Below are 44,823 nucleotides of genomic sequence, written 5' to 3'. Positions count from 1 at the left end.
TATCTGGCAATTGGCTGGAACGAAGTTAGAACAACCTTCTTTGCGATAAATCACGATTTCAATATCTTCATCCGGAATATTGCAATTCGGGTATTGTTGCCAACGGAGCTCTACTCCACGCTCTGAATTAGTGGCAGTCAAGCCTTTGGGGCGGGGTGGAATGACCCGTATTCTGACAGTTTTAATATCTGTCAGCTGAACTGCCGTTCGACCCGGGAAGTCTTCGACTTTAAACAGTACATCATAAGGCTGCTCCCTAACGTGTTTACAGTTAGTCTCCCAGGTAAAAGTACCTGAAGCCGGGCTATTCTGAATTATATCTAATGGCGTAAAGGTCGCTGCCTTAGGAGCTACAAACTCTATTACCCCTCCTGCATCACGGTTATAAACCCCACCCGTAGTTGAGATTTTTATCCTATTATTATCGGGGTCACGGGCCGTGACATTAAACTCTACCTTTTGTCCGGCCTCTACGCAAATCGGGGAGGGAGTCGTCAGCAAAGGTCGCTTATTAGGTGTTTCTACCACAATAATCTGCATATCCCTTGTTATCTCCCCTATCTTGGTATACGCACCGTTGGCCCCCTTTCGCCATTCTTCCACAATAAAGGCCACATTGACCTGATACTGGTTGACGGCCAGTTTACCAGGTGCATCCCATATTAAATCACCTGTAATGGCATCTATCCTGAAAAAAGAGGGACCCGATCCGTCTTCAGTTAACCTTCCGTCTCCCAAAGAAGACGGGTCTTTATAGCCTGCGGCAAATTCTCCTGCACCTGACCCATCATCCAGAGCTCTTTTGGGCGCAGTTAGGCGGTATGCCAGACTATCTCCATCGGCATCAAATGCACCCGGATTATGAATAAAACGCTTGCCTACTCCGGCAGTATCAACCGGAATATTTAATAAAACGGGGGTATTATTCAAGCCCAAAGCTCCATTTACTACAATAGTAGTTTCTACAAAGAAGCTAATCAGGTCTGTTGGCGCTTGTAGGTTGACAGTATTGGCATTTCTATTAGAGATACCGCAGGTAATCGTATATCTGCTTTGTGCCGGAAAGGTAAAAGTAGTATCATAGACATTACACATCGTTCCCGGATTAATTAGAAACTTCCTTTTCCGTTTCACATCATATAAGGGAACGCCTGGTACACCAAATGAAAATTTTACAAAATTGGCGCCCTCATTTGCTTGCACCCCATTAATCTGATCGGTATAGGTAGTTAAAGTAACACGATAAGTGAGTGTAGTTGTTGAAATTCTTTTAGCAGTTATTTCACCCGCGCGTAAGTGGGTGGCATGGGTTTGAGTTATTGCAAAAAATATAAGAAAAAAAGAAAAAAAAATAAACTTCAACGCTTTCATAAGCTCTTGATTAGGGTTTCTGTAAATATAAACGAAAAAATACCTGATTCGTTGTGTGCAATCTTATTAGTATTCGAAAACAGTTTTACTAATAAATGCTTCTTTATTTACGATACACGATTATTTAATAAAAAAGGTCTTTATTTTTATTGATTCTAAATAGTTTGTGGCTTACTTTTGACGCGCAAAAGTAATTGTACTTTTCTAAGTATTTTTCTCTATAAATATATAGCAGAAATTTTTAGGTCTCAAACTGAAATAAAGTATGTCTTGGCTTACAAAAACACTATCAAGCTCCATTGGGAAAAAAGTACTTATGTCATTGACAGGGCTTTTTCTTTGTACTTTTCTTGTAGTACACCTTTCGGGCAATTTACAACTTTTTAATAAGGACGGCGGGTATGCTTTTAATACCTATGCAGTTTTTATGACAAGTTTCCCGCTTATCAAGGTTATTTCTTACTTCAACTATTTCTTCATTCTGTTTCACGCGTTCTGGGGTTTATATCTTGAATTCCAAAATCGCAAAGCACGTTCGGTAAGATATGCTGTTGTCAGAAATTCTTCTTCGTGGTCAAGCCGCAATATGGCAATTTTAGGAACCGTTCTTTTGGTGTATATTGTTGTTCATATGAGCGACTTCTGGTATAAGTACCATAACGAGCCGCTACCTTATGTACAATATACGTCTGACGTAAGAACAGGCCAGGTAGTAGCTACTGAAATGCCGTCTACGTATACGCAAGACGTGAAAAAAGTTGAAATAAGCGATTTGGAAACGGGTACACATCTAGTAATTGTTAAAGACCTTTACAAAGAGGTGGCAAGAGTATTTCAAAATCCTATATATGTATTGATTTACGTGATAGGGATGTTTGCCGTAGGTTTCCACTTGTATCATGGTTTCCAGAGTGCTTTCCAGACTTTGGGCTGGAATCACCCGAAATATACCCCACTGGTTAGGGCCATCAGCACCTGGATTTTTGCCATTCTGATTCCTATCGGTTTTGCGGCAATGCCAATTTTCTTTTATGTAAAACATTTAATGGGTAATTGATTCTCAGACTAACAGATATATAGATATGTCCGAAAAAATAAATGCCAAAATTCCCGAAGGTTCAATATCGGAGAAATGGACAAAATATCGTTCTACTGTACCATTGGTGAATCCTGCCAATAAACGCAGTATAGAAATAATAGTAGTAGGTACCGGATTAGCCGGAGCGTCAGCAGCGGCTACATTAGCGGAGATGGGTTATAAAGTAAAAGCTTTTTGTTTTCAGGATTCACCTCGCCGTGCGCACTCAATTGCGGCTCAGGGGGGTATCAATGCAGCAAAGAACTATCAGAATGATGGTGACTCTGTTTACCGTCTGTTTTATGATACAATCAAAGGTGGTGATTATCGGGCAAGAGAGGCTAACGTACACCGTTTAGCAGAGGTTTCAGGGAATATCATCGACCAATGTGTGGCACAGGGTGTTCCTTTTGCCCGTGAGTATGGTGGATTATTATCAAACCGTTCGTTTGGTGGTACGCAGGTACAACGTACTTTCTATGCAGCCGGACAAACTGGTCAACAATTATTATTAGGCGCTTATTCAGGTTTGGAGCGTCAGGTAGGTATTGGTACCGTAACGATGTATAACCGTCATGAAATGCTTGAAGTAGTAGTGATTGATGGCAAAGCACGTGGTATTATTGCCCGCAACCTGATTACCGGAGAAATAGAACGTCATTTTGGACACGCTGTTCTTTTGTGTACAGGTGGTTATGGTAACGTATTCTACTTATCGACGAATGCGATGGGTAGTAACGTAACAGCAGCCTGGAAAGCACATAAAAATGGTGCCTTCTTTGGCAACCCATGTTTCACGCAGATTCACCCGACTTGTATTCCTGTATCAGGTGATCACCAGTCGAAACTGACGTTGATGTCAGAATCGTTGCGTAACGATGGTCGTATCTGGGTTCCTAAACAAAAAGATGATAAGCGCGCCGCTAACGATATACCTGAAGAAGAAAGAGATTACTACCTGGAGCGTCGTTATCCTGCCTTCGGTAACTTGGTACCTCGTGATATTGCCTCACGTGCGGCCAAAGAGCGTTGTGATGCTGGTTATGGTGTAGGTACTTCTAAAATGGCTGTTTATCTGGATTACGCCTCAGCTATTGAGCGTTATGGAAAAATTGAAGCCAATAAGAACGGGATGCACAACCCATCAAAAGATGAGATAATTGTGATGGGGAAAGCCGTAGTAAAAGAAAAATACGGTAACCTATTCGATATGTATAAACAGATTACCGGTGAAGATCCGTATGAAGTGCCTATGCGTATTTATCCGGCGGTTCACTATACGATGGGGGGTCTTTGGGTTGATTATAATCTGATGACAACCGTACCGGGCTTGTATGCTTTAGGTGAAGCGAATTTCTCTGACCACGGTGCTAACCGCCTGGGAGCATCAGCCTTGATGCAAGGTCTGGCAGATGGATACTTTGTAATTCCTTATACTATTGGTTCTTATCTGTCAGGTGAGATTCGTACGAAAGCAATCCCTACTGATCACCCTGCATTTGTTGAAGCAGAGAATAAAGTAAAAGAGCGCATCAATACATTCTTAACTATCAAGGGTAAACAATCTCCTGAATCATTCCACAAACGTCTCGGCAAAATCATGTGGGAAAAATGTGGTATGGCGCGTAACGAACAAGGATTGAAAGAGGCTATTGAAGAGATTCGTGCCTTGAAAAAGGAATTCTGGTCTGATTTACGTGTGATGGGAGATGCAGATGAATTTAATCCTGAACTGGATAAAGCCGGACGTGTAGCTGACTTTATTGAATTAGGAGAGTTGATGTGTATGGATGCCCTGAACAGAAATGAATCTTGTGGTGGACACTTCCGCGAAGAATACCAAACCGAAGAAGGTGAGGCATTGCGTGATGATGAAAACTATATGTATGTAGCTGCATGGGAATATGAAGGTGACAGCAAATGGGCCTTGAATAAAGAGCCATTGGTGTACGAAAATATCAAGATTGCGCAACGTAGTTATAAATAACCCCCTTGCCCCGGCAGGGGTGATTATAAAATATTTAAAATTATGTCAGAAGGTAATATGAACCTCACACTGAAAGTGTGGAGACAAAAAAATGCAAAAGTTAAAGGTAACCTTGAAACCTATCAGGTAGCTGGTATCTCAGAAGATATGTCTTTTCTTGAAATGTTTGACGTATTAAACGAGCGTCTGGTTTCAGAAAACAAAGAGCCTATTGCCTTTGACCATGATTGTCGTGAAGGTATCTGTGGTATGTGCTCTATGTATATCAATGGTCGCCCTCATGGCCCTTTGGAAGCGGTTACTACCTGTCAGTTGCATATGCGTAGTTTCAAAGATGGTGATACTATCGTGGTTGAGCCATGGAGAGCAACAGCATTCCCTGTTATTAAAGACTTAGTAGTAGACAGAACAGCTTTCGACCGTATCATCGCCTCAGGTGGATATATTTCAGTAAATACAGGTAATGCACAGGATGGTAACTCTTTACCAATTCCGAAAGAAGAAGCTGATAAGGCTTTTGCAGCAGCGGCTTGTATCGGTTGCGGTGCTTGTGTGGCAGCTTGTAAAAATGCTTCGGCGATGCTTTTTGTATCGGCTAAAGTTTCTCAGCTAGCTTTATTACCACAAGGTCAGCCGGAACGTGAAGAAAGAGCCATCAAAATGGTAGCGCAAATGGATGCTGAAGGGTTTGGTAACTGTACCAACACTGGTGCTTGTGCAATTGAATGTCCGAAAGAGATCTCTCTCGAAAACATTGCTCGTTTGAATCGTGAATTCTTAGGTTCTAGTATTGCTTCTACTGTGGCGTAAGACCGCCCCGCGCGGCGTCTGCCCGGCCCCTAAAGGGGTGTTAAGACGTAAGTTCGGGTATTACGTTTGAAGTTATATATATGCGAACGCCTGTCATTTTTTGGAATGGCAGGCGTTTTTTGTTGATGGCCTTTTAAAATAATTTTCAATTAGTTTGTTTATTAATTGGAATTTTGATTAATATTATCCCCGATACTGATTAACACCATCAAACTCTTTTACGTTATGAATTTGCTCCCTGACGAAAAAATCATTCTTGAATCGGATACGAAAGAAGTGATTCTGACTTCTCATAGAATCTGGCAGAAAGTAAATACATTTAGCTCTACCAAAGTGAAAAGTATAATGCTGGAAAACATTAGCTCTTACCAAACTTATCGTCAACCGAATATGATTGTCATGATAGTTGGGCTATTTATTGGTTTGTTGAGTACAGTAGGCCTCATTATGGGAGGAACAACGGAAAGATTTCTATCCCTGATTTTTATCGTATTTGTTGCTTCATACTATATGTGGTCGAAAAAGTATAAGATAGAAATATCGTCTTCCTCAACAAATATTATAATGGACGTTGATAATATGCCTCAGAAAACGAGAAATCAATTTATAGATAAGCTTGAAATTGCCCGGAATAAAAGATTGTTGATGCTGGCAAAATAGAAGAGTTCTTAAACGCTATTTATTATTGAAGCAAATCGTTTACTTGGATGTTGAAATCTTCTAAAACTGGGGAGGCTGAGCAAGTATCCTCTCCCATAGATATTTTTACCTCTTTTACAGAGGTGTAAACCTCTACCATTGCTTCATCAGGAAGTATTATCCATACTACCTGCACGCCATGCTCGAAGTATTCCTTTATTTTTTTCTTTACATCGTTTATCTGATCATGTGTAGATATAACTTCTATGCAAAATGCTGGGATAGCTTCTTCTTCGCTTTCAATTTGCTCGTTACTAAAGTAGGCCATATCAGGTCTTCTTAGCTGTATGCCCGTTAGCATCACATCCTGCTCGCAAATTAATTCACCACCATTCTGATGCGCCTGGGTTGTTAAGAAAAGTCTGCTTAATGTTTTAATTAGTTTCAACTGTTTCTTTTCATTCCAGAAAATCTAATTAACTCTCCGTCATTCCATTCGTACTTAAAGCCATCGTTACTTTCCCACTCGATAAACTCAGCAAGCGTACGAGGCAAATTAGTTGATTCTGTTGCTCTTGTCATAGCTTTACTTTTTACTAATCAAATATAAAAAAACTAAGACTCAATCCTATTTTAGTATTTATCTTTTCATTAACCTTTACCTTCTTTAGCAAACTTCTGCGCCATCACGCTCGCAGCAATTAGTTGCAAAGCATGGTATATCATTAAGGGCAATAAAATAATACCTACGATACTGCTTTGGGTAAATAAGACTTTTGACATGACTGTGCCATGAACCAGAGATTTTTTAGAACCACAAAACATCACAGTTATATTATCTGCCTTGCTAAAACCTAATAGCTTGCTGATAGTATTTGTTACGAGTATCACTGCAAAGAATAGCCCCAGTAAGCCTGCCATCAGCAAGATCAACTCTAAAAACGATAAATCTTTGAATAGATTCAGGGCAAATGATTTACAGAAAGACGTATAGATAATTATCAGGATAACAGACTGGTCGAAGGTTTTTAAGGCTGTTTTATACTTATCTGCAAACCAGCCTAAGCGTTTGTTGAGTAGCATGCCTATAATCAATGGCAATAGCACTTGTAAGCAAAGTTTACCAATGATACTCCAGGCATCAAAATTTCCTGTATCAGATACAATAAATAACCCTACCCATAATGGTGTCATAAATAAGCCTACCAGGCTTGAGATACTGGCATTGAAAATAGCTGCCGGAATATTGCCGTTGGCGATAGAAACCATCACTACTGAGGAAGAAACTGTAGAGGGTAAAGCAGCCAGATAAAATATGCCTAACCAAAGAGTTTGATTATCTCCAGCAAATAAGGGTTTTACTACAAGCGCAATGAGTGGGAATAATACAAAGGTTGTCAGTTGAATAACAATGTGCATTTTCCAGTTTGATAAGCCTTGTTTGAGTTTATCTGTACTTAGTTTCAGGCCGTAGAAAAAGAAGATGCCAGATACGCCGTAATTGGCTATTTCTTCTAAGGATATAGGCTCTTGCATTAAGCCGAAAGATGGGAAATAATAGGCTAACACAATCATGACGATAATGGCGCCTAAAAACCAGTCGAGGCCCATGCGCGATAGGAATGTCTTTATATTCACAATATCGGGTTTTAGTTTTGGCAATGCTAAACAAAAAGCCCTATAAACCAGATTGATTTATAGGGCTAAAGTATATCTTATGAGCTCTTATGCGTAAGTATTCAACATTACAGGCATAACTAGCATCAGGGTATCTTCATTATCAGTTTTTTCTACCGGAATAATCAAGCCAGCGCGGTTTGGCTGAGACATTTCCAGAGAGATATTCTTCACGCTTAAGTTATTCAACATTTCAATTAAAAACTTCGCGTTAAAGCCAATCTCAATTTCATCTCCATCGTATTCGCAGCTTAATTTCTCTGTTGCTTCGTTCGAGTAATCCAGATCTTCGGCTGAAATCACTAGTTCATTAGCCGAGATTTTCAAGCGAATCTGGTGCGTTGTTTTATTAGAGTAGATTGAAATACGTTTCAATGTACTTAATAATTCTGTACGCTCAATTTTCAGCTTATTCGGATTATTCTGTGGAATAACATTTTCGTAATCAGGGAAACGCTCGTCAATCAGGCGGCAAATCATTTTGATATTACCGAAACTGAAAAAGGCATTTGAATTACTGAATTCTGCTTTTACTGGCATTACTTCGCCCGGCAAAGAAGATTTCAATAGATTCAGGGCCTTGCGAGGTAAAATCATTGAAGTATTATTCGGAGATTTTACATCTTCGCGACGGTAGCGAATCAAACGGTGGCCGTCGGTAGCTACGAAGGTTGTAGCTGTGTCTGATGCCTGTACAAATACGCCTGTCATGGCAGGGCGTAAATCGTCTGTACTTGTAGCAAATATGGTATTGGCAATAGCCGAGGCTAAAGTATCTGAATCCATTTCAATGCTGAAATTACGATTTACTTGCGGCACACGTGGGAAATCCATCGGATTCTCACCTGCCAGTTTATAACGACCATTGGCCGTTACTAATTCTGTTCCGAAAGTTTCTTCGTCAACATTGATTTGTACCGGCTGTTCCGGCAAACTACGAAGTGTATCTAATAATAAGCGGGCAGGCACGGCGAAAGAACCACTATCACGAGAATCAACTTCAAATTCAGTAATCATTACTGTTTGCATATCCGAAGCTGTCACAGTTAAGTTACCTTTATTCAGTTGGAATAAAAAGTTCTCGAGGATAGGAACGATAGGGTTACTAGCAATCACACCATTAATGGTAGAAAGATGTTTAAGCAGAGCGGATGACGAAACGACAAACTTCATGTGTATATGAGATTTCTTGTAAATATCTGACTATCAAACGCTTACCCTCAAAACTTATGCCAATCGGTTTGGCAGAGGATAAGTTAGCAAAAATAGCAAAAAATCTCGTGTTTTCCAAGTATAAAACAACAAAAGCTTGCTGATTTTTCAACCAGCAAGCCGTGTATTTAGGTCATAATCAGATGGTGTTCAAACCACTTCGTAGCCATGTTTTAGCTAATAAAGCGAGTTTGATGGTATCCGGCACCCGGATACGTTCTTGTTGTATACGAGCGGCCGAAGTTCTTTTTATTCGTTCGAACAATTTCAGATAATAACAATAAGCCAGATAAACACCCTTTCTTGCTCCACCAGGCAATCCCATAATGCCAATATAGGCATTATCAAAGTCTCGCTGAATATCTTCTTCTATCTGTTTTTTTCCATTTCCACAGAAATTACTGAAATCAACATTCGGAAAATACACCCTGCCCCTTTCCGAAAAATCACTTTGAATGTCTCTAAGGAAATTTACTTTCTGAAAAGCAGCCCCCAGGCTTTGCGCATAAACTTTTAGTTGGTCAAACAGTTGTGTATCACCTTCACAAAAAACACGCAGACACATCAACCCTACTACCTCTGCCGAGCCATAAATATATTTATCATACGCATTTCTATCATATACCCGATTCTCCAGATCCATTTCCATACTTTCCAGAAATGCAGCTATCAGTTCGTGTTCGATTTTGTACTGTTTTACCACCTTTTGAAATGAGTGCAAGACCGGATTCAGGCTTATACCCTCTTCGATAGCCCGATAAGTTTCTTCACCATAGCGGTCGAGCAGCGTCTTTTTATCAAAATCGTGAAAAGTATCCACAATTTCGTCTGCATACCGCACAAAGCCATAAATCCCATAAATCGGGTCATGGAATTTGCGGTCGAGCGTTTGTATCCCTAAGGTAAAAGAGGTACTATAGCTCCTGGTTATGAGCCTGCTACAACCGAACGTAGTTTTTTCAAACAAATCAAACATTACTTTTTCATTTTTAATGGTGGGGCAATATTCTTAAGTAATCGTTACTTCTTTCTTTATTTTTCCAAACTCTTTTATTACCTGATTAGCTACTACCAATCCTGAAATCAATGAGGGTGGCACACCAGGTCCTGGCACTGTCAACTGACCCGTATAATACAGGTTTCTAACCTTTTTGTTTTTCAGACCCGGCTTTAGAAATGCTGTCTGCATCAGAGTATTAGCCAAACCATAGGCATTTCCGCGAAACGAATGATAGTCCTTTTTAAAGTCGCTAACAGCAAAGCTTCTTTTATATATCACATGTTGTCTGATACTATGCCCCACATATTTTTCCAGCCGTTCCATTACCATATTGTAGTATTTCTCACGTATTTCTTCTCCGTCAGCTAAATCCGGGGCAATCGGTATCAGAATAAAAAGATTTTCGGCACCCAGCGGTGCTACACTCTCATCTGTCTTTGAGGGTGCCGAAACGTAAAATAGTGGTTTTGAAGGCCATTTGGGGTGTGTATAGATTTCGTCGGCATGAACATCAAAATCTTCGTCAAAAAACAAATTATGATGTATAAGCTTATCAACTCTACAATCAACACCTATATAGAACAATAAAGACGAAGGCGCCATGGTGCGGCTTTGCCAATATTCTTCTCTGTAATTTCTGTGTTCCTGATCCAGCAATTGGCTGTCAATGTGATGATAATCTGCTCCACCAATGACAACATCTGCCTCATATTCTCCAATGTCGGTAATTACTTTCTTTGCTACTTTATTATCGACAATAATGTATTTTACGGCTTCGTTAAGCCGTATATTTACCCCTTTTTCTTCAGCCAGTTGCACCATTGCTTTTACTATTTCGTGCATACCACCCATCGGGTACCATGTTCCTAAAGCTATTTCTGCATAGTTCATCAGGCTATACAAAGCCGGGGTATTTTGCGGAGTAGCGCCTAAAAACAGTATCGGAAACTCCATTAACTGAAGCAATCTTCTGCTCGAAAAAAACTTTCGGATATACCTGCCAAATGAAGCAAATAAATCTAAGCTCAATGCCTTTGATACCAGACGATAATCAAAAAATTCGGTAATTGATAAGCTGGGTTTCCAGACAAACTCACCAATACCGACTTCATATTTATATCTGGACTCTTCTAAAAACGCGTCTAATTTTTTACTACTTCCTTTTTCTATCCTTTCAAATAATGCTTTTAGTTCTTCCAGGTCAGCAGATAACTCAACGTCTTCGTTTTCGCTAAAAATAACTTTATATGAAGGGTTCAATCGTACCAATTTATAGTAATCACTTACTTTTTTACCAAACTCTGCAAAGTATCTTTCAAATACGTCAGGCATCCAGTACCAGCTTGGTCCCATATCGAATGTAAAACCTTGCTCTTCAAAAACTCTGGCTCGCCCACCGGCCATTGAGTTTTTTTCCAGGATTGTTACATCATACCCCGCATCTGCCAATTTGGTTGCTGCCGAGAGTCCTGCAAAACCCGCCCCGATTACTATCGCTTTATTCATATAAAAAAGACCTCACTTGTGGTAATATTAGTATAAACTCTGTTTGTTTAATTTTGTTCGAAAAAAATTAAACAAAATTAAAATAAATTCCTAATCAATGAAATTTACGTCAAGATTATAAAAGCAGATTCAAATAAAAGGCCATTAAGTATAAAATCTTAATGGCCATAGTATACCACATTATCTATAAATCCAGACTACAATGGCAGTGATAATCAAAGAGATAAGTGCCAGCATACGATAATTCTGATGCCAGGGTAAACCTTTTAAACTGGCAGTATCGGCATCATATATTTTTTGGGTATATATCATGCCTTTGATTTTCTCATAATCCGGTTTAGGAGTCATGATGCTCACAACCATTGTAATCAATCCACAAATAATTAAAAGGATAGGAGGCGCTACCAAAAAATGAAACGAACCTAAGAAACTTGTTTCAGGAGAAATAACTGTCCAAACTGCCAGTGCAAAACCTATCATTAAACCAACGAATGCGCCTGTACCATTGGCTCGTTTCCAGAATAAACCTAATAAAAAGACAGCAACGACCGGAGGGCTTATCAATCCCAATATACGCTGCATATAGTTCATCAGGGAATCAAACCGGGCTATTTGTGGCGACCATAACACGGCAATCAATACAAATACCAGCGTAGCTATTTGCCCTGCTCGTACCAGTTTTTTTTCACTCAAATCTGGTCTGATTTTCTTAACGAAATCCATGGTTACCAAAGTAGAAGCAGAATTAAGCGTGGCTGAAATGGCACTTGCCATAGCTGCCAGAAAACCCGCCACAACTAAACCTATCAACCCATGAGGTAAGAGATTGAATACTAACGTCGGGAATGCCTGATCAGAATTAGTCATTTCAGGAAATAGTTTCAGCGTGGCAATACCGGGGAGGACTAATAAAAACAGAATTGGGATTTTCAGCACTCCTGCAAATAAAGCACCTTTGCGGGCTTCATCTACACTCTTGGCACTTAGTGCACGTTGTACAATAAACTGATTATTACACCAGAAATAAAAACCTAATAAAGGTACTCCAAACACCAATCCCTGCCAGGGCATATCGGGGTGATTAGCGGGTAATATGAGGTGCATAAAAGTCGGGCTTTTAGCATTAGCAGTTTTGACGATTTCGCCATAACCACCTGCTTTGATATAAGTAATGGTGGCTACGATTACGGCTGAAATTAATAGGATAATTGTATTGAGTACCTCTGTTTTCATTACTGAAGATAGCCCCCCTAAAACTGTATAAGAAGCAGCAAATAGGGCTAAGGCTGCAATAACCAAAACAGTGGGCACTTCGGGGTAAACCAGTTTGACAATCAAAGCTCCGGCAAACAAGGTACCTGCTGTATCAATAAAAATATTACCAACCAATGTTATGAATGAGAAATAATATCTGGAGCGACTATCGAAGCGTTTTTCCAGAAACTCGGGCATGGTATAAATGCCCGTTTTTAAATAGAATGGCAGAATAAAAACGCAGAAAAAAGCCAACACAACGGTGGCCATCCACTCGTAGTTATAGAAAGCAATACCACCTTTGGTTGCACCACCTGTAATGGCGACTAATGAATTGGAAGAGATATTGGCGGCGAACATCGATAATCCGATGGTAAACCAGGTCATGTCACGGCCACCTAAAAAGTATTCGTCGGAGCTACCTTTTTTACCACTCCGGATACCATACCAGATAATGCCGACCAGATACAGGATAATAATCCCGAGGTCAAAAGGGCTTAAGCCAAATTGATTCATTGTTCAAAAGTTATTAGTTTAGGTATAAATAATAGGAAGTTTAGTTATTGGGTAATTAAGAATCAGTAATCTGATAATCGTCTGGCACCGCTTATTCACTAAATCGATCAATTACTGATTTACTCAATATCAATTGTACAAATAAGAGAAAAAATTTGATTTTTTAAAACTTATCTTTTCGATTCCGGCATTAAAAAAGGGCAGGAAAATATTCTCCTACCCTTTTTGTACACTCTCATTTATTTAAATCAAACAGTATCTGTTTCTTCTTCGTATGAATCCTCGTCAGTATTATACGTTCTGGGCGAAGATTGCTGATTGTTTTCTAAGCGATTATTATAATAGTGGTCATTGTCATTATAACGACGGTTCCTGTCTTCGTCATAATTTCTTCTATCTCTATCATCATATCTGCGGTCTCTATTATCGTAGTCATCCCGATAACTTCTGTCATCATTATACCTGCGGTCTCTGTCGCGATAATAGGTGTCATCGCTCCAACGGTGGCAACGGTCATTACAATCGTATCCACGGCGGTGATAATGACGCCAACCCATTCCGCCGCCAATAATAATTGGTGGAGGCACTACATATACTCTTGGTCGATACCCCCATGAAAAACCAATAGTCGGTGGTGGCACAACGATTCGGGGTGCATAAAAACGCGGAATAGCGATTCGCGGAACGATTACACGGGGAGCCAACCGTACGTAAGGGCGAGGCGGAACATATCGATACCTGTATCCACGGCGTTGGGCGTTGGTTTCGGTAACGAAAAGCATACAAAACAAAACAAGAATGGCAAAGGCGTTACGTTTCATAATATCTGTTCATTTTTGTTAATGATGCACTTATATAGGCAAAGGTTGCATACATAAGAATTTTTAACAAAGACATCTGAAAACTGTCTCACCCCTATACTTATATAGTTTTTTGAAGCAGAGATAAGAAAAGATTCTTAGTCTAATCTATGTCTAAATATTCAGCCAATAAGTCATTTTCAGAATCAGGGCTCTGTTTTTTGGCGCCCATGCATTTACATAATATTTGCTAATGTTTTCAGCAAAATAATTATCTGTATATACCAAGAAAACATCACTTACCGGACGGAATCTCCATTGGAGGCGAGAGTTAATATTGATATTATTAGTCTGGGTATTGTACTGGAAGAAAGTACTGAAAAACAGGCTTTTTGATACCGCCAACTCGGCACGAGGGCCTAATAACCAGTATTGTACGCTATTGTAAGGGGCTGGCAAATCTATTTTAGTATAATTACAATCAAGGGTAAAAATACCATACGGTTGAAAACGATAGGCGATGCTACTTTGTAATATATTCGCTTTCCCGTTGAAATACTTCCCAACGTTATAATCAAACATACCTGTCAGGTTATTGCGCTGGCTGCTGGTGTATCCTATATTAATTACTTTAGAGCGATAATCTCCAATAGGTAGCTCCACTACATTTTTATAAGTATCGGGGTTCGGATTATCGCTGGCATTCGTAGGGTCGAAGCTATTGAATAAATGGGTGAAACTCCAGACATAGGCTATATAGGCTTCATCGCCTGCCGGACTATTGGCAAACAAGAAAAGACTTGTCTCGCTATCTAAGCGTCTACCTTTCAAATCGAATACATCACTCCCCTCTGTGCCAATACCATAAGTATTAATATACTTTGCAATAGACTTAGATTTTGGGTTCAATATAAATGTAGCCGGTCGATACAATTGCCAGATGCCTGTGCGTGGTACAAACCCAATATCGGCCCGATAATTTGCTCCGATGCGTTGTACTCCAAAATTCAGGTCGATATGCGGGTGGTGGTAGCCCATAAAATGAGCTGCGCTTCCGGCATCTTTTTTCCCGTCAGGCGAGAAAGATTCATGATAATAAGTTTCAATCTCGAAGCGACTATCCTTTGAATAATAGTTAAACTCTAATCCCCCTACCCTATTATACTTCCGGTAATTTTGTGTTTGCTGTTCAGATAAATCACCAAACAGGTTTTCTTTGTTGGTAAAAATACCTCCTATAGTTGATCGGGTGAATATCTTCCTTTGAAGCGTAGCTACTGAATAATTAGCGGCAGGCAGATAAGTATCGTTGCCAAAATTCACTTTTCTGGTCTGCATATTCATTAACCCAATCCGCCATTTATCGTTCAGCTTTCCACTCAGGCGAGCACCTGCCAGAATTGGCACTTGCTGATTTAGACCTGTGAGCGGATTACGCGTGATGCCTATGCGACGGGAAAAGAAAGGACGGGTATCAGGGAAACCGAAAGTACCAAAGAGGTCATTATTCTCTAAGAAAAACTGACGCCTTTCAGGGAAAAACAATTCAAAACGGCTCAGGTTAGTTACCTGTTTATCAACTTCCACTTGTGAGAAATCAGGGTTGACTGTCAAATCTAAGTTTAATGAAGGAGTAACAGCCACTTTAGCATCTAAACCAATACCTTTAGGATAAGCAGAACTGGAAGCCAAAGGACTTAAATTTTCTTCATTTCTAGGAAAATCCTTTTGCGCAGCTAATGAAATATAAGGAATCACCGATACATTGGCGCCGGGTTTAGGAGGTTTCTCATCCCATATCATTAAACCTGTAAATGCTAAATTTGCAGGTGCAAAATTACGTGGAACCGGCCTCCAACTTGAGCGTTCATTCTTTTTCAATACATTTCTTGTAAAATTCACCCGCCAGGTATTCTGTTCATCGGCTACTTTGTAGCGGAGCGTTTTAAAGGGGATTGCCATTTCGACTGTCCAATAATCATCATAATTTCGTACCTGTGAGTACCACTTATTATCCCAATAGTTCGATACCTCTCCACCATTATAAATTAAACCCTCTCGCTGCACTCCATAAGGATTTACAACAAACTGAAAGGCATTCAGGCGGTCTTTAAATGTATCTAAATTTACTATAAACACATCGCTCGTGCCCTGTTCAAAATCTCTTTTTAATGAAGCGATAGTATAGGTGCTTCGGGGCTGATAGCAAATAGCGCCTACATACAGGAAATCATTATCAAAGGCTATGCGAACCACTGTCTGTAACTGAGCAAATGAAGTATCATAAGGACGACCGAGAAAAAAATCTTTGGCAATGTCAGCAGTCTTCCAGATTTCTTCTTCTAAAAGACCATCCAATTTGATTGGAACGGCAGATTTTTTAATGTGGATACTGTACTTTTCTTCGTTTGTGATTTTGTTGTCTTGTGCTAATAGGCTACTCATTACGCATAGGATAGCTCCTATGGTAGCGTAAAGTTTTTTCATAAAAAATTAATAATACGGATAGTACTTGTTATACATGGTCACAGCCGAAAAAGTTGCATTTTCAGCAGAAATATTAAGAAACCACGTTAATCGATGCTCCTTTTTGGTATGCTCTGATATTCTCTACGGTTCCTTTCAATAATAATTTCCGTGCTTCTACACCTGCCCAGGCAATGTGAGGAGTAATGATACAGTTTTTAGCAGTCAGAAGCGGATTATCCTGTGCCGGAGGCTCTGTTGAAAGTACGTCTAAACCAGCCCCTGCAATCTTGCCTGCATTCAAGGCTTCTGCTAAATCGGCTTCATTAATTAAGCCCCCACGAGAAGTATTGATTAATATGGCTGATGATTTCATCAAGTTTAAAGAATCTTTATTAATAAAGCCTTGATTGTCGGCAGTTAATGGGCAATGCAGACTTATAAAATCGCTTTCTTTCAACACTTTTTCTATTTCGCACAACTCTACGCCTTCAATACCACCACTAGTCAGGTCTCTTTTATTGGCCAGAACCTCCATACCAAAACCTAAGCCGATATTCGCTACTTTTTTGCCAATATCCCCAAAACCGATAATACCTAATGTTTTACTTTCTAATTCAACCAGAGGATTTAAATAGAAACACCAGTCAGCAGAAGAAGGCCATGTCTGGTCGATATTTTCAGCGTGTTTTGCTACCTGATTAGTAAAGCTGAGCATCAAAGAAAAAGTCAATTGCGCTACTGATGCTGAGCTATAACCTTTCACATTGGTTACAATTACACCATGCTCTTTAGCGGCTGCCATATCTATAATATTATAACCCGTGGCTGTCACCCCAATGTATTTAAGATTGGGCAACTGACTTATAGTCTCACGATTCAACTGACACTTATTTGTTAGTATAACTTCTGCATCTTTTGCTCGTTCAACAATCTGGTCTTTAGATGTACGGTCGTAGAGCGTAACCTCTCCTAAGGTATGAAGGATGGATAAATCTAAATCTCCGAGAGCATTAACAGTATAGGCGTCAAGGTAAACGATTTTCATATGAAGTGCAATTTTAAGGTGAATCTATTTTGTTGTACTAGTTATTAATATGGTTAGGCAAGTAAATTCAGAATATCCTCTTTCGACAATGATTTTACAAAAGTCTCCTCAGTAGTAATCAGGTTATCGAATAGTTTTCTTTTGTTTTGTTGTAAGGCCAGAATTTTCTCTTCTACTGAGTTACGGGTGATAAATTTATAGGTGAAAACCGTGTTTTGTTGGCCTATTCTATGGGCTCTATCAACGGCTTGTGCTTCAATAGCCGGATTCCACCAGGGGTCTAATAAGAAAACATATTCAGCGGCTGTCAGGTTGAGCCCTAAGCCTCCGGCTTTTAATGAAATCAGGAATATTTTGATTGTTTTGTCAGTTTGAAAACGGTCGACCTGATCCTGTCGATTCATGGTTGAGCCATCCAGATAACAATAAGGGATATTGTTTTGATCGAGATAATGTCTGAAAATGGCCAGGTGTTTCACAAACTGACTGAACACTAAAACTTTATGTTCTTCTTCAATAATCGTTTCTAATTTCTGAAAAACCTCCTCGTCTTTACCCGAATTGCCCTCATAACCTTCATCAATCATGATAGGGTTATTGGCTAATTGTCGGAGCTTGGTTAAGCCTTGTAAAACCACCATTTGTGATTTCCCTAATCCATCTTGTTCTATCTGTTCTAAAATGATATTTCGGTAATAAGACTTCGCTTCTTCGTAGGTTTTCTCCTGCTCTTCAGTCATATCACAATAATGCACACTCTCCACTTTAGGTGGAAGTTCGGTAGCTACCTGTGATTTATGCCTGCGAAGCATAAAAGGTTTAATAAGGCTATATAAATGCTTTGTCTGTTTTTCGTCCTGATGTTTTTCAATAGGAATTTGATATTCGTTTTTGAAAAAACTCTGTGTACCCAAAAGCCCCGGATTAATGAAGGTCATTTGTGTCCACAAATCCATCGTACTGTTTTCTAAAGGCGTACCTGTCAGAATCAGACGATTAGCACTATTCAATTGCATGACTGCCCTTGAAATATTAGACGTTGGATTCTTAATAGATTGTGATTCGTCTAGGATTACATAATGGAAACGATAATCCTTGAGGAAATCTATGTCTATTCTCACAATGCCGTAAGAGGTCAGAATCAAATCATAATTATCAAATTGCTCAGTGTTTTTTTCGCGATAAGTACCTGTATAAACAAAAGTTTTCAGGTCAGGTGCAAACTTCTCAATCTCCTTTAGCCAGTTATATACCAGTGAAGTGGGCATAATCAGCAAGCTTGGATGTTGGGCAAGACCTAATTCTTTTTGCGATTGCAAAAAGGCGAGCGTCTGAATGGTTTTCCCTAAACCCATATCATCGGCCAGACAACCGCCAAATTTGTATTCAGATAAGAATCTTAACCAATCGTACCCTGCTTTTTGATAAGGGCGAAGGGTTGCTAATAAACCTTGAGGTGTAGGATATTGGTTGATTTTCTCAAAATCCCGTAGTCTTTCCAGTTTTCGGGTAATGACTGAATGAGCTAAGCCTTCATCAGTTAAATCTTGTACTAAAACCAAATGATGTTTTTTAAGAATAATATCATCTTCCTCTGTATTTTCTACAAAACTGAATAACTCTGAATAACGTGTAAACCATTCTTCCGGAATCACCGCAATTTGCCCATTCGGCAAGGTAAACTCACGCTTATTAGCTATAATCAGGTTGCGGAGCTTCAGGAAAGGTATTTCATATTCTCCGAAACGCACTTTTGCCTGAATATCAAACCAGTCGTTCTTTTCTTCAATATTTATTTCAATGGCTGAATAGCCCAGAAAATACTGCTTCTGATTCAGGGTATTCTCCTCTTGCTTCACCTCAAAATTATTATTCTCCAGCAAATTTGCATGACTTTGCAGCCATGAAAAAGCTTGTGCTTTCGGGAATGATAAGCGGCCCTGGCGTAAGTCAAGTCCCCATTCCTTCAACAAGTTTATCTGGTAACGCTCATAGACCAAATCACGTTTTACTTTATGGAAAATCCAGTCATTCCCATTCTTCTCTACATTCACATAAGCCTCAGCCGAAAAACTGTCGAAACGAAATGTATACTTGCCATACTGAAAAGCCAGATCAAAAACTATTTTGCTCTCTTTCTCGTCCTTTTCCTCCTCGTCCTGGTCGAACATGGTTGCCATTACTTTCTGATTACTATTTACCACCTCAGCAATAGTTAGTACAGGTCTTGACGTATGCTTTTCGAATCGTATCTCAAAGCCTTGCGCAAATACATCAAACTGGGCAATGAGTGGCGCAATGAATTTCTGATAATACGTTTCCTCAATATTGCGGGGGATAATGATATGGTTTTTATTCAGAAATGGTCGGAGTTTCTTCCCGTCTACATTTTTCTCGAAATGGTATAGCTTATTGTCAATTAATAACCAGGCAGGCTCTTCGCACAAAACACTGGCGTTTTTGAATTGAAATTGTACTCTTTCCCCCTCACATTTAATGGTCGGGAAATAGTGTGTGTTTTCTTCGTTGCGGATGAAATTAAAAAATACCCTTGCCCCTTCCTGCACCATCTTAACCGATTTCCATGTCGGTTCGCCATCGGTTCCCATGATAAATACCTGCTTGTTGAGCAGTTTTTCTAAAATCTGGGAACGATGTTTCTCCATATAGCTATGAAGTGTTTCCTGTAGCAGTTTATCGCCTTTGTCGGCATCAAATACTTTCAGGAAAAAATCAAGCGTGCTTATTTTTCGTTGATTAAATTTTTTGAGTACTGTTTCCTGCTGAATGGCGTCAATGAGTTTCACCAATTCAAAATCTGTGGTGTCTAAACGTTCGGAGAACTCGCGGATATTTTTTGAGGAAACATTCTGGTTCAATAGTGTAAGCTCGCCCTTTCCATTGAGTTGAACAATAAAAGCTTCGAATAAAAAGCCTAAATATTCATGTTCGAACAATGAATAGACAATTTCAAACGGTTGTTGAGTAGATACTTTCATGTTAACAAAATATGACGCCCTGCCAGTAGGATGTTTGGGAGAAACTTTTCTTATCTGTATCATGGCTTAGACTTTGGCGGTAGTACAAACTACAAAAATGATGATAGATTAGCTGATTTGCAAGGAAACCCCCATAATAAAAAAATGTAGCAACACGATTGCTCATGCTGCTACTGGTAAAGGGAAGAAAGATGAGGTTGTAACTTAAATACCTGTATAATTAAACGGAGTAATACGGCGAAGCTCGTATTTTACTTTTTCGCCTACATCAAGCGTATCAATAAACTCCTTTATTTTCTTTTCTGTAATTTTCTCGTTGGTACGAGTCAGCGATTTAAGCGCCTCATAAGGTTTCGGGAAACCCTCTCTTCTTAATATAGTCTGGATACCTTCTGCTACTACCGCCCAGTTTTCTTCTAAATGATGGTCGATAGCTTCTTTATTTAACTCTAATTTATCTAGTCCTTTTAATAACGATTTCAAGGCAATTACCGTATGCGCTACTGGTACGCCTAAGTTTCTGAGCACAGTAGAATCTGTTAAGTCTCTTTGCAGACGTGAAATAGGCAATTTGGCTGAGAAATGTTCAAACAAAGCATTAGCAACGCCTAAGTTCCCCTCGGCATTTTCAAAATCAATCGGGTTTACTTTATGAGGCATAGCCGAAGAACCAATTTCACCCGCTTTAATTTTTTGCTTGAAATAGCTCATCGACACATAAGTCCACACATCACGCGAGAAATCTATCAGGATATTATTGATGCGTTTGATATTATCGCTCAACGCGGCCAGCATATCATAATGCTCAATCTGCGTGGTTTTCTGGCTGCGATATAAGCCCAACTGCTCATTCACAAAAGTATTTCCAAAACTCACCCAGTCAATTTGCGGATAAGCTACATGATGTGCATTGAAATTGCCAGTAGCACCACCAAACTTAGCTGAATATGGAATAGTTTTTAAGAGCTCGATTTGTTTTTCGATACGCTCACAAAAAACCAGTATTTCTTTACCTAAACGGGTTGGAGATGCCGGCTGTCCGTGTGTATGTGCCAATAGAGAAATATCTTTCCATTGGTCGGCCAAGGCGTAGAGTTTCTCTAAAATCTGTGTAAATGCCGGTAATACATTCGCTTCAATCGCTTCTTTCAAAGAAAGCGGAATAGCTGTATTATTGATATCTTGTGAGGTAAGGCCAAAATGGATAAACTCGGCATATTGGCTGATGCCTAATTTTTCAAAAGCTTCTTTGATAAAATACTCAACTGCTTTTACATCATGATTAGTCGTTTTTTCAATTTCCTTGATTTTAAGCGCATCTTCTTCCGAAAAATTCTGGTAAATGGCTCTTAAATCTTTGTAGAGAGATTTCGGAAAATCTGACAATTGAGGTACTGGCAATTCAACTAAAGCAATGAAATACTCGATTTCTACCCGAACACGGTAATATATCAAGCCAAACTCCGAAAAATATTTCGCTAAGTCTTCCACTTGTTTACGGTAACGACCATCAACAGGAGAAATAGCAGAAAGGGTATTTAAAATCATAAAATTATAGTTTAATGTGTAGCCAAAACTCTTATGGCAGAGATTTAAAAATTACGTTAAGAGAGCTACATCAATAGTATTATTTTTTATGGGGTGGACAAAGACAAGCCAATTATCTATCTGGCTTATCATTTTACCTACAGCTAGTGACGGATTTATGGCATTCAACCGATGCATAATCCACAAAATAAGGCATGGTACAGGTGTTTACCAATAGCTTTTATTTTTTATGACACTTGTTCGTTTGTTTAAGCGCCTACAAATTTAATGCTTTAATACCAATGGATTTGTTATTCTATCAAAAAAAATTAAATTGCTACTCTTTTCAACCTAAACCAACAAAACCCATTAATGGAAACCTCTAATTTTATAGGAGAATTGATCGGCACGGCCGTCCTTATTCTTTTAGGCGACGGTGTAGTAGCCAACGTATTACTCAAAGGCTCAAAAGGCGAAAATGCCGGATGGATTGCCATTACTGCAGGCTGGGCATTTGCTGTGATGTCGGGTATCTTCGTTGCTCAGAAATTCGGCAGTACTGCCGCACATCTCAATCCGGCTGTAACTGTAGCTATGGCTGTAAAAACCGGCGACTGGTCTAACGTTGCCCCTTTTATTATCGCCCAACTCATTGGGGCTTTTATAGGAGCTGTTTTAGTATGGATAGTTTATTTACCCCATTGGAGTATCACCGAAGACAAAGGCGCTAAATTAGGCATCTTTGCTACTGCTCCGGCGGTACGTCATACTACGGGTAACATTCTTTCAGAGGTAATCGGCACTATTGTTTTAATATTAGCATCCTCTTCGTTTTATAGTACGCCAGAGTCAGGTTATGGGCCATTGCTGGTTGGTTTTCTGGTTTGGTCGATTGGTTTATCTTTGGGTGGACCAACGGGTTATGCCATCAACCCTGCCCGTGATTTAGGGCCTCGTATTGCACACGCGCTGCTACCGATTTCAGGCAAAGGAGCCAATGATTGGGGCTATGCCTGGATTCCGATTGTAGGGCCGATTATCGGAGGGGTAATTGCAGCTTTGTTGATGAATGCGTTTCATGTGTAAAACCACCCCTAGCCCCTAAAGGGGAATTTAAGACAATAATTTATTAATAAATACATTTCATCGCTAGTCAGGCCTTGGATCCAAATAGGTAAAGAAATATTTTTTATACGTTTATAGATTCATTATAAACTTTTACAGAAAATATTCGTTTAGCTAGAAAACAGTTCTTGTAAAATAGAATTGTTTTGTGTATCTTTAAGAAACCAAAGTCATTCTGGAAATGATATTGGATTATCCATTCACCCAACAATCAAGATCTGATTTGAGGGAGCTCAAAGAGCTTGTGAGACACGGAGAAAACAAGCATGTTGAGTTTAAGCTTAAGACTAATCATCCCGAAAAGATTATCCGTGAAATCGTTGCTTTCGCTAATTCAGACGGAGGGAAGCTCATTATCGGTGTCGGTGATGATAAAAGCATCAAGGGTCTCAAATTTGCTGAAGAAGACGAATTTATTCTTCAACGAGCCATTGAGCGAAATATTTATCCGGCTATTGAATATGATGTCAGGCATGTGACAGTAGAGGGCGAACGTGAGGTATTAATATTTAATATCCCTAAAAGCCCGTTTAAACCTCACTACGTTGACCTTGATGGAATAGTTGAAAACAGAAAAGCCTATGTACGGGTAGAAGACCGCTCTGTGCAAGCCAGCAAAGAAATGCGTGAGATACTCAAGGGTGAGCGCAAAGGGCAAAATATCAGGTTTCAATATGGTGATAAGGAACGAACGCTGATGAAGTATCTGGCAGATAATGAGCGGATTACGGTTGATACCTACGCCAATATAGCCAATATCCCCAGAAAAATAGCTTCTCGTACCCTGATTGTCTTAGTGTTGGCTAATGTTATTAAAGTACAGCCACACGAGATTCAGGATTTTTTTATGGCAGCTTAGAAAATTTTAAATAGTAGAAGTCGGGAATAGGGTATTCCCGGCTTTTTTATTGGGTTTATTACGAATGGCTTTCTGTTTTGTAGGAGGAATAAACTAATTGTTAGACAAATTCTAACCAAAAATCTAGAATAATTTTCTATTTTTGAGCCATGCCGTTGTGATTAAACTACTTGCCTTAATTTTTATACCACCATTTCAGCAATAACAAAAATAACCACTCTTTTTTCGAGTTTAATATGTTTACAAGACTGTTGGTTTTATTTATTATAATGGGTTCTCAGGTAAAAGCCCAATATAAACTTTATAATAAATTTGGTAGCCCAAATTTATACTTTGACAAGGCTATTCCGAAAAGTGCCGAATTGAAATTAATTTCAAGAACGCAGCTGTCTTCTATGTTTAATTATCCTTCTTTCTACTTTAATGAAGTTCAGAAAGAACTATATCTGTATAATAGCTTAGAGATTGTTCCTACAAAGAGCTTTGAAAAAGACCCAAATGTATTATTACCTAAGCAAGATGACAAGGTTGTTGAAATTGATGCAGCAGACGCCCTCCCTGCATCGAATAAAGATTATGTTAAAATTATCCCAGATGCAAACAATGTGGTATTGAAGATTCCTGAACACCACGGTAAACCAGATAAGGTACTTATATTGAATGTTGATAAAAAAACTTTTAATACGAAAGCCTTTGTTAATTCACTGAATAATCTAGGTCTGCAGAAAATTCGAAAATCTCCGGCTTACAAGGGGACAGATACTCATTATGACCGCCTTTTTATCAATACAGAAGGCAAGGACAAAATACTTATTATATGGCAAAAGCACCATCAAGTTTTTGCAAATTTTTTAAGTAGCAAAGGCAAATGGCTATACGATACACCCAAAATTATTCATCAGGAAGTAATTTGTAATAAAGATTCTCTGAGTTTTCAGAGAAATGCGGAAGACATAGAAAACAATTATACTCTTGTTAATGAATTAAATAGCATTAAATCTGGAGATAAATATATCGTTACTTACTCAATCCATATATGGGCATCTTCTGATTGTTTTAAAAAAGATAAAACTACTATACATAATCTTATACTGAACAATAATTTAGAGGTAGAAAAGAGAACACAAATGCCGGAAAATATAGGACAGATAGGAGATTCGATTTTTGATTCAACAACAGAAGTAAAATCTTATTTACAGAATGATATTCTTTACAATATAGCCTACAGTACTCCCTTTAATCGGGGTGAAATGTTTATTAGTTGTTATGATAAAAACTTAAACTCAGTAGGAGGATACAAATACCTAAGCAATACCGTTCTCAAAAATAAAAATATCATTACAGCGGTCAAGCTCAATGAAGGACTTTTAATTACCTACAAAAATATAGAAAATAAAAATATAGACTTATACAGTCAGCTTATTGCACCGGATGGTACTCCTTCTCTTCCTATTTCTATGTTAAGAATAACTGAGGCAGATGGCAACAAATATATGAACCACTTTATACAAAAAGACAACCACCAACTTTTTTACTACTTGGTTGTACGGGAGAATGATATATCCTATCTGTATAAGTATGGAATAAATGTAAACAATTTACTGGAGCAGAATAATTACATAATAAATAAAGATAATTGGTTAAAGGATAAGCAAATAATAGAAGTTAACACATTAGTACAACAGATAGAGACAGACATTAACAATAAAAGTCTTACTCGTTATAGAAAAGAACTACCGAATCTGATTAAGGAGGCATTCATAGATCAACAGCTTTTTATAAGAAAGTATATAAGAGATTACGTTCAGAGAAACCAACCTAAAGTATATCCCTCAATATCCAACTATTACTATGATGGTTTTGGTAAACTTAGATGTGTGGTTGAACAAGTACCGTCAGAGAACTACAAAATTACCCATTATTATAATAAAGATAGAAAAAATTTCTGGAACGTCTGGGAAGAAAATAATACCATAAAATTTTCTACACAGTTCTTTAATAAATCAAATACCTATGAATCAATCTATCTTTCTCCTCCTTTTGACGATTTCCATGCAGCCTATTAAAATTTAATATATACCTTGCCAATACCTATGCTAAAAAACCAGTTTTTCACATTAGTTAGCATGGGGTGACAGATAAATTTGATAATTGAAAAAAATATAGACAAGCACCAGGATGAAAATTTTGCTCCTTATAAATACTTTTTTCCAAGCAAAGCCTTTAAACGGTCATAAAAAAGAAGAAACTTGAATAAAATCATAAGAATTAGCATAATTTTTATGAAAGATTCTAACAAGTTCAGAATCAATTTCATAACTTTGCAGTCCGAAAATTTGCTAACATTCAAAAGTATTAATAAAATATCTTGATTGTATGATAAATCTCTGATAGTCAGGCAATCAAACAAGTGGTTTAAACAATGGCGAAAAAAGAAAAAACAGGAATTGAGATTCTTGAAAGTGCAGATGCTTTGAAACAAGAGTTTGGAAAGGCAGAAGGTTTTTTGAAAAAGAATCAAATGTTGCTTACCTATGTAGGTGGAGGGATTTTGGCGATAATCTTAGGTGTAGTAGGATATAATTATTGGTCGAAATCACAAGACGAAGAAGCACAGGTGGCAATGTTTAATGCTGTTTATGCTTTTGAAGCAGATTCTTTAAAACAAGCACTAAATGGTACTGGCGGTAACGAAGGTTTACTAAGTGTAGCATCTAACTACGGTTCTACTGATGCCGGTAACCTCGCAAATTTCTATGCAGGTGTGGCTTTGGTAAAACAAGCTAAATACGATGAGGCTATTGAGCATTTGAAAAGCTTTAGCTCTAGCGATTTGCTTATTCAAGGTCGTGCTTATGTATTGATTGGCGATGCTTATATGGAGAAAAAGAATACAGAAGAGGCTATCAGCTACTATAAAAAAGCGGCTGAGTACAAACCTAACAAACAATTTACTCCATTGTATCTAATGAAGTTGGCGACAGCTTACGAAACAGCCAAAGACAATAAAGGAGCAATAGACGCCTACAATCAGATTATTGAGAAATATCCTGATTCAGGAGAAGTTACTAATGCGAAGAAATATAAGTCCAAACTCGAAGGCATAGTCGGCGAGTAAAATTTGGTTATACAGTCATAATCAAAGGGATAAGCCGAATCTGGTTTGTCCCTTTTTTAATAAGTATTGTTCTATAAAGTCTATTTCTTTACTCGAATAAAAAATGTCATCAGCACACAAAAATCTTAGCGTATTCAGTACCACAGGCTTACCGGATGTAAGCCAGAAAAAGTTTGCCATTATAGTAGCCGAATGGAATAGTGAAATTACAGAAGCGCTTTTTGAAGGTGCCTATCAGACTTTATTAGATAATGGTGCTAAAGAAGAAAACATCATTCGTGCCAATGTACCGGGTAGCTTCGAACTAAGCTTCGGCTCACAGGTATTTGCACAAAAAGCTGACATTGATGCGGTTATTGCACTCGGCTGTGTCATTCAGGGAGAAACCAAGCACAACGATTATATCAATCATGCGGTAGCAGGTGGTTTAACCGAAGTAGCTTTGAAATATAATAAGCCTGTTATTTTCGGTGTATTGACACCAAACAACCAACAGCAAGCACTTGACCGTGCGGGTGGTATTCATGGTAACAAAGGTGATGAGGCTGCTATTACAGCTATCAAGATGTTAGGATTACAGTAAGGAGATGCAAAAGGCAAAACCAAACATATCAAAAGCCGCTTTCTGGGATGTCAATTTTGAGGAGATTGATTTTGATAAGCATATCCGTGATGTAATCAATCGTATTTTGATGAACGGTAAGCTAGCTGACTGGTTGGAAATGAATAGATATTATGGTATTGAGAAGATAAAAGAGGAGATTGTACAAATGCGATATTTATCAGATCTGGCTTTAAATTTTTGTAGCTTCTATTATAATATACCCAAAGAAGATTTCAGAGGTTACAAACTCAGTCAGTCTATCCCGAGTTATTGGAATGCCTAAAATAATCCTAGAAACCCTAATACAAGCCTCTGCTGAAATCTGTTATGATTTATCATTGAGTGTAGATTTACACCAATTATCAACAGCTAAAACAAAAGAGCATATTGTAGATGGTGTGAGAGAAGGGTTGATGAAATTGGGGGAGAGCGTCACGTGGAGAGCCAAACATTTTGGCATCTGGCAGGAATTGACAAGTAAGATTACGGAAGCTCGCAGACCTGAATATTTTGTAGATGAAATGCAGAAAGGGGCTTTTAAAACTTTACGGCACGAGCATCATTTTATACCAACTGGCAAGGGGACTTTGATGAAAGACATTTTTATGTTTGAATCACCCTTAGGCATCTTAGGTAAAATAGCCGATAAGCTGGTATTAGAAAATTACCTGAAAGGATTCCTGATAGAAAGAAATCAGTTTGTCAAGGAAATAGCGGAATCGGGTAAGTGGAGAGAAATATTGGGTAATAGAAAAGATTAAATATTTTATTCATAGTAAAACAAAACCAGAACCACAGAAAATGCAAGTTTGGAAATTTGGCGGTACTTCCGTAGGGAAACCGGAGCGTATGCACTCTATTCGTAATCTGATTACAGAAGATGGTCAACGTAAGATTGTTGTTTTATCGGCGCTTTCCGGTACAACAAACTCCCTTATCTCTATCGGTGAGTCTCTGAAAGCTAACAATGATACCGAAGCCACTGAGAAAATAAATGCTTTATACGCGCACTATGAGGCTTTTATTAAAGATTTGTATAAAACTGATGCAGGATACAATGCAGGAAAAGGAATTGTAGACAAGGAATTTAGTTTTATCCGCTCTTTAGTAAATATCAAGCCTTTTACCTTGAAGCAAGAGAAAGAAATTGTAGCCGAAGGCGAGTTACTTTCTACGCAAATGTTTGAGGCTTATTTGCAGGAAGAAGGTATTAATTCGGCACTTTTGCCAGCTTTGGATTTCATGCTGATTGATGCAGATAACGAGCCGGTTTTAAGCTTTACAGAGGAGAAACTGACCGCCATGCTGGAACAATTACCAAACAAAGACTTATTCATTACTCAGGGATTTATCTGTAGAAATCCTCGTGGAGAAATAGATAACCTGAAACGTGGTGGGTCTGATTATACAGCCTCTTTGATAGGTGGCGCCATTAGTGCAGAAGAAATTCAGATCTGGACAGATATTGACGGGATGCATAACAACGACCCTCGTATCGTGAAAAGAACTTTCCCTGTACGCGAGCTAACCTTTGAAGAAGCGGCTGAACTGGCCTATTTCGGAGCTAAAATTTTACATCCAAGCACTATTACCCCGGCAAAAATGAGAGGTGTACCTGTCCGTCTGAAAAACACTATGGAACCTAGAGCATTCGGAACGCTTATTGCGCATAAAACAACAGAGTCTGAAATCAAAGCAATTGCAGCAAAAGATGGTATTACGGCTATTTATATTCACTCGACCCGTATGCTGAATGCTTACGGCTTCCTGACGAAAGTATTCGAGATTTTCGAGAAATATAAAACACCTGTTGATATGATTACGACTTCCGAAGTGTCGGTGGCTGTAACCATTGACAATGCTGACAATCTGGAGCAAATCACTACCGCACTAAGCCAGTTTGCCGACCTGGAAGAACATGACCGCAATCAGAGTATCATCTGTATTGTAGGAGATTTCAAAGCAGATAAAGCAGGTATTGCCCTGAAAGTAATTGAAGCGATGAAAAATATCCCTATCAGAATGATTGCCTATGGAGCTTCGGAGCATAATATTTCTCTATTGGTTGATACCAAAGATAAAAATGCAGCCCTGGAAGCATTGAACGAAGGCTTATTTACTTTTGAATGAGATTACACAAGGGCTTAGCCCTGATTAGATAAGACTACTATGTTACAACTGAATTATATAAAAGAAAACAAGCAGGCTACTATTGATGGCCTGAAGCGCAAGTATTTTAAAAATGCTGAAGAGACAGTAGATACCTTGCTTGACATCGACCAGAAACGTCGTGAAACTCAGGCAGAACTAGACGGAACTCTGGCAAAATCAAATGCTTTGGCTAAAGAGATTGGTGGCTTGATGAAAGAAGGCAAAAAGGCAGAAGCTGAAACAGCCAAAGCCCAGACTGCCGAATTGAAAGCGCACTCAAAGGCATTAGAAGAAAATCTAAAGACCTTAGAGAATGACTTATATGAGGTATTGGTAACTATGCCTAATTTGCCTCATGCGAGCGTGCCGGAAGGTCGTACGCCGGAGGAAAATGTCAATATATTTGAGACTGGGACTATTCCTACGCTACACGAAAACGCACAGCCTCATTGGGAGTTAATCAAACAATACAATATCATTGATTTTGATTTAGGGAATAAAATTACCGGAGCAGGTTTCCCAATTTATAAAGGCAAAGGCGCACGTATCCAACGTGCGATGATTAATTTCTTTCTGGATGAAGCCCTGGCAGCAGGATATGGAGAAATCCAGCCACCGATTCTGATTAATAAGGATTCTGGCTTTGGTACAGGACAATTGCCTGATAAAGAAGGACAAATGTACCATGCCACTGCTGATGATTTATATCTGATTCCAACGGCTGAGGTACCTATCACAAATATCTATCGTGATGTGATTCTGGCCGATGGAGATTTGCCAATTAAAAACGTAGGTTATACGCCATGTTTCCGTCGTGAAGCAGGTAGCTGGGGAGCTCATGTAAGAGGCCTGAATCGTCTGCATCAGTTTGATAAAGTAGAGATTGTACAGATACGCAAGCCGGAAGAATCATATCAGGCATTAGAAGAAATGATAGAGCATGTAAAAGGCTTATTAGGTAAGCTTGAATTGCCATACCGCATTCTTCGCTTATGCGGCGGCGATATGGGTTTCACTTCTGCTCTTACTTTTGATTTCGAGGTATACTCAGCTGCGCAAAAAAGATGGTTGGAGGTGAGTTCAGTATCGAACTTTGAAACGTATCAGGCTAATCGTCTGAAACTGCGTTATAAGGTAGATGGCAAAACACAGCTATTACATACATTGAATGGTTCTGCTTTAGCACTTCCTCGTATTCTGGCTTCAATTCTGGAAAATAATCAGACACCGGAAGGTATCAGAATTCCAAAGGTATTGGTACCTTATTGTGGATTTGATATCATCAACTAAGAAGTTCGAATAGTTTATATGCAAAAAATGCGAGGCCGTAAACCTCGCATTTTTTTATAGAATCATTATCAATTACACCCTCCTATTTGTGCCATAAAGACTGTGCCTCCACTGGCATCTGCTTTAAAGTTGGGCAATAAAACAATGGCCTTCGTAGCCTGATAAGTAAGATTAGCCGGGTTTTGAATAATATTATTAGTTGTAACCTCATTCGTTGCTGTAATGCTTCCGCTTGCTACTACCCTGCTATAAACACCTGAGTAATTATCTGTATTTGTAAGGGTTAAACTATTCGGACAGAACGTCTTAAAGATATTCACATCATCAATAGCCCAGCCGGCAAGCAATGGACTTGAAGCATCGGACTCAAAGTGAAAAATGACTCTGATGGTCTTATTAGCAAACTCATTGATGTTAGCCCGAAATAATCCCCAACCTGCAGATTCATTAATCAAAGTACTTGGGTTTCCCACACTTCCAATCATTTTTGGACCTAACCACTCCCATATTTTTCTTCTATTGGCCGTACCTATTTCCTGTATTTCAACATAGGCGTAGGCATTTGTATTAGCACCATCAGTACCAGCAAACTGGTATTTCTGTGTCCATGTCAAGTATGCACTGTTAACACCTAAATCGGGAATATAAATATTAGGAGAGATAAGGTCACAATTAGTATTAAAATTGTAGGTATTATCAAGGTCGGTTTTCCAGCATTTTGTTCCGCCATTAGCCGTAGTTATTGGGGCAAAGGTAGGAGTGCCTCGCTCCCATTCATCCTGTGCACCAGAATGAATAAAGCCTCCATCATTGGTTTCGAAATCGTTGGTATAAATACTGGTAAGTGTGCCTAGAATATTTAGCTGTTCTTCAATTTCAATGCTCCAACTATTCAATGTTCCACTACCATCGGGCGAATCAACATCAATAGTTAAAGTCCAGTTACCTTGTGCTAATTGTCCTTTGAACCATTCTAAGCGAGACTCTCTAGGTGGTTGATAAACAATATTATTAACTATAGGAAAACTACCCATAGGAATAGCTGCGGCATCATCCAGCTTTATATCCATTGGAGACAAAGCGATAACATCAGTAAATAAAATTACTGTATTTCCGGATGGAGAAGTCAGGCGTACATCTAAATCCTCTATTTTGCTATGAAATAAATTAATTGAGACCTTCAAAGATTCAATTCTTTTATTGACAGGAATATTAATAGTTGATGTAACTGAACCCGTAACGGCAGGAATGACAGTAGTACCAGTACTATTATAACTTGAAAGATTAGCCGTATTAGCAGGTAGCACACTTGCACTTAACTGATAGGTACCAAAAGTATTACCATCCGGTGCGACCACAATATAATAGGTACCACTTGTTTTTACTGTCAGAAAAAAACCTTCTGAATTAGGTGATTGCGTATTGGGGTCACCCGCAGGCAAATAAAACTGACTAAATTCCCCTAAAGCAACCTGGCCATTCCAGGTAGTACCATCTCTTTCAGGGTCGAAATCAAGGCTTATATAGATTGTATCACCCGCATTCAATGCAATAGAATAATAATCAGTGTCCTGATCTGAACTTAATGCACCACTTACCCAAGCTGAATTGGGGAATACATTCGCTGCGGATGTACTATTATTAGGCTCAATTTCGGCTACTGGTGTGCCTGTTTGTAAACGAAAATATAAAAGATAGGGAAGCAACTTAACACTATTCGAAAGATGCTTTACTCTAATATAATAAGTCCCATTAGCGGGAATAAGCGTACCTGCAATACTTGATGAATTAGGACCAAAGGAACCATCATTATCATCTGTTTCTAACGCTGTAAAGCCATCACTTGAAAGTACATCCAAAATACTATCTGTACTTCCTGTAGCAGAAAAAGCAGTTTGGGTAGCCACGTATACTCTATCACCGGCAGTCGCTGTAAAAGAATAATAATCGTTATCTCCACTTGGATTAATAAACCCTTTTATCTTCACATCATTCCCTCCTAATGGCATAGCAGTTATGACATCATTATTAGGCTCAACTTCGTCTTTCAAGACCATTGTGCTTGTTAAGGCAAGGGAAGAAGAAAAATGTTGGGAAGAAAAAGGATTGAAGAAGGAGGCGGACTTTTTTGTTTGCTTGCTAGGCTGTAAAAATTTCTTAGTTTTCAATACTTGTGTATTATCGCATGGCATCCCGATTTTTGCTAAAGTTATGTGTGTAACAAAAACGCATAGCAAACTTAAAAGTAAGCATTTTTTCATGGGGGTTCGTAAGAATGATTTGGTTAGAAAAGCAAAAACATACCAATTTAAACTATAAATTCTGAGTTTCAGTGGATTGGCCTATTTTTTAATGTTTTTTTTAATTAAATACTAAGAAAAAAATTATCAAATGGGTGCATTTCATCGTAAAATACAATTTGAACTAATCGTGTAAATGTGCAGTTTATTTGTTAAAACAAGTAGTGTAATGACAAGTAAACCAATTCAGATAGATATTGTTTCAGATGTGGCCTGTCCCTGGTGCTATATCGGTAAAAAACATTTAGAAAAAGCCTTAGCAGGTATGGAAGGACAAGACTTTCAGGTTACCTGGCATCCTTTCCAGTTAGACCCGACTATTCCGCAGGAAGGATTACCGCGTGAGGAGTATTTTGTAAATAAATTCGGGAGTTCTGAGCGTATTCAGCAAATGCATGAGAGAGTAGAGGGTGTAGGCGCTAAAGCTGGTATTCAGTTTGAATTCGAAAAAATGCCTAAGGTGATTAATACCATTCCTCTGCATAAAATATTGCACGTAGCCAGAGAAGAAGGTACACAGAATGATCTGGAAGAAAAATTCTTCAAGGCGTATTTCACAGATGGTATCGATTTTTCAGATAAAGAAAACATTATTTCCTTCATGGGAGATTTCGGCTGGGAACGAGAAAAGACGGAAAGTATTTTAGCCGACGACCAGATTAGTTACTGGGTTACGCAGGAAATCAAACATTTTCAGAATCAGGGTGTTTCGGGTGTGCCATTTTTTATATTAAACAATAAATATGGTTTAAGCGGAGCACAACCAACAGAGGTATTTCTGGATGCACTGGCACAAGTAGCCGAAGAAATGAAACCAGTAGAGGTAACAGGCGATGCTTGTGAGATTGGTGGAGAAAATTGTTAGAAATAGGCTAATTAAAACTAATGAGGACATCAGTAAGCTATCTGGTGTCTTCATTTTTTTATGACAGTTCTGAGAAGCAAGAAAAATATTTGTAAATTAGATGATTAAATTAAGGTGAAAGAAGACTGCAAGAACTTTCTTCAGACCTGGCAATTATTTTAATACCTTAAAAGATTAAAAAATCAATATGAGTATTTTTTCTATGACAAGTATTGTTAGGCGAAAAGATGCAAATACAATTATTACTAATTTAGGAGACGAACTAGTAATGATGCATGTAGAGAGCGGCAATTTTATTACACTAAATAATCTTGGGCGTGTTATCTGGGAAAAAATCGAACATCCTCTCTCCATAGGTGATTTGATTAATTACCTTCTATCAAAATATAATGTTTCAGAAACTCAATGCAAAGAAGAAACTGTTATTTTTCTTGAAAAACTAAATGCTGAACATTTACTAGCCTGAAACTTACTCCTAATAATATTTCCATAGCTAAAAACGTATGAGTTTAATCTTTGGCATTGTAAAGCACAACGATAATCAGCACGATGAAGGGTTATTACAGACAATGTATACACCTCTAAAAAACTTTCCTCAAGTACGATTTGACAAAATAAGTATCCAGGAAGCATCATTCGGAAAAATACTGAATTATGGAACACCTGAAGATGTGTTTGACTCTCAACCGGTTTATCTGAGCGAACATAATAGGCTTTTTACGGCACAGGGGCGCATAGACAATAGAGATGAATTAGCGAAGGTTTTAGGCATAAATGCCCATGATACTGTCTCTGACAGTTATTTCATATTACAGGCCTATCTAAAATATGGAGAAGAGGTACAGCATAAACTTAAGGGAGAATGGAGTCTGGCGGTTTATAATTACAATACAAAAGAGTTATTTCTGGCTCGCGATACACAGGGTTACACAGTCTTGTATTTTTATAAAATCGATCAATACTTTGCTTTTAGCACATCTCTTAAATCTATTCTGTCTTTGCCTGTTTTTAAAAAAGAATTAAACGAAGAATACTTTGTTTCAGGATTGAGCTTGTGGAAAGTAAGAGAGAAATTTGCCAGTAATGAAACATTCTATAAGAATGTTTTTTATCTCCAAGGCGGATGTCTGCTAAAATTTAAAAATAGAGAATTTACAATTACCCAATACTGGCCGCCTGAAAATATAAGGGAGACCTATTATAAAAATAAACAGGACTATTCAGACGAAATGTCTGACCTTATCTATAAGGCTGTAGACAGGCGATTGCGGAGTTATAAACCCGTGGCATCTATGCTAAGTGGGGGCCTGGATAGCAATATGGTAAGTTATATAGCTGCTGACTTGCTTAAAAAACAGAATAAAACCCTTACTACCTACAGCCATGTGCCTTTGTATAAACAAGCACTTTTAAACGACCCGATGGCGCAAAAACGAGTGCTTGATGAAACCCCGTTTATTGACGCAACCGTAAGAGCATCAGGTAATATTAATTCTCAATATCTACATTCTGAGCGTGTTTCACCTCTACAAGGGTCTTCTGAAAGCCTTGATGTGCTCGACGGCTTTATACACGGAGCCGGAAATGCCTATTGGATGATAGACATCTATAAAACCTGTGCACAACAGGGTTATGGCACTTTGCTTACCGGAGAAGGTGGCAACGGCTCTACTTCTTTCTCAGCCATTGATTACAGACAAGCCCATAGTATCCGGAGGCTCATCAGAAACCCCATCAACTATTTAAGGAGGCAGGTAGCCAAACCATTGGTTTTGAAATACTTCAGTACAGCTTCTGTTTTTAATACTTTCGAACAGAGCATTAAAGCTGGATACACCAATGCCCGAATACTGGATAGATACCAGATAATGAAAAATGCCAGATATAAAAATGAGGGATTTCTACCATATTATCATCATGTGCTGGAAGCAAAAAAGAAATTTATGACTTATTATCATTTAAGAAGTGTTTTGGGAGCCTCATTTGGAAATTATTATGGGATAGAATTAAGAGACCCAACCACCGATATTGATGTGATGAACTTTTTCCTGACAATACCCAATGACGTTTTTTTTGATGACAATTTCAATAACAGAATGCTTGTAAAAAGAATGATGCGCAATAAAATGCCTGATAAAGTATTATTTGCTGGAAAAAAGGGATTGCAGAGCTCTGATCTTATTTTCAGAATCCGAAACTCAAAGGCAGAACTGCTGAATGAGCTATCAAATCTTAAAAAATCGCCACTCGTTACAGATTATATTGATATGGACAAATTGGAAAAAAAACTGAAAATGTATCTGGATAATGATTATAAAGAAACAGCAGATACCATTCAGCTTGTTATAAAAACGATGCAGGCTGCTAAGTTTTTACAGAGAATGTTTTGAGGGCTTAAAACAAAAAAGTGGACAGATTACCTAATCCGTCCACAAATGCTAAATCGGAAATCTATGAAAAAACACCGGAATCAGTGAGTCCGGATGCTCCGGCTAGAGTTTTATCTTTTACAGACAAAACCTCCACTTCAGGACTATTCCATTCTAATTTGGTTTGCTCATTACCAATTATTGCTTCAGAGTTGTTCTGATTTTCCATAAATTGCTAAAAGATTAAAGGTGATTAATAATGCAAAGAAAAAGATTTTTAAATATCAAGCAAAAATTTAAACGGAAAATGCCGTCAACACTTTAAATTGCTCAGTTTGTTTGCCTTCTATAATATTTTAATATCTTTGAAACATAAAAAATCTATATGACTAATTTTTCCATGACCAGTATTGTGAAACGAAAAGATGCAAATGCAATCATTACTAATTTAGGAGACGAACTGGTAATGATGCATGTAGAGAGCGGCAATTTTATTACACTAAATAATCTTGGGCGCGTTATCTGGGAAAAAATCGAGCATCATATCTCCATAAGTGATTTGATTAATTACCTGCTCTCAAAGTATAATGTCTCAGAAACTCAATGTAAAGAAGAGACTTTTGAGTTTATTAATAAGCTTCAATCACAGGATTTGCTCGCCTAAATCTATTATCAGACTAAAATTCTACGAAACTTAACCATCCTCTATGAGTTTGATTTTTGGTATTTTACAATATGATGCTTCGGTTGATGAAAAGTTTTTCGGGTCAATGTATGCACCATTAAAGAATTTTCCTCAACAGAAATTTGATAGAATTGTTGAAAAGGAGGCTGCTTTTGGTAAAATACTCAATTATGGTACACCAGAAGATATATATGATGCCCAACCTATCTATTTAAGTGAGCCCAATATATTGTTTGTCGGACAAGGAAGAGTAGATAACCGCGAGGAACTAAGCCGGCAATTAAATCTAAAAACCACTGATCAGATTTCGGACAGCTATTATATTTTACAAGCTTATCTGAAATACGGCGAACAAACCCAACACAAACTTAAAGGAGACTGGAGTTTTGCTGCTTATCATTTTACTACAAAAGAGTTATTCATAGCACGCGACACCACAGGCTATACCTCTTTATTTTTTTATAATACAGATAAATATTTTGCTTTTAGTTCTTCCATTAAGTCTATTCTGGCTTTGCCCGATTTCAAGAAGCAATTGAATGAAGAATATTTTGCTTCTTCCGTATCTTTCTGGAAACGCGAGGAAAAACTCATGAGTAATGAAACATTTTTCAGGAATGTTTATCATTTACAAAACGGGTATACTTTAAAGCTTAAAGAAAGAGAAACGCATATAAACAAATATTGGCCTCCGGAAAATATTCAGGAAATTCATTATAAAAATAAACAGGATTATGCCGACGAAATGTTGGAACGTATGTACAATGCTGTAAATGTGCGTTTGAGAAGCTATAAGCCTGTGGCTTCTATGCTTAGTGGTGGTTTAGATAGCAGTACAGTTACTTATATTGCAGCAGATTTACTTAAAAAGCAAAATAAGACACTTACTACATTCAGTCATGTTCCTTTATTTAAAAATGAACTTCAGAATGCCTCGTTTGGAAAAAGCAGGACATTAGATGAAACACCATTAATGCAGGCTACAGTAAACGCCTCAGGAAATATTAATCCGCAATACCTAACCAGTGCCGACATCTCTCCTTATAAAGGCTATATTGAATGTATGGAGGCACTTGATGGATTTATACATGGCGCTGGCAATAGTAGCTGGCTTATAGATATTTATTCCACATCATATAAACAGGGTTTCGGTACTCTGTTAACCGGAGAAGGGGGCAATGGTTCTATTTCTTTTTCAGGACTTAATTATTTAGTCCCCCATAATTTAAAAAGCTTAATAAAAAGCCCATATAAATATCTGAAGCGGAGGGTAGCAAAGCCTATTTTATTAAAATATGCACCGAGTGTTTATAAAAATAATTCATTGGAGAATTATGCAAATGATAGTTATCTAAGCAAAGAACTAATGACTAAATTTGATATTATAAAAGATATCAGAAACAATAAAACGGGTTTTGTAGACTACTATTCTGATGTTTTGCCTCTTAAAAAGGTTTTTATTCAGCTGTATTCGATGCGAAGCGTTTTGGGAGGAGCTTTTGGGAATTATTATGGTATTGAATTAAGAGACCCCACAAGTGATATTGATGTAATGAACTTCTTTTTGACCATTCCTAATGAAGTTTTTTTTGATGAAAATTTAAATGAACGGATGCTTGTTAAAAGGATGATGAACCGCAGATTACCGGATAGCGTATTATATTCAAAAAAGAAGGGTTTACAGAGTGCGGATATATTTTTCAGGGTACAGGCCTCGAAAAAGGAGCTATTAAATGAAGTAGAGGAGCTCCAGAACAATGAAATAATTAGCAATTCTGTCGATATAAAAAAATTGGGGAATAATTTAAAAATATATCTGGATACAAATACAATTCCAGAAGCAGTGGACATTATGCTATTCCTTAAAATATTACAGGTAGCTTCTTTTTTAAAAACTTATTTTTAAAAAAAATCTAAAAATCAAAGATTTGGATTTTACCACTCAAATCTTTGATTTTTAGATAATAACAATATCGGAAAGGTCAAATACCATTGTCTTCTTTATAGATAAAACTCACAATTCTGATTTTACAATCCGATTTCAGAGGTTTATGAGAATGTAATTCCATCAATAACACCCGCTGGCCCTCCCAAAGTTTTTTCTTTTACTGGTAAAATCTCAATTTCTGGTTTATTCCACTCAGCTTTTACAGGCTCAGTTGTAACCATTTTTTCTTCATTGTGTTCTTTTTCCATAAATATAAAAAAATTTAGTTGTTAGATTCAGGTAAAGATAGCACATCAATTGAGATAACCATATCTTTTCTTTATAAAACCTTCATAGAAATTACTGACCCAGATTTATCTCAACCTGATTTTGCGGGCTTATTGTCAATGGCTTGTTCTTACCTTACTTGTTTTTTTGATGGTCAGAATAAGGGGAAATGAGTAGATTAAAAATATCAGATATTAATCACTAACTGCTAAAGCTACTGATAACTACAAATTCGTTTGAATTTTCACCTCCGGTAATTATCTCCTGATTACAAATAAGCCAGGCATGTGCCTGCAATTCTGTATCAGGTTTGTCTTTTTTAACGCCAAAGTAAATCGTACTTCCGGTGCGCCTTAATTTAAGCATTAATTTGGCGCATAGTGCCTGTTCAAAACATCTGGTACGCCAGAATGAATACCTGCAAGCTCTTCTAATAGCTCGGCGTAAATATTTATACTCATTTCGGCTTGCATCTACTTTTTCTTGAATAGTAACCTGTGTACCCAATAAAGGCAGGATTTTTGAAAAAGGAACAAAAACGAGCATAAGCCTGGAAACTGCCATGAGTATCCAGGCTTCACAAAAAAGAAAAAAATCCTTTATAGTACGTTGCTTTATCAATTTGAGTTTCGCTGTTTATAGTCTTACCAGATTTTCACTCTTTTTTCTGGTGCGACATACATCTTATCACCGGGCTTTATATCAAAAGCCTCATAAAATTCATCTACATTTACGATAGGCCCATTCACGCGTAAGAAACTTGGAGCATGCACATCGGTCATGATTCTATTGGCTAATGCCTCGTCTCTTGATTGGTTCATCCATGCCAGCGCCCATCCCAAGAAAAAGCGTTGAAGTGGCGTAAAGCCATTAATTTTCTTACCCGACTTATATTCTTCTGTTTTCTTGAAGGCTTCTAGTCCTAGAATTAGTCCACCTAAGTCAGCTATATTTTCTCCTTGTGTAGCTTCGCCTCTTATATGGAGCGAATCTAATACTACATAATTATTGAACTGTTCAATGATTCCCTTGGCTCGTTTGTTGTATTCCTCACCGTCTTTCTTAGTCCACCAATCTTTCAGGTTGCCTTTTTCATCAAACTGCCTGCCCTGGTCGTCAAAACCATGCGTAATTTCATGACCAATCGTCGAGCCTCCCGCATAGGCATAGATAATGGCATCATCTAATTGCTCATCAGTAAAGCCAGCCACAAAGAAAATAGCCGCCGGTAATACAATCTCGTTATTAGACGGATTATAATAGGCATTATAAGTCTGCGGGGTCATTCCCCATTCTGTTTTATCAACAGGTTTACCAATTTTATTTACTTCATATAAATACCACCATTGGTTGGCTCTGATGATATTTTGTACATATGAATCCCGCTTGATATCAAGCGTAGAAAAATCTTTCCATTTATCCGGGTAGCTTACTTTAGGCATTACTGTCGAGAGCTTCAATAAGGCCTTTTTCTTGGTACTGTCAGACATCCAGTCTAATTTTTCAATGCGATCTTTATAGGTACTGAATATATTTTTTACCAGTTCTTCGTAACGCTTTTTGGTTTTTTCAGAATAATAATTCTTAACAAAAAGTTGTCCTAAAGCATCCCCTAATAATTGCTCTTCTGAATCTAATACCCTTTTCCAGCGAGGTTTCATTTCTTTTACCCCGCGTAACACAGTTCTATAAAAATGGAAATTCTCTTTCGCAAAAGGGCTACTTAATTCGCTGGCAAAACTGCTGATGAAATTCCATGTCAGGTAAGCTTTCCAGCTATCAATTGGTGTAGATTTCAGCAATTTGTCAACAGCTGTATAAAATTCCGGTTGGCCTACAATTGCACTCTTTACTTGTGGAATTTTCATTTTCACAAATAAATCCTTAAACTTCATAGAAGGCGCCAGTTTGTCTAATGCCGCCAGATCCATCTTATTATAGTTTTTATAAGGGTCTCGCAAGTCCTCTATTTTGCGAGAGTTTTTAGCTAAGGTTTCTTCCAGCGCATATATACTTTCCATGTTTTTTGTAGCAGTGGCCTCGTCGTTGCCTAACAGCTTAAACATACGTTGTATATGTGCCTTGTATTCTTTGCGGATATTGGTATTGCGACTATCCATATTAAAATAATAATCTCTGTCAGGCAAACCCAAGCCCCCCTGATATAGATGCAAGGCTTGCTCTTCGCTGTTCTTTTCGTCCTGAAACACATAATTGCCGAATAGCGTGCCTAATCCATAAGTTTGTTGAATGGCCACCTCGTCCAAAACCCCCTGTAAATCTTTAATAGATGCAATACGATCCAGGTCAGATTTAACAGGGCTGATTCCCTGCTTTTCAGTTCCCAGACTATCCATACCCGTAAACCAGAAATCACCGATTTTCTGCTCGTTTGAGCCTGAACTGCCACTTTGTCTGGCAGATTCTTCGCTGATACTTCTTAAGCGTGTATAGGTTTCTTCTTGTACAATACTTCCGATACCCCAACCGCTTTCAGAAGCCGGAATTGGATTCTGTTTAATCCATGTTCCTACCGCATATTTAAAAAAGTCATCTTTGGGCGATACGGTTGTATCTACGATTTCTTTGAGAATATCCCTCTGAGCAGATTCAGAAGATTTTGGTTGACAGGAGGTCAGATATAACCCCGAAACCAATAAAATGCCTGATAGTACAACTCCAGGCCTGGTAATAGCTTGCATAGATTAGATTAATGTTGAATGAAAAAGATTTCTAAATTTGAGAAGATTTTTCGAAAAACTTACTCATCCCCCTTTAAAATTACATATATGCTAAAAATATTCTTTATTGCCTTGAGTCTCATTGCCCTTGCATTACTTGTGCTAAATGCCTGCGGACCATCAAAGAAAAAAGCTGATGAAGAAAAGGCACCTACCATTGAAATAACACATGGTTACGACTTTGCTAATCCTTCGCAAAAATTCAAACTTTCTAAAAGTCTGAAGGAAATATCAGGCTTATCTTATTATAAAGACAGCCAGTTAATCTGTGTGAATGATGAAGAGGGGAAAATATTCATTTATGACATAGATAAAGAAGATATTGTCGATAAAATAGAATTTGAAAAAAAAGGCGATTATGAAGGTGTTGAATTTGTAGGAGACGAAGTATACGCTATGAAAACACATGGAAAAATAAAAGCAATTAATATAAATACCCACTCAGAAAGAACAATAGATTGTACCAATCCTGATGTGGTAGAGTATGAGGGTTTAGGTTATGATGCTCACACAAATAGCTTACTTTTAGTTACCAAAGAGCATATAAAGGCCAAAGATGACGAAAAACTAATTTACAGTTATGATTTAACAAAAAATCAACTGGCTATTAGCTACACTATTACAAAAGATATGGTAAGAGGAAAGAATGGTAAAGCAGATTTCCGCCCATCAGGTATTGCTGTGCATCCATCTAGTGGTGATGTTTATATTGTGGCTTCTCATGGTAAAAAGCTATTGATTCTTACACAGTATGGCAAAAAGAAAGATTTGATAGAACTGGATGAGAAACTATTTACCCAGCCGGAAGGAATTTGCTTTACCCCGTCCGGTGATTTATATATCTCTTCAGAGGGTGATGACAAGAAAGGATATATTCTTAAATTTATTTATAATTAAGTGGGATTTAATATACCATTTTTCTTGTTTTACTAGAAACAAAATGGCGATTCGAGCCTCAAAGAGTGTAGTTTTCATAGACCTTTTTGCTTTTCGAACATAATCAAAAAGGGTTTTGTGGATAAGGTATTTTGTCTAATTTTGCATCAAAATTTATAATAACCAGAAATTTATATATTATGGCACAGTATGATGTTGTAGTACTTGGGAGTGGGCCGGGCGGATATGTTACCGCTATCCGTGCTTCACAATTAGGCCTGAAAACCGCCGTTATTGAGAAAGAAAACCTTGGGGGCATCTGCCTTAACTGGGGTTGTATTCCAACAAAGGCTTTGTTGAAGTCTGCCCAGGTTTATGAATATATTAAGCACGCAAAAGATTACGGAATTGAAGTAGGTGAGTCAAGCGCTAATTTTGAGGCGGTTATCAAACGTTCTCGTGGGGTAGCCGATGGCATGAGCAAAGGAGTTCAGTTCCTGATGAAGAAAAATAAAATTGATGTTATCTACGGAACAGGCAAAGTAAAAGCAGGTAAAAAAGTAGAAGTAACCGATGCAGAAGGTAAAAAATCTGACGTAGAAGGCAAATACATCATTATTGCTACTGGTGCAAGAGCGCGTCAATTGCCTAATATTCCGATTGATGGCAAAAAAATTATTGAGTACCGCAAAGCCATGAGCCTTGAGAAAAAACCAGATTCATTATTAGTAGTTGGCTCGGGTGCAATCGGTGTTGAGTTTGCTTATGTATATGCCAGTATGGGTACTAAAGTAACCATCGTAGAGTTTATGCCAAATATCGTTCCGGTAGAAGATGAAGACATTTCTAAAGAACTGGCTAAAGCATATAAAAAAGCAGGTATCGAAATCTATACTAACTCTAGTGTAGAGAAAGTAGATACAAGCGGCAACGGTTGTGTTTCGACAGTGAAAACTCCTAATGGAGAAATCAAAATTGAGACCGACATGGTGCTTTCAGCGGCCGGAATTGTAGCCAATATAGAAAACATCGGTTTAGAAGAAGTAGGTATTGCTACTGATAGGGGTAAAATCACAGTTAACCAATGGTCTGAGACAAATGTACCAGGTTACTATGCGATTGGTGACGTAACACCAGGCCCGGCACTGGCACACAAAGCATCGGCTGAAGGTATCATCTGTGTTGAGAAAATAGCTGGCCACCACCCACAACCGATGGATTATAAAAATATCCCGGGTTGTACGTATTGTACACCAGAAATTGCTTCGGTAGGTTATACAGAAAAAGCAGCGAAAGAAGCCGGATACGAAATTAAAGTAGGTAAATTCCCATTCTCGGCATCTGGTAAAGCTAAAGCAGCAGGTAGCCCTGAAGGTTTTGTAAAAGTGATTTTTGATGCCAAATACGGCGAATGGTTAGGTTGCCACATGATTGGCGCTAATGTAACTGAAATGATTGGTGAAGCCGTTGTAGCCCGTAAACTGGAAACAACAGGTATGGAAATCATCAAATCGGTTCACCCTCACCCAACTATGTCTGAGGCTATCATGGAAGCAGCAGCAGCAGCTTATGGTGAAGTAATACACTTGTAATAAACTAGTAGTTATATAATAAAAATGGGTGCCTACGCTATGTAAGCACCCATTTTTTATATATTAATAGTAAGAAATTTTCAGGCTCAAGCGAAAAAGTTGGGGACTAAGCATAAATCTTAGCTAGCCTGAAGAGGAAGAAA

The 44,823-nt window shown here is 38.1% G+C and carries 36 protein-coding genes and 1 pseudogene; 20 read left to right on the top strand and 17 right to left on the bottom strand.

All coding sequences use genetic code 11. From position 1 onward, the window contains the following. A pseudogene (locus tag ACYVFA_RS15375) lies at positions 1-1,371 on the bottom strand (gliding motility-associated C-terminal domain-containing protein); the annotation flags it as partial. A 265-nt stretch (positions 1,372-1,636) separates the two neighbouring features. Between ACYVFA_RS15375 and ACYVFA_RS15370 the strand changes: the two are divergent. The 4 genes from ACYVFA_RS15370 (at position 1,637) to ACYVFA_RS15355 (ending at position 5,906) form a co-directional block, all read left to right on the top strand. Continuing rightward, a complete protein-coding gene (locus ACYVFA_RS15370) occupies positions 1,637-2,428 on the top strand; it encodes a succinate dehydrogenase cytochrome b subunit (protein WP_460472727.1) in 792 nt (263 codons plus the stop codon). Positions 2,429-2,453: 25 nt separating this feature from the next. Beyond that, a complete protein-coding gene (locus ACYVFA_RS15365) occupies positions 2,454-4,436 on the top strand; it encodes a fumarate reductase/succinate dehydrogenase flavoprotein subunit (RefSeq protein ID WP_460472726.1) in 1,983 nt (660 codons plus the stop codon). Positions 4,437-4,493: 57 nt separating this feature from the next. Continuing rightward, positions 4,494-5,246, top strand: a complete 753-nt coding sequence (locus ACYVFA_RS15360) for a succinate dehydrogenase/fumarate reductase iron-sulfur subunit (RefSeq protein ID WP_460472729.1) — start codon at positions 4,494-4,496, stop codon at positions 5,244-5,246. Between the two features lie 225 nt (positions 5,247-5,471). After that, the gene (locus tag ACYVFA_RS15355) at positions 5,472-5,906 is read left to right on the top strand and encodes a hypothetical protein (protein ID WP_460472725.1); all 435 of its coding nucleotides are present in this window, start codon (positions 5,472-5,474) and stop codon (positions 5,904-5,906) included. A gap of 22 nt (positions 5,907-5,928) precedes the next feature. Here ACYVFA_RS15355 and ACYVFA_RS15350 read toward each other — a convergent pair whose 3' ends face one another. The 11 genes from ACYVFA_RS15350 to purB form a co-directional block, all read right to left on the bottom strand. Then, positions 5,929-6,333 carry a Uma2 family endonuclease gene (locus tag ACYVFA_RS15350; protein ID WP_460472724.1) on the bottom strand — a complete coding sequence of 135 codons (405 nt, stop codon included), beginning with the start codon at positions 6,331-6,333 and terminating at the stop codon, positions 5,929-5,931. 203 nt (positions 6,334-6,536) lie between these two features. Then, complete coding sequence (locus ACYVFA_RS15345; RefSeq protein ID WP_460472723.1) at positions 6,537-7,523, bottom strand: bile acid:sodium symporter family protein; 987 nt, start codon at positions 7,521-7,523, stop codon at positions 6,537-6,539. Positions 7,524-7,610: 87 nt separating this feature from the next. After that, positions 7,611-8,735, bottom strand: a complete 1,125-nt coding sequence (gene dnaN, locus ACYVFA_RS15340) for a DNA polymerase III subunit beta (RefSeq protein WP_460472722.1) — start codon at positions 8,733-8,735, stop codon at positions 7,611-7,613. A 178-nt stretch (positions 8,736-8,913) separates the two neighbouring features. Then, positions 8,914-9,750, bottom strand: a complete 837-nt coding sequence (locus ACYVFA_RS15335) for a phytoene/squalene synthase family protein (RefSeq protein WP_460472721.1) — start codon at positions 9,748-9,750, stop codon at positions 8,914-8,916. 33 nt (positions 9,751-9,783) lie between these two features. Further along, on the bottom strand, positions 9,784-11,280 hold the full coding sequence (locus ACYVFA_RS15330) for a phytoene desaturase family protein (RefSeq protein ID WP_460472720.1): 1,497 nt from the start codon (positions 11,278-11,280) through the stop codon (positions 9,784-9,786). A gap of 180 nt (positions 11,281-11,460) precedes the next feature. Further along, positions 11,461-13,050, bottom strand: a complete 1,590-nt coding sequence (locus tag ACYVFA_RS15325) for a sodium:solute symporter (RefSeq protein WP_460472719.1) — start codon at positions 13,048-13,050, stop codon at positions 11,461-11,463. A 248-nt stretch (positions 13,051-13,298) separates the two neighbouring features. Next, positions 13,299-13,871, bottom strand: coding sequence for a hypothetical protein (locus ACYVFA_RS15320; protein ID WP_460472718.1), 573 nt, complete (start codon positions 13,869-13,871; stop codon positions 13,299-13,301). Positions 13,872-14,024: 153 nt separating this feature from the next. Further along, positions 14,025-16,337, bottom strand: coding sequence for a carbohydrate binding family 9 domain-containing protein (locus ACYVFA_RS15315; protein ID WP_460472717.1), 2,313 nt, complete (start codon positions 16,335-16,337; stop codon positions 14,025-14,027). 73 nt (positions 16,338-16,410) lie between these two features. Then, positions 16,411-17,364 (bottom strand): D-2-hydroxyacid dehydrogenase, encoded by a 954-nt coding sequence (locus ACYVFA_RS15310; RefSeq protein ID WP_460472716.1) that lies wholly within the window; start codon positions 17,362-17,364, stop codon positions 16,411-16,413. 53 nt (positions 17,365-17,417) lie between these two features. Further along, on the bottom strand, positions 17,418-20,363 hold the full coding sequence (locus ACYVFA_RS15305) for a DEAD/DEAH box helicase (RefSeq protein ID WP_460472728.1): 2,946 nt from the start codon (positions 20,361-20,363) through the stop codon (positions 17,418-17,420). 204 nt (positions 20,364-20,567) lie between these two features. Continuing rightward, a complete protein-coding gene (purB, locus tag ACYVFA_RS15300; protein WP_460472715.1) occupies positions 20,568-21,911 on the bottom strand; it encodes an adenylosuccinate lyase in 1,344 nt (447 codons plus the stop codon). A 351-nt stretch (positions 21,912-22,262) separates the two neighbouring features. On the opposite strand from purB, the gene ACYVFA_RS15295 reads away from it, so the two are divergent. The 9 genes from ACYVFA_RS15295 (at position 22,263) to serS (ending at position 31,037) form a co-directional block, all read left to right on the top strand. Then, the gene (locus tag ACYVFA_RS15295; RefSeq protein WP_460472714.1) at positions 22,263-22,976 is read left to right on the top strand and encodes an MIP/aquaporin family protein; all 714 of its coding nucleotides are present in this window, start codon (positions 22,263-22,265) and stop codon (positions 22,974-22,976) included. A 220-nt stretch (positions 22,977-23,196) separates the two neighbouring features. Continuing rightward, positions 23,197-23,874 carry an AlbA family DNA-binding domain-containing protein gene (locus ACYVFA_RS15290; RefSeq protein ID WP_460472713.1) on the top strand — a complete coding sequence of 226 codons (678 nt, stop codon included), beginning with the start codon at positions 23,197-23,199 and terminating at the stop codon, positions 23,872-23,874. A gap of 236 nt (positions 23,875-24,110) precedes the next feature. Next, the gene (locus tag ACYVFA_RS15285) at positions 24,111-25,940 is read left to right on the top strand and encodes a hypothetical protein (protein ID WP_460472712.1); all 1,830 of its coding nucleotides are present in this window, start codon (positions 24,111-24,113) and stop codon (positions 25,938-25,940) included. A gap of 356 nt (positions 25,941-26,296) precedes the next feature. Then, positions 26,297-26,992, top strand: coding sequence for a tetratricopeptide repeat protein (locus ACYVFA_RS15280; RefSeq protein ID WP_460472711.1), 696 nt, complete (start codon positions 26,297-26,299; stop codon positions 26,990-26,992). Between the two features lie 103 nt (positions 26,993-27,095). Then, positions 27,096-27,575 (top strand): 6,7-dimethyl-8-ribityllumazine synthase, encoded by a 480-nt coding sequence (ribH, locus tag ACYVFA_RS15275; protein WP_460472710.1) that lies wholly within the window; start codon positions 27,096-27,098, stop codon positions 27,573-27,575. 4 nt (positions 27,576-27,579) lie between these two features. Next, positions 27,580-27,879, top strand: coding sequence for a DUF6922 domain-containing protein (locus tag ACYVFA_RS15270; RefSeq protein WP_460472709.1), 300 nt, complete (start codon positions 27,580-27,582; stop codon positions 27,877-27,879). Then, positions 27,872-28,357 (top strand): SRPBCC family protein, encoded by a 486-nt coding sequence (locus ACYVFA_RS15265; RefSeq protein WP_460472708.1) that lies wholly within the window; start codon positions 27,872-27,874, stop codon positions 28,355-28,357. Before ACYVFA_RS15270 ends, ACYVFA_RS15265 begins: the two co-directional genes overlap by 8 nt. A 40-nt stretch (positions 28,358-28,397) precedes the next feature. Then, the gene (locus ACYVFA_RS15260; RefSeq protein WP_460472707.1) at positions 28,398-29,726 is read left to right on the top strand and encodes an aspartate kinase; all 1,329 of its coding nucleotides are present in this window, start codon (positions 28,398-28,400) and stop codon (positions 29,724-29,726) included. A 39-nt stretch (positions 29,727-29,765) separates the two neighbouring features. After that, a complete protein-coding gene (serS, locus tag ACYVFA_RS15255; protein WP_460472706.1) occupies positions 29,766-31,037 on the top strand; it encodes a serine--tRNA ligase in 1,272 nt (423 codons plus the stop codon). A 68-nt stretch (positions 31,038-31,105) separates the two neighbouring features. Here serS and ACYVFA_RS15250 read toward each other — a convergent pair whose 3' ends face one another. Beyond that, on the bottom strand, positions 31,106-33,088 hold the full coding sequence (locus ACYVFA_RS15250; protein WP_460472705.1) for a 3-coathanger stack domain-containing protein: 1,983 nt from the start codon (positions 33,086-33,088) through the stop codon (positions 31,106-31,108). Between the two features lie 418 nt (positions 33,089-33,506). On the opposite strand from ACYVFA_RS15250, the gene ACYVFA_RS15245 reads away from it, so the two are divergent. The 3 genes from ACYVFA_RS15245 to ACYVFA_RS15235 all read left to right on the top strand — a co-directional run bounded on the left by ACYVFA_RS15245 (position 33,507) and on the right by ACYVFA_RS15235 (position 36,592). Next, positions 33,507-34,202, top strand: coding sequence for a DsbA family oxidoreductase (locus ACYVFA_RS15245; protein WP_460472704.1), 696 nt, complete (start codon positions 33,507-33,509; stop codon positions 34,200-34,202). A gap of 187 nt (positions 34,203-34,389) precedes the next feature. Next, positions 34,390-34,668 carry a PqqD family peptide modification chaperone gene (locus tag ACYVFA_RS15240; protein WP_460472703.1) on the top strand — a complete coding sequence of 93 codons (279 nt, stop codon included), beginning with the start codon at positions 34,390-34,392 and terminating at the stop codon, positions 34,666-34,668. Between the two features lie 37 nt (positions 34,669-34,705). Continuing rightward, the gene (locus ACYVFA_RS15235) at positions 34,706-36,592 is read left to right on the top strand and encodes an asparagine synthetase B family protein (RefSeq protein ID WP_460472702.1); all 1,887 of its coding nucleotides are present in this window, start codon (positions 34,706-34,708) and stop codon (positions 36,590-36,592) included. Between the two features lie 61 nt (positions 36,593-36,653). Here the strand turns inward: ACYVFA_RS15235 and ACYVFA_RS15230 are convergent, their stop codons facing one another. Continuing rightward, positions 36,654-36,800 carry a hypothetical protein gene (locus tag ACYVFA_RS15230; protein ID WP_460472701.1) on the bottom strand — a complete coding sequence of 49 codons (147 nt, stop codon included), beginning with the start codon at positions 36,798-36,800 and terminating at the stop codon, positions 36,654-36,656. Positions 36,801-36,956: 156 nt separating this feature from the next. Between ACYVFA_RS15230 and ACYVFA_RS15225 the strand changes: the two genes are divergently transcribed. Next, the gene (locus ACYVFA_RS15225; protein WP_460472700.1) at positions 36,957-37,235 is read left to right on the top strand and encodes a PqqD family peptide modification chaperone; all 279 of its coding nucleotides are present in this window, start codon (positions 36,957-36,959) and stop codon (positions 37,233-37,235) included. A 43-nt stretch (positions 37,236-37,278) separates the two neighbouring features. After that, positions 37,279-39,162, top strand: coding sequence for an asparagine synthetase B family protein (locus ACYVFA_RS15220; RefSeq protein WP_460472699.1), 1,884 nt, complete (start codon positions 37,279-37,281; stop codon positions 39,160-39,162). A gap of 143 nt (positions 39,163-39,305) precedes the next feature. Here the strand turns inward: ACYVFA_RS15220 and ACYVFA_RS15215 are convergent, their stop codons facing one another. The 3 genes from ACYVFA_RS15215 to ACYVFA_RS15205 form a co-directional block, all read right to left on the bottom strand. Further along, positions 39,306-39,452: a hypothetical protein gene (locus ACYVFA_RS15215; protein ID WP_460472698.1), complete on the bottom strand. Its 147-nt coding sequence runs from the start codon at positions 39,450-39,452 to the stop codon at positions 39,306-39,308. A 220-nt stretch (positions 39,453-39,672) separates the two neighbouring features. Next, positions 39,673-40,092 carry a lasso peptide biosynthesis B2 protein gene (locus ACYVFA_RS15210; RefSeq protein WP_460472697.1) on the bottom strand — a complete coding sequence of 140 codons (420 nt, stop codon included), beginning with the start codon at positions 40,090-40,092 and terminating at the stop codon, positions 39,673-39,675. A gap of 23 nt (positions 40,093-40,115) precedes the next feature. Next, complete coding sequence (locus ACYVFA_RS15205; protein WP_460472696.1) at positions 40,116-42,173, bottom strand: M13 family metallopeptidase; 2,058 nt, start codon at positions 42,171-42,173, stop codon at positions 40,116-40,118. An 87-nt stretch (positions 42,174-42,260) separates the two neighbouring features. Between ACYVFA_RS15205 and ACYVFA_RS15200 the strand changes: the two genes are divergently transcribed. After that, a complete protein-coding gene (locus tag ACYVFA_RS15200; RefSeq protein ID WP_460472695.1) occupies positions 42,261-43,109 on the top strand; it encodes an SdiA-regulated domain-containing protein in 849 nt (282 codons plus the stop codon). Between the two features lie 179 nt (positions 43,110-43,288). Next, a complete protein-coding gene (gene lpdA / locus ACYVFA_RS15195) occupies positions 43,289-44,680 on the top strand; it encodes a dihydrolipoyl dehydrogenase (RefSeq protein WP_460472694.1) in 1,392 nt (463 codons plus the stop codon). The last annotated feature ends 143 nt before the right edge of the window (positions 44,681-44,823 follow it).

The sequence above is a fragment of the Emticicia fontis genome (assembly GCF_054779675.1).
This window is presented reverse-complemented; position numbering and strand designations above follow the sequence as displayed.

Bases quoted from the DNA above. Each gene is read 5' to 3' on its own strand.
- ACYVFA_RS15310 (WP_460472716.1), bottom strand. From the start codon at position 17,364: ATGAAAATCGTTTACCTTGACGCCTATACTGTTAATGCTCTCGGAGAT.
- purB (WP_460472715.1), bottom strand. From the start codon at position 21,911: ATGATTTTAAATACCCTTTCTGCTATTTCTCCTGTTGATGGTCGTTAC.
- ACYVFA_RS15270 (WP_460472709.1), top strand. From the start codon at position 27,580: ATGCAAAAGGCAAAACCAAACATATCAAAAGCCGCTTTCTGGGATGTC.
- dnaN (WP_460472722.1), bottom strand. From the start codon at position 8,735: ATGAAGTTTGTCGTTTCGTCATCCGCTCTGCTTAAACATCTTTCTACC.
- ACYVFA_RS15205 (WP_460472696.1), bottom strand. From the start codon at position 42,173: ATGCAAGCTATTACCAGGCCTGGAGTTGTACTATCAGGCATTTTATTG.
- ACYVFA_RS15320 (WP_460472718.1), bottom strand. From the start codon at position 13,871: ATGAAACGTAACGCCTTTGCCATTCTTGTTTTGTTTTGTATGCTTTTC.
- ACYVFA_RS15325 (WP_460472719.1), bottom strand. From the start codon at position 13,050: ATGAATCAATTTGGCTTAAGCCCTTTTGACCTCGGGATTATTATCCTG.
- ACYVFA_RS15295 (WP_460472714.1), top strand. From the start codon at position 22,263: ATGGAAACCTCTAATTTTATAGGAGAATTGATCGGCACGGCCGTCCTT.
- ACYVFA_RS15215 (WP_460472698.1), bottom strand. From the start codon at position 39,452: ATGGAAAAAGAACACAATGAAGAAAAAATGGTTACAACTGAGCCTGTA.
- ACYVFA_RS15370 (WP_460472727.1), top strand. From the start codon at position 1,637: ATGTCTTGGCTTACAAAAACACTATCAAGCTCCATTGGGAAAAAAGTA.
- ACYVFA_RS15220 (WP_460472699.1), top strand. From the start codon at position 37,279: ATGAGTTTGATTTTTGGTATTTTACAATATGATGCTTCGGTTGATGAA.
- ACYVFA_RS15335 (WP_460472721.1), bottom strand. From the start codon at position 9,750: ATGTTTGATTTGTTTGAAAAAACTACGTTCGGTTGTAGCAGGCTCATA.
- ACYVFA_RS15265 (WP_460472708.1), top strand. From the start codon at position 27,872: ATGCCTAAAATAATCCTAGAAACCCTAATACAAGCCTCTGCTGAAATC.
- ACYVFA_RS15230 (WP_460472701.1), bottom strand. From the start codon at position 36,800: ATGGAAAATCAGAACAACTCTGAAGCAATAATTGGTAATGAGCAAACC.
- ACYVFA_RS15285 (WP_460472712.1), top strand. From the start codon at position 24,111: ATGTTTACAAGACTGTTGGTTTTATTTATTATAATGGGTTCTCAGGTA.
- ribH (WP_460472710.1), top strand. From the start codon at position 27,096: ATGTCATCAGCACACAAAAATCTTAGCGTATTCAGTACCACAGGCTTA.
- ACYVFA_RS15315 (WP_460472717.1), bottom strand. From the start codon at position 16,337: ATGAAAAAACTTTACGCTACCATAGGAGCTATCCTATGCGTAATGAGT.
- ACYVFA_RS15305 (WP_460472728.1), bottom strand. From the start codon at position 20,363: ATGAAAGTATCTACTCAACAACCGTTTGAAATTGTCTATTCATTGTTC.
- ACYVFA_RS15200 (WP_460472695.1), top strand. From the start codon at position 42,261: ATGCTAAAAATATTCTTTATTGCCTTGAGTCTCATTGCCCTTGCATTA.
- ACYVFA_RS15235 (WP_460472702.1), top strand. From the start codon at position 34,706: ATGAGTTTAATCTTTGGCATTGTAAAGCACAACGATAATCAGCACGAT.
- ACYVFA_RS15365 (WP_460472726.1), top strand. From the start codon at position 2,454: ATGTCCGAAAAAATAAATGCCAAAATTCCCGAAGGTTCAATATCGGAG.
- ACYVFA_RS15355 (WP_460472725.1), top strand. From the start codon at position 5,472: ATGAATTTGCTCCCTGACGAAAAAATCATTCTTGAATCGGATACGAAA.
- ACYVFA_RS15260 (WP_460472707.1), top strand. From the start codon at position 28,398: ATGCAAGTTTGGAAATTTGGCGGTACTTCCGTAGGGAAACCGGAGCGT.
- serS (WP_460472706.1), top strand. From the start codon at position 29,766: ATGTTACAACTGAATTATATAAAAGAAAACAAGCAGGCTACTATTGAT.
- ACYVFA_RS15225 (WP_460472700.1), top strand. From the start codon at position 36,957: ATGACTAATTTTTCCATGACCAGTATTGTGAAACGAAAAGATGCAAAT.
- ACYVFA_RS15290 (WP_460472713.1), top strand. From the start codon at position 23,197: ATGATATTGGATTATCCATTCACCCAACAATCAAGATCTGATTTGAGG.
- ACYVFA_RS15245 (WP_460472704.1), top strand. From the start codon at position 33,507: ATGACAAGTAAACCAATTCAGATAGATATTGTTTCAGATGTGGCCTGT.
- ACYVFA_RS15360 (WP_460472729.1), top strand. From the start codon at position 4,494: ATGAACCTCACACTGAAAGTGTGGAGACAAAAAAATGCAAAAGTTAAA.
- lpdA (WP_460472694.1), top strand. From the start codon at position 43,289: ATGGCACAGTATGATGTTGTAGTACTTGGGAGTGGGCCGGGCGGATAT.
- ACYVFA_RS15330 (WP_460472720.1), bottom strand. From the start codon at position 11,280: ATGAATAAAGCGATAGTAATCGGGGCGGGTTTTGCAGGACTCTCGGCA.
- ACYVFA_RS15280 (WP_460472711.1), top strand. From the start codon at position 26,297: ATGGCGAAAAAAGAAAAAACAGGAATTGAGATTCTTGAAAGTGCAGAT.
- ACYVFA_RS15240 (WP_460472703.1), top strand. From the start codon at position 34,390: ATGAGTATTTTTTCTATGACAAGTATTGTTAGGCGAAAAGATGCAAAT.